Genomic DNA, 56792 nt, shown 5'->3' on the forward strand with positions numbered 1-56792 from the left:
CTTTACTCAGCTGGGCAGAAAAGGAACCTTCTCCTGCAAGCGCGACAATAGGTCGGCCATCCGGCCCCGCACGGCGACCCGCCGGAGGGTCACCGGAACGCAGCACGGGCCGGGTCGCACCGCGGCACCGCGCCCCGGCCCGGACGGTGTCACTCCGGCTTCGGCAGGCTCTCCAGCAAGGTGCCCAGCGCCTCCCCCACCAGTTGGCAGACGGTGTCCGGATCGGCGCTGGCCAACGGCTCCTTGCCGACCACCACCCGCATCAAACCGATGCCCAGCAGCCAGGACAGCGCCAGATCGCCGCGCAGCGCGCCGTCGTCGGCCCGGGAGAGGGTGGCCAGCACGTCGGCGTACTCGTCGCCAAGTCCCCGCAACGCTTCGGCGATTTCGTCGCTGCCGCCGATGGAGCGGAGGCAGACCTCCAGCGACCGGTCGGCGCCGGGGCCGCGGCCCTCGGCGAGCATGCCGCGCAGCGCGACGTCGAAGAGCCGCTCGGCGGGGGTGCTGCGCAGCTGCTCGTGGCCGCCGCGCGCCATCACCTCGCCGAACAGGGCCTTCTTCGAGCCGAAGTAGCGGAACAGCAGGGCCTGGTTGACGCCGGCCCGGGACGCGATGTCGCGCACCGTCGCGCGTTCGTAGCCGCGTTCGGCGAAGAGTTCCGAGGCGGCGTCGAGCAACAGCCGCCGGGTGCCCTGTGCGTCCCGGCGGTGTTCGCCGGCGGTGCCGCTCCGCGAGGTCTCCCCCACCGCGTGCCTCATTGCCTCCGCCATCGCCACTCCCTTTCCGTCGGTCCGTCCGAGGGTCGTCATACGCCGCCGCGGCCGGTCACGACGACGGCCGCAATCCATCGTTGACCGCCCCGGGCGCGCGTCCTACGGTAGGTATGTAAGCAGGTGCTTACACAAGGGAGGTCACCGTGACCACAGTCGACACAGCACCCCTCTCCTACCCCTTCAACATCGCTGAGAGCCTTGATCTTTCGGCAGAGTACGAACGGGTCCGCAATCGCCCCGGCCTGCTCAAGGTCCAGCTGGCGTACGGCGAACCGGCCTGGCTCGTCACGCGGTACGCCGAGGCCCGGTTCGTCCTCGGCGACCAGCGGTTCAGCCGGGCCGAGGGCATCCGGCGCGACGAGCCCCGACAGTCCGAGGGCAGCCGCAACAGCGGCATCCTGAGCATGGATCCGCCGGACCACACCCGGTTGCGCACCCTGGTGGCCAAGGCGTTCACGGTCCGCCAGGTCGAGAAGCTCCGGCCGCAGGTCAAGGAGCTGACCCGGGAACTGCTGGACGAAATGGAGGCGGCCGGGCCGCCGGCCGACCTCGTCGACCTGTACGCCCTGCCCATCCCGGTGGCGGTCATCTGCCGGCTGCTCGGAGTACCGGCCGAGGACCGGCCGCAGTTCCGGGCCTGGAGCGACGCCGCCCTGTCGACGAGCTCCCTGACCGCCGAGGAGTTCGACGCCAACCGCGAGGAACTCCGCGCGTACATGGGCAAGTTGATCGACCAGCACCGGCAGGATCCGCAGGACGACCTGATGACCGCGCTGATCGACGCACGCGATGTGAACGACCGGCTCACGGAGCTCGAACTGATCGACCTGTGCGTGGGGATCCTGGTCGCCGGGCACGAGACCACCGCCACCCAGATCCCCAACTTCGTGCTGGCGCTGCTGGACCACCCCGACCAGCTGGCCGCACTACGGGAGCAGCCCGAGCTGATCGGGGGCGCCGTGGAGGAGTTACTGCGCTTCGTCCCCCTGGGCAGCGGTGCCGGCCAGCCGCGGTACGCCACCGAGGACATCGAGGTCGGGGGCACGCTGGTACGGGCCGGCGAACCCGTACTGGTCGCGATGGGGGCGGCCAACCGCGATGCGCTGCGGTTCGACGGGCCGGGGAAGCTGGACGTCCGGCGGACCGGCAACCAGCACCTCGGCTTCGGGCACGGCGTCCACCACTGCCTGGGGGCGCCACTGGCCCGGCTGGAGCTCCAGGAGGCGCTCTCGGCCCTGATCACCCGGTTCCCCGGGTTGCATGTGGCCGGGGACGTGGAGTGGAAGACCGAGATGCTGGTGCGCGGTCCACGGGTTCTGCCGGTGGGGTGGTGACCGCGGTGGCGTGGAAGGTGGAGATCGATCCGGGGCTGTGCATCGCCTCGGGGTCCTGCCCGGCGATCGCGCCGGACCTGTTCGTCCTGGACGGGCCGCACGCGCGGGCGGCACAGGACGAGATCGCGGAGGACGAGCGGGCGCTGGACGCCGCCGAGGTGTGTCCGGCGATGGCCATCACGGTGCGGGACGCGTCCGGGCGGGTGGTCGGGCCCCGGCCGTAGGGATCCAGGGGCGGTTGGCGGGGCGCGGCCGGGGGCCGCGCCCCGCTTCGCGTGCCCGGGCGCGGACCGGGCGGCGGGGGCCTCGATGCCGACGGTTGCTCGGAGATCTGGGCGAACTCGGCGCGCACCCCTTGCCAAGCCGAGATCGTACGTGTTCGGATTATCTCTGCCGGGATGCCGAGCGCCATCGCACCATCGCATCGCACCATCGCATCACCGCTGATCAGAGCATGTCCGCAGACCAGAGCACGTCCGCAGACCCATGGTGACGGACCGGCAGCACGCCACCGGACGCGGGGAGGCACTTCTCCCCCGGCCGGTTCCCCGCACGCGGCAACGACCACCCAGCCCCCGAACTCGTTCTCCGGAGGGTCCTCGTGTTCGATCTCTCGTCCGTCGATCTGCTCGACGCCTTCACCCGGCAGCTGCGGCTGTGCAAACTGCGCGGCGGCGAACACGTCGTGGTGCTCGCCGAGCCGGACAGCCGCGGCGACTACGTCGCGGCCGCGTTCGGCGCGGCCAAGGCGTGCGGTGCGCACGTCATCGCGGCGACCGTACCCGGCGGCACCCCCGCGCCGATGCCCAGTACGCACACCGGTGCCGGCCCCGGCCTCACCTCGGTCCTCAACGACACCACCGCCCAGGGCCTGCTCAAATCCGCGGACCTGGTGGTCGATCTGACCCGCGAGGGCTTCATCCACGCCCCGGTCCAGCAGGAGATCCTGCGGGCCGGCACCCGGATCCTCTTCGTCTGCGACGCGCCCGAGGTGCTGATCCGCAACCTCCCCAAGGAGGAGGACAAGGCCGAGGTGCTGCGCGGAGTCGAGCTGCTCGAACGGTCCTCGGAGATGCGGGTGCGGTCCGCCGCCGGCACCGACCTGACCGTCCGGCTCAGCGGCTCCAGGCCGGAGTTCCAGTGCGGCTTCGCCGACGATCCGGGCCGGTGGGACCACTGGCCGAGCACCATGGTGCTGTGCTGGCCGGAGATCTCCGACGGGCAGATCGTGCTGGCGCCGGGCGACATCCTGCTGCCGTTCAAGGAGTACGTCCGCGAGCCGGTGACGCTCCAGGTCGCCGGCGGGCACATCGAGAAGGTCAGCGGCGGCGCCGAGGCCGACCTGCTCGGCACGTTCTTCGAGGACTCCGGGGACACCTGGGCGCGCAGCCTGTCGCACATGGGCTGGGGGCTGATGCGGACCGCCGACTGGTTCGCCACCGCGATGTACGGCAAGGACCAGCTGATGGGCATGGACGCCCGGGCCTTCGCCGGCAACTTCCTGTGGTCGACGGGCCCGCACCCGGTGCTGGGGCGCGAGTCGTACGCCCACCTCGACATCGCGATGCGCGGCTGCTCGGTGGCGGTCGACGGGACGGACGTGGTGGTGGACGGCCGGCTGGCCTTCGACGGGCGGCTCGCCGGCGGCTGACCGAGGGCCGCGTCCGCCGTCCCGTCGTGTGCGCGAGGAACGTCCTGGAGGAAGAGTGGCGCCCAGTCAGTCCTACGAAGTCATCATCGTCGGCGGCGGTCTCGGCGGCCTGACCGCGGCACTGGCCCTGCGCCAGCGCGGTCTGCGGGTCACCGTCCTGGAGCAGGCACCGCAGCTCGGCGAGATCGGCGCCGGCATCCAGACCGCGCCCAACGCCAGCCGGATCCTGCTCGGGCTGGGCCTGCGCCGGCAGCTCGAAGCCATCCGCACCGAACCGCTCGACCAGGTGCGGCGCCGCTGGCAGGACGGCAGCGTGGTGGCACTCACCCCGCTCGGCCAGTCCTGCAAGGACCGGTTCAACGCCCCGTACTGGCACTACCACCGGGCCGACTTGCACCGGGTGATCATGGAAGCGTGTCTCGATCCGGACGGTCCGGGCCCGGTGGTGGCGATCCACACCGCGAGCCGGGTCGTCGCGCTGGACCGCGCCCGGCCCGAACGGCCGGTGGTGGCAACCGACGACGGGCGGCGGTTCGCCGGCGACGTGCTGATCGGGGCGGACGGTGTCCGTTCGCGGGTGCGGGAGCTGATGGGCGCGCCCGACACCCTGCTGTTCTCCGGCGAGATGGCCTACCGGGCGCTGATCCCGGGCGAACTGATCGCCGCCGACCCGGCCACCCGCTGGCTGATGGACCGCTTCCAGAGCACCATCTGGTACGGGCCGGAACGGCACCTCGTCCACTACCTGATCCGCGGTGGCGCGTACCTCAACGTGGTGGCCTGTGTGCCGTGCACCGACGAGGTCGCCGAGAAGTGGACGGTGAACGCCTCCCCGCAGGACCTGGTGGACGCCTTCCCCGACTGGGACGACCGGGTGCCCGCGATGCTCTCCAAGGCCAAGGAGGACGTCGGCTGCTTCGCGCTGTACCACCGGCGGCGGGATCCGGTCTGGACGGACGGGCACGTGGCGCTGCTCGGCGACGCCTGCCACGCCATGCTCCCCTACCAGGCACAGGGCGCCTCGCAGGCGATGGAGGACGCCGCGGTACTGGCGGAGGAACTGGGGGCGGTCACCGTCCCGGGGGTGCCGGACGCGCTGCGCCGGTACGTCGACCGGCGCGCCAAGCACGCCGGGATGGTTCAGGAGGCGTCCTTGCAGAACAAGACCTTCTACCACTACCCCGACGGCCCCGAGCAGCGGGCCCGGGACGCGCGGCTGCGCCGCTTCGACGGGGAGTCCGACCTGTCCTACGACTGGCTGTGGCGCGGCACCCCGCTCAACGACCCCGACCAGGTCGCCTTCTCCTACCCGTTCGCCCGCTGAGGCCCTTCCGAGCCCCTTCGCACGCCCGCCGGGCCCCGCCCCGGTGTCCCCCGGGTCCCCACCCCGGTGTCCGCACGGCCGCGGGCATGCTGTCCGCGTCCGGTCCGTACACCCACCTGGAGCGCACGTGAAAACCGGCGATCAGATCGTCCAGGAACTCCCCTGGAAGTGGGGGGTCCAAGGCAGGATCTTCCTCATCGGTGGCCTCGGCTACCTCTTCGACGCGTACGACATCGCCCTCAACGGCTTCCTGATGCCGCTGCTGGGCGAGCACTTCCACCTGGCGCCCGCCGACCGCGGGCTGGTCGCCACCGCCAACCTGGTGGGGATGGCCGTGGGCGCGGTCGCCTGGGGCGCGGTGGCGGACCGGATCGGCCGGAAGCGGGCGTTCGGCGTCACCCTGCTGATCTTCGCGCTGTTCTCGGTGCTGGGCGCCCTCGCCCCGTCGTACCCGGTGTTCCTGGCGCTGCGGTTCGCGGCCGGGGTGGGGCTCGGCGGGTGCATCCCGGTGGACTACGCGCTGGTGGGCGAGTTCGCGCCGCGCAGGTACCGGGGGCGGGTGCTGACCGCGCTGGACGCCTGGTGGCCGATCGGGGTGACGCTGTGCGGGCTGGTCTCGACGGCACTGCTGCCGGTGGCGGACAACTGGCGCTGGATGCTCGCCGTGATGGCCCTCCCGGCGCTGCTGCTGTTCTGGGTGCGCCGAGGCGTACCGGAGTCGCCGGTGCACCTCGCCGAGCAGGGCCGGGAGGCGGAGGCGCGGGCGGTCATCGACGCACTGGTGGCCCGTACGGGGGCGACGCCCGAGCCGTACGCGATCCCGGCGCCGGTGGCCGTGGCGGAGGCCCGCGGGCCGCGGGCGGTGGCCGAACAGCTCGGCCGGATCTGGGCGTTCAGCCCGCGGATCACCTCGGCCGCCTGGCTGCTGTCCGCCGCCGTGATGCTGGTGTACTACGCGGCGCTGAGCTGGCTGCCGTCGATCCTCAAGGACCAGGGGCTGGGCGGTACCGCGGCGTTCATGGGCACCACCGTCATGAGCGGGGTGGGCATCGTCGGGGTGCTGGTGTCCACGGCGCTGGTGGACGTGATCGGCCGCAAATGGCTGATCGGGCTCTCGGCGCCGGCGGCCGCACTGGCGCTGGTGGTGTTCGCCCTGGTGATGAAGGTGCCCGCGGCGTCGGTGGCGGCCCTCGCGGTCTTCGGTTTCCTGATGCAGCTGGCGATCCCGGCGCTGTACGCCTACGTCGCCGAGTTGTACCCGACGCGGCTGCGGGCCAGTGGCTTCGGGTGGGCCTCCTCGGTCAGCCGGGTGCTCACCGGCTTCGCGCCGCTGGCGTTCGGCTCGGTGCTGTGGCCGGTGCTGGGGCTGCCGCTGACGTTCGGGGTGCTGGCGGTGGTGGTGGCGGCCGCGGTCGGCTGGACGGCGGTGGCGGCACCGGAGACCAAGGGGCGGGCACTGGGCGGCGAGCCGGAAGCCGGCCACGCCCCGGACGTCCGCTCCGCCGCGCCGGACGCCGCCCCCGGCACGGCGGACCGGCCCGCCCCGTCCGGCACCGCCCTGGCCGCGCGCCGCCGGCAACCCTCCTGACCACGCCCCGACGGGACCCGCCGCACGACACGAACAGGAAGCCCATGAAACCCGCCCCCTTCCGCTACCACCGGGCGCGCGACGTCCACGGCACCACCGAGCTGCTGGCCGAACTGGGCGACGACGCCAAGGTCATCGCCGGCGGCCAGAGCCTGGTCGCGATGATGAACTTCCGGCTGGCCCGGCCCGACCACCTCGTCGACATCGGCGCCCTGCACGAGCTCGACCACCTCGGCGTCGGCCCCCAAGGCGCCCTGCACATCGGCGCCCTGACGACCCATCACACCGTCGAGACCGCCCCGGACGACGTGCTCGGCCCGGGGTTCGCGGTGCTGCGCCGGGCCATGGGGTGGATCGGCCATCTGCCGATCCGGACCCGCGGCACGGTCGGCGGCAGTCTCGCGCACGCCGACGCGACCGCCGAATGGTGTCTGCTCGCGGTCGCCCTCGGCGCCCGGCTCGTCGCCACCGGGCCCGCCGGACCACGGCACATCCCGGCCGGGGAGTTCTTCCTCGGCCCGTACACCAGCGTCCTGGCACCCGACGAGTTGCTGACCGAGGTCGTCTTCCCGCGACCCGCGCCGCACGCCGCGCTCACCGAGTTCGCCGCACGCAAGGGGGACTTCGCGCTGGTGTCGGCGGTGGTGGACCTCGATGTCGAGGGGGGCCGGGTGTGCGGCGGCCGGGTGGGGCTCGGTGGGGTGGCGCCGGTGCCGGTGCGGGTGCCGGAGGCCGAGGCGGTGCTGGCCGACGGCGGGTCGTTCGCCGACTGCGCGGCCGCGGCCGCCGCGGCCGCCGACCCCCCGGACGACGCGGACGGCAGCGCGGCCTACCGCCGGCAGCTCGTCCGGTCCCTGGTCGAGCGGGCGTGCGCGGAGGCCGGCGGAACGGCGGAGCCGAGGGAGGCGGGGTCGCGATGAGGCGCGTCGAGGAAGGTGCACAGGAGGACGCGGGGAAGCTGGTCGGGCGGTCCGTGCCGCGGCGGGAGGATCCCCGGCTGCTGACCGGACGCGGCCGGTTCGTCGACGACATCGCCCTGCCGGGCATGCTGCACGCGCAGTTCGTCCGCAGCACGGTCGCCCACGGCGAGCTCACCGCGATCGACCTGAGCGGGGTGCGCGCGGTGCCGGGCGTGGTGGCCGCGTACACCGCGGACGACCTCCCGATGGGCGACATCACCGCCGAACTCGCCCGCCCGCCCGAGGAGTTCGTGCCGACGGCGATGCCGGTGCTGGCCCGGGACCGGGTGCGTTACGTCGGCGAGCCGGTGGCGATCGTGGTCGCCCGGGACGCCTACGCCGCCGAGGACGGGATCGAGGCGGCCCGGGTCCGCTACGCCGTCCGTCCGCCGGTGACCGGTGAGGCGGCGGCGCTGGCCGACGGCGCGCCGCTGCTGCACGCGGCGGCCGCGCGGAACACGCTGGTCAACGTGGAGCTGTTCGCCACCGACGGCATCGACGAGGTCTTCGCCGCCGCCGACCGCGTCGTCCGGGTCGAGGCCCGCACCGGCCGGCAGAACGCCCTGCCGCTGGAGACCCGGGGCGCGGTCGCGCACTGGGACGACCGGGAGGAGCAGTTGGTCCTGCACACCTGCAGCCAGGTCCCGCACCAGGTGCGGACGGTGGCGTCGCGGTGCCTGCGGCTGGACGAGCGGGCGGTGCGGGTGGTGGTGCCCGACATGGGCGGCGGGTTCGGGCTGAAGTGCGTGGTGGGGCGGGAGGAGATCGCCGCGGCGGCGGCCGCGCTCCGGCTGCGCCGCCCGGTGAAGTGGATCGAGGACCGCAAGGACGCGCTCTCGGCGTCCTTCCTGGCCCGCGAGCAGCACTACGACGTACGGGCCGCCTTCGACGCGACGGGCCGGATCCTGGCGCTGGACGCGGACGTGGTGTGCGACATGGGCGCCTACTCCTGCTATCCGTTCACCGCCGGCATCGAACCGCTGATGGCCGCGGCGGAGATGCCGGGGGTCTACAAGGTGCCCGCGTACCGGGTGCGCGGACGGGCCGTCGCCACCAACAAGGCACCGAGCGCGCCGTACCGCGGGGTCAGCCGGCCGCAGTACGTGATGGTCGTGGAGCGGCTGTTCGAGCGCGCCGCCCGGGAGTTCGGCCTCGACCCGGTGGAGATCCGCCGCCGCAATCTGATCACCGCGTTCCCCTATACCGGGGTCAACGGCATCACCTACGACCCTGGCTCCTACCGGGAGTCGCTGGACCTGTGCGAGCGGACGCTGCGCGCCGAGGGCTGGTACGAGCGGCAGCGCACGGCCCGGGCCGAGGGCCGGCACCTGGGCATCGGCTACTCCTGCTTCAGCGAGCGCACCGGCTACGGCTCGGCCGCGTTCGCCCAGCGGAAGATGGCGGTGGTGCCCGGCTTCGACCTAGCCGAGGTGCGGATGGATCCCGGCGGGGCGGTGACCGTCACCACCGGGACGATGAGCCACGGGCAGAGCCACGAGACGACCATGGCGCAGATCGTCGCCGAACGGCTCGGCGTGGACCTGGACAAGGTGCGGCTCCACCAGGGCGACACCGACCGGATCGCCTACGGCTGGGGCACCTTCGCCAGCCGGTCCATCGCGGTCGGCGGCAGCGCCGTCCGGCTGGCCGCCGGGCGGCTCGGCGAGAAGCTGCGCGCGATCGCGGCGGCCCGCTGGGACGTCCCTGTGGCGGAGACCGTCCTCGGCCACGGTGCGGTGCTGCGCCGGGACGCCCCCGGCACCGCGATCGGCTACCCCGAGCTGGCCGAACTCGCCTACCTGCGCGCCGATCTGCTGCCCAAGGACATCGAACCGGGACTCACCGCGACCGCCTCCTTCGACGTCTTCAACGACGGGACGTTCTCCAACGCCACCCACGGCACCGTCGTCGAACTCCACGAGGACACCGGCCGGGTGGAGATCCTGCGCTACGTCTGCGTCGAGGACTGCGGGGTGGCCATCAACCCGCAGGTGGTGGAGGGCCAGTGCCGGGGCGGGATCGCCCAGGGCATCGCCGGGGCGCTGTTCGAGCAGGTCACCTACGACGCCCAGGGCGAGCCGTCGGCGACCAGCTTCATGGACTACAAGGTGCCCACCGCGCACGAGATCCCCGACGTGGCGATCCACCATCTCCAGACGCCGTGCGCGTTCACCGAGACCGGCGCCAAGGGCGCGGGCGAGGGCGGCACGATCGGCGCCCCCGCGGCGGTGCTCAACGCCGTCAACGACGCCCTGCGCCCCACCGGGGTGGAGCTGGACGACATCCCGATCACCCCCGAGACGGTGCACCGCGCGCTGCACCGCCGGCACTACGAGGAGAGCGCCCGATGACGACCCGCCCCCAGCCGCCCGCCGCCGCTCCGGACGCTCCGCCGCCGGCGGAGCGGGAACTCCAGCTGATGGTGCTGGACGTGAACGGCGAGCGGCACGAGGTGATCACCGAACCGCGCCGCACGCTGGTGGACGTGCTCCGGCACGAACTGCGGCTGACCGGCACCCACGTCGGCTGCGAGCACGGCATCTGCGGCGCCTGCACGGTCCTGGTGGACGGGCGGCCGGTCCGGTCCTGCCTGATGTTCGCGGCCCAGGCGGAGGGGGCGCGGATCCGCACCGTCGAAGCGCTGTCGGCAGAAGCGCCGGACGCGCCGGAGGCACCGGACGCGCCGGACGGTGCGCGCGATCCGGTTGGCCGACTGAGCGACCTCCAGCGCGCGTTCCGGTCCCACCACGCCCTGCAGTGCGGCTTCTGCACGCCGGGGTTCCTGATGCTCGCCGAGGGGTTCCTCGCCGAGCGGCCGGACCCCGGCAAGGAGGAGATCCGCGAGGTGGTGGCCGCCAATCTGTGCCGGTGCACCGGATATCAGCCCATCGTCGAGGCGATCGAGCACTGCGCCGCGGCCCGGCGCGCCGAGCGGGCGGCCCGGTCGGACGCCCGGAAGGAGAAGTGATGCAGCTCAGCAACACGGTGCCGGTGCAGGCGCCGCCGGATGCGGTGTTCGCGCTGGTCAACGACGTGGAACGGGTGGCGTCCTGCATGCCGGGGGCGGTGCTGGACGGCCGGGACGGCGACGCCTGGCAGGGCCGGGTCCGGGTCAAGGTCGGGCCGGTCACGGCCGCGTACGCCGGCACGGTGCGGTTCCTGGAGACCGACGCCGGCCGTCGGCGGCTGCGGGTGCAGGCCCGTGGGGCCGATGCCCACGGGAACGGTGACGCGGAGGCGGAGGTGACGCTGACCGTCGCGGAGGCGCCGGAGGGGGCGCGCCTGGAGCTGGTCACGGATCTGGTGATCCGCGGCAAGCTGGCCCAGTTCGGGAAGGGCGCGATCGGGACCGTCTCGACGCGGATCCTGGAGCAGTTCGCCCGGAACCTGGGCGGGCTGCTGGAGACGGAACGGAACGGTGCCGCGCCGCCGCCGACTCCCGCACCCCCGCCTCAACGGGCAACCACCCCATCCGCACAGGATCTTGACGGTCTATCAGTTCTGCTCGGGCCCGCCGTCGGTCCGGTGCTTGCCAAGTACGGGCCGCTGGCCGCCGCGTTCGCGGTCGGGGTGTGCGAGGGGTGGCTGCTGGGGCGGCTCGCCGGGATGCGGCGGGAGCTCAGGGCGCTGCGGCGGGGGCAGGCATGAGCCACTACGGAGCGGCCACCGACCGCACCTACGAGCGGGCCGGGTTCGGTGCCCCGGTCCGCCGCGGCCGGCGGCCCGCGCTCATCGTGGTCGATCTGACCCGGGGGTTCACCGAGGACCGCTTCCCGACCGGGGCCGATCTGAGCGGGGTCGTCGAGTCCACCGCCCGGCTGATCGAGGCGGGCCGGCCCGCCGGTGTGCCCGTGGTGTTCACCGCGATCGCCTATGCGCCCGCCGAGGTGGCCGGTGGCCATTTCACCTGGCTGCGCAAGGCGCCGGGGCTGGGCGCGCTGCTGGAGGGCAGCGAGGCGGTCGCGGTCGATCCGCGGCTGCCGCGGCGGGAGGCCGACGCGCTGGTGGTGAAGAAGGGCGCCTCGGCGTTCTTCGGCACCTCGCTGGCCGCCGCCCTGACCGGGCTGGGCTGCGACACCGCGGTGGTGTGCGGCGCGACCACCAGCGGCTGCGTGCGGGCCACGGCGGTCGACGCGGTGCAGTCCGGCTTCCCGGTGCTGGTCCCGCGGGAGTGCGTCGGGGACCGGGCGGCGGGCCCGCACGCCGCGGCCCTCTTCGACATCCAGGCCAAGTACGGCGACGTCATCGCGCTGGAGGACGCGGTCGGCTATCTGGGCGGGCTGGTGGGCGATTGAACCGACCCACCCCGTCCCCTCCCCCGTCCCCTCTCGTGCCCCGTCAGGAAGGTGCCCCCATGCCGCAGCCCCCATGGTCCGCCCCGCCCGCCCGGTCGGTGCGGCAGTCCGCACTCGCGGATCTGGCCGACGTGCCCGCCACCAGCCGATGGGTGCGCTCGGGGACCACCCGGCTGCACGTGCTGGACTACGGCGGGGACGGACCCGCGCTGGTCGTCCTGCCGGGCATTACCAGTCCGGCCGTCACCATGGACTTCGTCGCCCGCGAACTCACCGATCTGGTGCGGCCGTTGGTGGTCGACGTGCGCGGGCGCGGACTGTCGGACGGCAGCGGCGACGGCCCGGAGGGCGACGGCGGCGGGCGCGGCTACGGACTGGAGGTGTACGCCGAGGACACCGAGGCGGTGATCGAGGGGCTCGGGGTGGCTCGACCGCTGCTTTTCGGGCATTCCATGGGCGCGCGGATCGCGGCGGTGGTCGCGGCGCGCGGCAGGGTGCCGCTCGGCGGCAGCGTACTGGCGGATCCGCCGTTGAGCGGGCCGGGCCGCGGCCCGTACCCGACCCCGCTGGCGGCGTTCCTCGGGCAGCTGGCGGAGGCCGAACGCGGTACGGACGCCGACGAGGTGGCCCGGTCGTGGCCGCGGTGGCCGCGCCGCGAACAGGAGCTGCGGGCGCGGTGGCTGTCCAGTTGCGACCGGCGGGCGATCACCGCCACCCACCGCGGTTTCGAGACCGAGGACTTCTTCGACTGGTGGCCGGGGGTCGCCGGTCCCACGGCCCTGTTGTACGGCGCGCAGAGCCCGGTGGTCACGGCGGCGGGGGCCGCGGAGGCGCGGGCGGCGCTGCCGTCGGCCACGGTGACCGCGGTCCCGGACGCGGGCCACATGATCTTCTGGGACAACCCGCCGGCCGCGCTGGACGCACTGCGCGCGGCCCTGCGTCCCATGCTGGCGTGAACCTGGTGACCATCCGCGGGGACCGGCGCGGCGCACCGTGATTGAGTTGCCCCATGGCTGACGAGACCACATCCTCCGCGACCGGTTCCCCCGCGGCTTCCCGCACCGCCGACTCCGGGGTGGCGATTCCGCACGCCCTGACCGCGGCGCCCGGCTATCAGGTGCGCCGGCTCTACCAGGCGTACCTGGCCGTGTGGGTGCGCGCGGTCGATCCGACGCTCACCGGACCGCAGTTCGCGGTGCTGACCGCGGTGGACGCGACGCCGGGGCGGGACCAGCGGTCGATGGCCTCGGCGGTGGCGCTGGACACGTCCACGATGGCGGACGTGGCCAGGCGACTGGAGAGCCGGGGCCTGATAGTCCGCCGTACCGACACCGCCGACGGCCGCCGCAAGCTGCTGTTCCTGACCGAGGAGGGCGAGCGCACGCTGCGCGCCGCCCGCGACCGGACCCGGCAGTTGGACGAACGGCTGCTGGCGCCCTACGAGGCCGGGCAACGCGCCGACGTGATGCACCTGCTGACGTCCCTGGCCGATCACTGGGAGGGCCTGGCCGGGGAGTTCTGACCGGCACCCGGCCCCTCGCGCGGGTGCCTCACCCTGGTATGTCCGCGTACGTCCGCGTACGCGGCACGTCCTGAGGAGGACCCGTGACGGACCATCACATCGGGCTGATCGTGCCCAGTTCGAACCTGACCATGGAGACCGAACTGCCGCGGATGCTGCAGGCCCGGGAGGCCGTGCACCCCGAGGACCGCTTCGTCTTCCACAGCAGCCGGATGCGGATGCGGCACGTCACGCCCGAACAGCTGCGGGAGATGAACGCCCAGACGGAGCGGGCCGCGGCGGAACTCGCCGACGCCCGGCCCGACGTCGTCGCCTCCGCCTGCCTGGTCGCCATCATGGCGCAGGGACCCGGCCATCACTGCACGGCCGAGGCGGAGATCGCCGGTGTGCTGCGCGCACAGGGTGCGGCGGCGCCGGTGGTCTCCAGCGCGGGCGCACTGCTGGACGGCATAGCGGCCCTGGGCGCCCGCCGGATCGCGGTGGTCACGCCGTACGTGAAGGAGCTGACGGCGCTGGTCACCGCATACATCGAGGACGCCGGGGTGGAGGTGGTGGACGCGCTGAGCCTTGAGGTTCCGGACAATCTGGCGGTCGCCCGGCTCGATCCCCGCGCACTGCTGGACCACTGGCGGCGACTGGATCTGCGGCGGGCGGACGCGCTGGTGCTGTCGGCGTGCGTCCAGATGCCGTCGCTGGCCGCGATCCAACCGGTCGAGGAGGCGGCCGGGCTGCCGGTGCTGTCGGCGGCGACCGCGACCACCTACCGCGTGCTGGGCGAACTGGGCCTGGCGGCCCGCGTTCCGGGGGCCGGACGGCTGCTGAGCGGCGCCCTGGGCGGATAGCGGCGCGGGGTGCCGGGCGCGGCGGTCGCCCGGCACCCCCGAATCGCAGGCGGCCCGGTACCGCTCCGCGGACACGACATCGTCACGCCATGCCCACGTGGCACAATGCGCCAGCCATCGTGTGCGGTTGTCCCGTCCACCGGCTCCGCCCGGCAGCACGGGCGGCGCCGGCAACCCGCCCGGTGGGCTGGTCCGACCTTCCGCAACGCAGGTATGAGGTGACAGCAGCAGTGCGTCGACGGGTCTTTCTCTCCCGTACGGCCGGTATGGCGGGCACGGCGGCGCTCGGGCTCGCCGGGTGCGGGTCCGGTGCGGCGTCCGGCGGAACCGTCCGGCTCACGGTGCTGGCGGCGAGCTACGGCAGGACCGTGGGCTCCCCGATCGTGGACCGGTGGCACGAGTTCATCGCCGCGTTCGAGAAGGAGCACCGCAACATCGGCATCGATCTGGAACTCGCTCCCATCGAGAAGATCGACCGGACGCTCGCCGAACGGGTCGCGGCGGGCCGGGAACCCGACATCGCGCAGTCCTACACCTTCGCCGACTACGCCGAGGCCGGCCGGCTCTACAGCGCGGACGACCTGTTCGACCTCTCGGCGCAGGCGGACTTCCTCACCCCCTTCGCCCGGGCCGGCGAACTCGGCTTCACGGAATACGGCATTCCGTTCCTCACCAGCACGCCGCGGCTCTTCTACCACACCGGCCACTTCGCGCGGGCGGGCCTGAGCGGGCCCCCGACGTCCTGGGCCGAACTGCGCACCGCCGCACGGGCACTCAAGGCAGCAGGCGTCACCACCCCCTACGGGCTACAGTTCGGCCCTGAGGCGGCGGAGGACGAGGCACTGGCCTGGATGCTGGCGACCGGCGGCGGCTACGGCGGCCAGGCCGGGTACGACTTCCCCAAGGACGCCAACGTCGAGGCGCTCACCTGGGTCAAGGAGCAGTTGGTGGCCCCGGGGCTGGCCGGTGACGACCCGGCCCGGTTCAGCCGCACCCCCGCCTACGCCGCCTTCCTGAAGGGCGAGGTCGGCATGATGCTGGCCCATCCGGTCCTCATCAAGGCCGCCGACCGGGCCGGGGTCCCGTACGCCGACGCCGCCTTCCCCATGAAGGACGGCGGCGCGGCACCACCGGTCGGGCTCAGCGACTGGCTGATGGCGTTCAAGCGGAACGGGCACCGTCAGGAGTGCGCCGCCTTCCTGGACTTCCTCTACAGCGAGCGGGCGACCACCCGGTTCGCCCAGGGGCAGGGGACGCTGCCGGTCACCGTCTCGGGCTCGGAGGCGCTGCGGGCCCAGCGGTCCGCGCGGGCCCTGTGGCCGTTCATCGACCAGATGCCCCGGGCCGAGTTCCATCCCGTCGGGCGAAGCACCTGGCCGAAGGTCCGGGACACCCTGCGGCAGCGGATCGGGGCGGCGGTCGGGCCGGGCGGCGATCCACGGGCGCTGCTGAAGACGCTTCAGAAGGCGGCGGAAGCGGCGGAGGCGGCCCGGCCGGCGGCGGCGCAGCCGGAGGACGTGGCCCCGTAGGGGTGCCGATGCCCCGTTGTGCGCCTCTTCCGCCCCTCCCGGTTCGCTTCCGGCGGCGAGGTGCGACGATGGGGCCTGTCATGGATGCGGGGCACGTTCTCAGGGGGCTGCGCGCCGCGGTGTTCGCGGCGGTCTGCGTGCTCCTGGCTGCACTCGGGCACGCGGTGATGTCGGATGCCGCGGTGCCCGGCTGGATGCTGCTCGCGGCCGGTGCGGCGACGGCGGCCGGTGCCTGGTGCCTGGCCGGACGTGAACGCGGTCCCGTCGTGGTGGGTTTGCTGACCGTCGGCGCCCAAGCCGCCCTGCACAGCGCGTTCTCGCTGGCACAGGCGGTGGCCGACGCCGGCCCGGACCGGGCGTCCCTCGCCCGTGCCTGGGCGGACACCTGGCTCTGCGGCGCCCAGGGGCTGTCCCTCGCCGACATCGACGCGGCGCGGGCACTGTCGCCGATGGGCCGGATGAGCCCGGCGGGCGAGATGGACGCGACCGGTTCGATGGGGTCCATGGGATCCATGGGGTCGATGGCTTCCATGGGCTCCATGGACCCTTCGGCCGGTATGCCGCACATGGGCATGCACGGCAGCTCCGGCGGCATGCTCGCGGCGCACCTGCTCGTCGCCCTGCTCAGCGCCTGGTGGCTGTGGAGCGGGGAGCGGGCGGCGTTCCGGCTCGTCCGGAGCGTGTCCGCCTGGCTGTTCGCGCCGCTGCTCCTGGTGCTGCGGGTGGCGCTGCCCGCCTCCCGCCCGGTCCCGCGCCCCGCCCGGCAGGAGCCGCGGTGCGCGGTGCGGCAGCTGCTGCTGGCCCATGCGATGTCCTTGCGGGGTCCCCCGCGCGTACCGGCTGTCGTCTGACAGCACGGTCGAATTCCCGAGCCGGACCGACGGTTGGCGCAGGGGCTGTTGCCTCCTGCCCGGTGTCCCGGCTCCGACTTCACCGGTCGTCCGCGCCGTCGCGCGGTGACCGGATCACGCGAAGGACTCCAGAGGACTCCAGATGATGATTCCTGTCCGGATGCCGGTGGCGCCGCTGCCCGTGTCCGTTCCCCGTCAGCGGGAGGGCCGCGGCGGGCGCCCGGCGCTTCCCGGCCGCTCAGCCCGCCTGTCGTCCCGGCCGGAGGCGGGCGAGCAGCGCCTCCACGGCCGCGGGGTCGCCGTCGGCCGGGGACGCGGTGGTGTTGCCGAGGGCCGCGGTCAGCGCTTGCGCGCGGGCCTCCCAGCGGCGGCAGTCGTGACAGCCCGCGAGGTGGTCGTCGAGACGGCGGACCGTGAACCCCGGGGGCAGCGCCTCTCCGTCGAGGCGGGCGGAGAGTGCCGTACGGATGCGCGAGCAGAGCATGCCCCCATCCTCCCCGAATTGGTCCGGACCGGCGAGGGGCGGTTCCGGCATGCGTGACGACGAGACGGTGACGGGCTGGGCGCTGGCCGCCCGGGACGGCGACGAGCGGGCCGTCGAGCAGTTCGTCCGGGCCACCCAACTCGATGTGCGGCGGTATGTGACGCACCTCAGCGGGGAGGCCCAGGCCGCCGACGACCTGGTGCAGGACACCTATGTGCGGGCGCTGCGCGGCCTGCCGCGGTTCGAGGGCCGGTCGTCGGCGCGGACCTGGCTGCTGACCATCGCCCGGCGGGTGGTGGCGGACCGGATCCGCACCCATGCGGTCCGGCCGCGGCTGTCGGCGACCGACGATTGGCAGTCCGCCGCCGAGCGGGTCCAGCCGCGCGGGGTGCCGGGCTTCGAGGAGGGCATCGCGCTGGCCGAGCTGTTGGCGGCACTGTCCTCGCAGCGGCGGGAGGCTTTCGTGCTGACGCAGTTGCTGGGGCTGTCGTACGCGGCGGCGGCCGGGGTGATGGGCTGTCCGGTGGGGACGGTGCGCTCGCGGGTGGCCCGCGCCCGGGAGAGCCTGATCGCCCTGCTGGCGGAGGCGGAAGCGGGGGCCGGCGGCGGGACCGGCGCCGGGTCCGCGGTGCGGGCCGACGGGGACGGCCGGCAGCGGGCGGCGGCCGCGGCCCCGCGCGACGTACCGCACCGGAGACCGGGGCCGGGTGACCGGCAGCCGCGCCGGCTCGCCGCCGCCGTGGCCTGACCGGCCGGACACGGCGGGCCGACGGGCCCCTGGGTGGACGGTGGTCCGCCCAGGGGCCCGGTGGCGGCGCGACGCGCTCCGGTCCACTACTGGCCGGGGCGTACCGCTCGGGCGTCGACGGTCAGCGGCGGGCTGTCGCGGAAGTGGAGGGTGAAGGTCAGGCGGTCGCCGGGGGCGAGCCGGGGCGGCGGGCTGATCATGATGTCGAGGGTGGTCGGGGTCATCGTCAGCGTGCCGCCGGCGGGGACGGTGACGCCCTCGACCATGGACATGGACCGGGCGTTGCGGCCGATGGCGACGTCCCGGCTGAGCATCGTGCGGTGCCCGGGCGGGCCGGTGACGCCGGTGAGGACGTCGTTCGCCGTGCCGGTGTTGCGGAGGGTGAAGAAGGCGGCGGTGGCGTCGTTCCCGGCGGGGATCAGCACCCGGCCGTCGGTGGCGGTGAGCCGGGCCGGGGTGCCCGCGTTGCCGGTGGCGGTCCAGGCGGTGAGGGTGCCGAGGGTCGCCAGGCAGGTGAGCAGCGGCACGGCACCGGCGAAGAGACGTGAGCGGTTCATACGGATTCCCAAGTGCCTTGAGAGTGGCGCGAGTCGGCGCGGCCCCGGGGGGCCGGGCGGCGGGTGGTGCGGGTGGCGGACGGCGGCTGCCAGGCGCGGAGCCGCAGGCTGTTGCCGACGACGAGGAGGGAACTGGCGGACATGGCGGCCGCCGCGAGCATCGGGTTGAGCAGCCCGACGGCGGCGAGCGGCACGGTGACGAGGTTGTAGCCGAAGGCCCAGAGCAGGTTGACGCGGATGGTGCCGAGCGTGCGGCGGGCCAGCCGTACCGCGTCGGCGATCGCCTGGAGGTCCTCGCGGACGAGGGTGACGTCGGCGGCGCCGATCGCCGCGTCGGTGCCGCTGCCCATGGCGATGCCGAGGTCGGCGAGCGCCAGGGCCGCCGCGTCGTTGACCCCGTCGCCGACGACCGCGACCCGGCCGCCCTGCTCCTGAAGGGTCGTGACCAGCGCGGCCTTGTCGTGCGGGCGGGCCTGGGCGTGGACCTCGGTGATGGCGAGCTGTCCGGCGACGGCGCGGGCGGTGGCCTCGCGGTCCCCGGTGGCCAGCACCGGCCGCAGCCCCAGGCGGCGCAGGTGGTCCACGGCGCGGTAGCCGTCGGGGCGCAGGGTGTCGCCGAGGGCGAGGACGGCTTCCGGGGTGTCGTCGACGGTGACCAGGACCGCGGTGCGGCCGGCGGATTCGGCGGCGCGGACCGCGTCCGGCAGGGGTGCCGGGAGTCCGGTGGGGTCGTCGGGCGGCCGGACGACGGTCACCATGCGTCCGTCGGTCACGCCGCGGACGCCGAAGCCGGGTGTGGCGGTGAAGTCGCGGACGGCGGCGGCCGGTTCGAGCGGTGTGTCGGGCCGGCGGTCGCGGGCGTAGGCGAGGAGGGCGCGGGCCACGGGGTGCTCGGAGCCCTGCTCCACGGTGGCGGCGAGCCGCAGTACGTCGTCGGGGTCGCGGCCGTCCGTACGCGGCGTGAAGTCGGTGACGGCCATCCGTCCGGTGGTGAGGGTGCCGGTCTTGTCGAGGACGACGGTGTCGATGCGGCGCAGGCGTTCCAGCGCCTGGGGGCCGCTGACCAGGATCCCGAGCTGGGCGCCGCGGCCGGTGGCGGCCAGCAGCGCGGTCGGGGTCGCCAGGCCCAGGGCGCACGGGCAGGCGACGACGAGCACGGCGACCGCGGCGGTGACCGCGGCCTGCGGGTCGGCGCCGGCACCGAGCCAGAACCCCAGGACGGTGACCGCGATGGTCAGGACGGCGGGGACGAAGACCGCGGCCACCGCGTCCGCGAGCCGCTGGGCCCGGGTCTTGCCGGTCTGGGCGTCCTCGACGAGCCGGGTGATCCGGGCGAGTTGGGTGTCGCCGCCCACCGCGTCGGCCCGGACCTCCAGCAGCCCGCCGGAGTTGACCGCACCGCCGACCACCGCGGCGCCCGGACCGACCTCGACGGGATGGCTCTCGCCGCTGATCAGGGAGAGGTCCAGGGCCGAGTTGCCGGTGACGACGGTGCCGTCGGTGGCGACCCGTTCGCCGGGCCGGACCAGGAACCGGTCGCCGACCCGCAACCGGCCGATGGGGATGCGGCGTTCGGTGCCGTCCGGCCCGGGCACCGACACCTCCTTGGCGGCGAGTTCCGCCAGCGAGCGGAGCGCGGCGCCGGTGCCGCGCCGGGCCCGGGCCTCCATCCGCCGTCCGGCCAGCACGAACAGCGCGACGGCGACGGCGGCCTCCAGATAGAGGTGGTCGCTGCCGTCGCCGGCCGTGGGCAGCAGGCTGAACGGCATCGTCATGCCGGGCGTTCCGGCGCCGCCGAGGAACAGTGCGTAGGTCGACCAGCCGAACGACGCGGCGACACCGAGGGACACCAGGGTGTCCATGGTCGCGGCGCCGTGCCGGAGGCCGCGCAGCGCGCGGGCGTGGAAGGGCGCCGCGCCCCATACGGCGACGGGGGCGGCCAGCACGAAGCAGAGCCACTGCCAGTTGCGGAACTGCCAGCCCGGCACCATCGACAGGGCCAGCACGGGGAGGGAGAGCGCGGTGGTCAGCAGCAGCCGGCGGCGCTCGGCGCGGATGTCGGCGTCCTCGCCGTGCGGCCGGTCGCCGCGGGGGTCGTCGCCGTGGCCGTTGCCGGTGGTGGGCTCGCCGGTCCGGTCCGGGTGGGGTGCGACCGGGGCGGGTTCGGGGAGGCGGGCGGTGAATCCGGCGGCTTCGACGGTGGCGATGAGGTCGTCGACGGAGACCGCCGCGGGGTGGCTGATCCGGGCCCGCTCGGTGGCCAGGTTCACCGAGGCGGTGACGCCGTCCAGCCGGCCCAGTTTCCGCTCGACGCGGCCCACGCAGGCGGCGCAGGTCATGCCGCCGACGATGAGGGTGGTGGTGCGGCCGGGGTCCGCCTCCGGGGTCGTGGCGGGGGCCGGCGTCGGGGCGGGGTGACCTGCCGTGGAGGGGCGGGGTGCCTGCTGGTGCTGGGTCATCGCCGTGCTCCCCGTGCCGCGCGGACGGGTGCGGGGTGGGCGGCGGCCGTGGAGACCGTGGTCGCCGGTACGGCCCGCGCGGCTCCGCGTGCACTCATGCCCGACATGCCCGGCATCCCGCCGGAGTCCCCGCCGCCGGGCGCCTCGGGGTTCCCGGTGCCGGGGCGGTCGGCGGGATGCAGTCCGGGGGCGACCGGTCCGACGGCGCCGCCCACCGCGTACGAGAGGGCGAACAGCAGCGCCAGGAGCGCGGCGAAGCCGAGGACCGAGCGGGCCGGCAGCAGCCGCCGGAACGGCAGGAGGGGGGCCCAAGAGCCGGGGCGCCGGGCGCGGTCGGGTGGCAGGGCGGAGAGCGCGGGGGTGGTCATCGCGTCATCGTGGCAGGTGGGCACGGGGGTGATCGGACGATCGGGGTCCGTTCGGGGCGTGAGGTTTGTCCCGTCCGCCCGGCGGAACTCGACGCCGTCGCGGACCGACTAACTGGGTTTGCCCGCCGTCCACTTCACCGTGCCGCGGCCCCGGGCGCGGGAATTTCCCCGTTTCGCCGGGAACTGGCGCCGCCTTCCGCCCGACCTCTCAGACACCGCCGTGCCGGACCGGTGCTGTGGGTCCGGGTCGAGGAGAGGACGGGCCGATGTCACGGGACGCGGCGGGAGCACAGGGGGAGCGGTGGGGGCTGGTGGCCGTCGCCGGGATCTGCTCGTTCCTGGCCATGTTCGACATGAGCGTGGTGACGGTGGCGGTGCCGGGCATCGCGTCCGACTTCGCCGTCCCGGTGTCCGTCGCGCAATGGGCGGTGCTGGGCTACCAACTTCCGGTAGTGGCCCTGCTGTTGCCGGCCGGGCGGTGGCTGGACCGTGCGCCGCTGCGGCCGGTGGTGCTCGGCGCCCTGGCCGGTTTCGGGCTGTGCGGTGCGGCGGCGGCCACCGCACCGGTCCCGGCGGTGCTGCTCGCGGCACGGCTGCTCCAAGGGGCCTGCGGCGCGGTGCTGTTCGTGCTGATGCCGCTGCTGGCGGTCCGCGCCGTACGCCCCGAGCTGCGCGGGCGGGCGATGAGCGTGCCCGCCACGCTCGGGCCGCTCGGTGCCGTGACCGGACCGGCGCTGGGCGGGGTGCTGCTGGACCACTGGGGCTGGCGGGCCGTCCTGTTGGTGAAGCTGCCACTGTGCGCGGTCGCCTGGTGGCTGGCCCGGCGCGGGCTCGCCCCGGGCGGGCGGCCGACCGCGCCGGGCCGTGCGGAGTGCCGGGACGCGGCGCTGGCCGGCACCGCCGTCGGGGCCCTGCTGCTCGGACTGACGACGCTGCCCGAGGGCTGGGCCGGACCGGTGCTGTGCGCGGTCGCGCTGGTGCCGGGCCTGGTGTGGGCGCGGAGTGCGGGCGGGCGCCGGGTGCGCGAGGCGCTGCGGGCGACCCGTACGGGCGGGGCCCACGGCGCCGTCCTCGGACTCGCCGCGGCCTTCGCGGCGGTGCACTTCCTGCTGGCGGTACAGCTCCAGCGCGCGGCGGGCGTCTCGGCCTCGACCACCGGGCTGACGCTGCTCGCCTTCCCCGCCGCCATGGCGGTGGCGGGTCCGGTGGGCGGCCGCCTCGCCGACCGCTACGGGGCCCGGCCGGTGGCGGTGAGCGGAGCGGCGCTGGTCGCCGTGGGCTTCGGCCTGCTCGCCACGGCAGGTGCCTGGCCACCGCTCCAGGTCGGCTGGCGGCTGGCGGTGGCGGGGCTCGGCATGGGGCTGTACGGCGGGCCGGTCCAGCTGATGGTGCTCGACGCGGCGGGGCCGGAGCGGAGGGCCACCGCCGGTTCGACCGTGCAACTCGCCCGCAGCGCCGGCTTCACGCTGGGGCCGGCGGCGGCCACCGCCCTGGGCGGCCTGGGCGGTCCGCGCACCGGGCCGGCACTGGCCACCGCGGCGGCGCTGCTGGCGACGCTGCTGCTGGCCCGACGGCCGGTGCGGGACGAGGCCGCACCGGCGCACCACTCCCCCGCCCCGCCGCCGTGAACGCAGGCCCCACACCCTCCCCTCCCCACTCCACCTCCCTGGAAAGGCAACCCCATGTGCGGCATCACCGGTTGGATCTCGTTCGGCGCGGATCCCGCGCACCGGCCCCACGTCATCGAGCGGATGACCGCCGCCCTCGCCTCGCGCGGGCCCGACGGCTGCGGTGTCTGGCGCGGTCCGCACGCCGCGCTCGGGCACCGGCGGCTCGCCGTGCTCGACATCGAGGGCGGGGCGCAGCCCATGACGGCGGGCACCGCCGGCGCACCGCGGACCACCGGCGGCCCGGCCCCCGCCGGGGTCGTCCTCAGCTACAGCGGCGAGGTCTACAACCACCACGAACTGCGGTCCGAACTCCGCTCCCTGGGACGGGAGTTCACCACCGGCAGCGACACCGAGGTGGTGCTGCGCGGCTACCAGGAGTGGGGCGCCGGGCTCGCCGAGCGGCTGGAGGGCATGTACGCGTTCGCCGTGTGGGACGCCGAGGCGCGGCGGCTGCTGCTGGTGCGCGACCGAATGGGCGTCAAACCGCTGTACTACGCCCGCACACCGGACGGCGGACTGGTCTTCGGCTCCGAACCCAAGGCACTGTTCGCGCACCCCGACTGCGCCCCGCGGGTCGACGCGCAGGGACTCCGGGAGGCGTACGGCCTGGTGTTCGGGACGGGGGCGACGCTGTGGGCGGGCGTCCGGGAGGTACCGCCGGGCGGGCTGCTGCTCTTCGACCGCGCGGGGCCGGCCGAACGGCTCTACTGGCAGCTGACCGCGCGTCCGCACGACGACGCCGACCTCGCCGCCACCACCGCCGGTGTCCGGCAGCGCCTGGAGCACGCGGTCCGGACCCAGTTGGAGGCCGACGTACCGCGGTGCAGTCTGCTCTCCGGCGGGCTCGACTCGACCGTCGTCACGGCGCTGCTCGCGGACGAACTCCGGCGCCGCGAAGGGCCCGGGGCGCGGCTCCGCTCGTACGCGGTCGACTACAGCGACCAGGCGGAGCGGTTCACCGGCGATGTGCTGCGCACCGGGCACGACGCCCCGTACGCCGTCGAGGCCGGCGCGTTCATCGGCACCGATCACCACACCGTCGTCCTGGACCCGCAGACGCTCCTGGACCCCGGGCACCGCGCGGCCGTGGTCGCCGCCCGCGACTCGCCCATCGGCGTCGGCGACATGGACACCTCGCTCTACCTGCTCTTCGGCAAGATCAAGGAGCACTCGACGGTGGCGGTGTCCGGTGAGGCCGCGGACGAGGTGTTCGGCGGCTACCCGTGGTTCCACGACCCCGCGGCCCTGGCCGCGCCGACGTTCCCGTGGCTGCGGGTCACCAGCGACGAGGCGGCCATGCCGCTCCACCCCGATCTGGCCGCGACGCTGCGCATCGGGGAGTTCCAGCGCGACACCTACCGCACGGCGCTGGCCGCCGTCCCGCACCTCGACGGGGAGAGCCCGGCCCGGCGCCGGCAGCGCGAGATGCAGCATCTGTCGCTGACCCGCTGGCTCCGCCAGCTCCTGCACCGCAAGGACCGGCTCAGCATGGCGCAGGGCCTGGAGGTACGGGTGCCGTACTGCGACCACCGGCTGGTGGAGTACGCCGTCAACACGCCCTGGGACCTGCACCGCCACGACGGCCGGGAGAAGAGCCTGCTGCGCGCCGCCGGTGCCGGGCTCGCCCCGCGGTCGGTGCTGTGGCGGGCCAAGAACCACTATCCGGCCACCCACCACCCCGACTACAACCGCGGGCTCCAGGACCTCGCGCGCCAGGCGCTGGACGCCGCCGGCGGGCGGGTGCGCGACCTGGTGGACGTGCGCGTCATCACGGCCGGCCTGGCGACGGAACCGGAGCGGCTGGAGTGGGGCCACCGGTTGCGGCTGGAGCGGGTGGTGGACCTCGCGCTGTGGCTCGACCGGTACCGGCCGGAGATCACCGTGTGAGCCGCCCCGCCCGTACGGGCCGCGCCGCACCCCGCCCTCGGACCACCCACCCCTCGCAAGGAGACCCCATGCAACCGATCACCGGCATCCCGGACACCCCCGGCACCCCGGTCACCGCCGACCCGACCAGCACCAAGGGCCCCATCAGCACCACTGACATGACTGGCATCAATGACACCACCGGCACCACCGATCCGAACGAAACCCCGCATCCCAGCAGAACCACGGACCCCATACCCCTGTACGGCGCCGACTACAAACGCGACCCCTATCCCCTCTACGCCGAGCTGCGGGCCCGCGGGCCCGTCCACCGCGTCCGCTTCCCCAGCGGGGTGTGCGCCTGGCTCGTCACCGGGTACGACGCGGCGCAGCAGGCGCTGACCGACCCGCGCCTGGGCAAGCACCACTCGCGCGGCAACGCGGCCTGGCGGGCCCGCGCGTCGATCATGCCCGAGCCGCAGCACTCCCAACTCCAGGTGCACCTGCTGCACCAGGACCCGCCCCGGCACACCGCGATGCGCCGGATGGTGACCGACGCCTTCGCCCCGCAGCGGGTCGAGGCGCTCCGCCCCCGCTTCCAGGAAACCGCCGACGCGTTGCTGGACCGGTTCGCCGGGTCCGGCCGGGCCGACCTCGTGGCGGAGTTCGCCGCGCACTTCCCGTTCCGGGTGCTGGCCGAAGTGATCGGCCTGCCCGAGGCGTTCGCGGGGCGCTTCGACCGCGACTGGGGGAAGGTGGTGCAGCCCGTCGGGCCCACGGATCCCGGCCGTCCGGCGTACGAGGCGCGGCTGCGCGGGCTGCAGCAGTACATCGCCGATCTGGTCGTGCACAAACGGCGGGCTCCGGGCGAGGACCTGCTGTCCCGTCTGGTGGTGGCGCGCGACGCGGGCGAGCTGACCCCGGCGGAACTGGACTCGATGATCTTCCAGTTGCTGGTCGCGGGGCAGGAGCCGGTCACCAACCAGATCACCACCGCGCTGGTCACCCTGTTGCGCCACCCCGACCAGCTCGCCGCGCTCGCCGCCCGTCCGGAGCTGCTGCCGCGCGCCGTCGAGGAGTTGCTCCGCCACGACGCCGCCTTCGAGCTGACGACCTGGCGGTTCTTCGCCGAGGACAGCGAGCTGCACGGGACCCGGATCCCGGCCGGCGACTCGGTGATCGTCTCGCTGTGCGCGGCCAATCGCGACCCCCGGCGCTTCGCCGACGCCGACGTCCTCGACTTCGACCGCTCACCCAACCCGCATCTCGCCTTCGGTCAGGGCAGCCACTTCTGCCCGGGGGCCGCGCTGGCCCGCGCCGAGCTGCAGATCGCCCTGGGCACCCTGGTGCGGCGGCTGCCCGGCCTCCGGCTGGCCGTCCCGGAGGACGAACTCGCCTGGATTCCGGCGGTGTTGGCCCGCGGCGTGAACCGCCTCCCGGTGACGTACGCCCCGGATCCCCCCGGCTGCCCGATGGCCGCGTCCCGCACCACGGACGCAGCACACACCACACCCCCGGCAGACGCACCGAGCGCACCGCAGGCACCGCAGGCACTACAAGCACCGCAGGCACCGCAGGCACCGCAGGCACCGCAGGCACCGCAGGCACCGAGCGCACCGGACGCGGCATGCTGACCCCGTCCGTCACCGCGGCAGCTCCCACCGGCCCCACCAGCCTCGGCACACCCGGCCCCACCTCCGCGACCCGCACCACCCGTGGGACCCACACCACCTGTGAGGAGATCCTCCGCGTCCTCCTCCCCTACCGGCGCACCCTGGACGACCCCCACGGGGACACCCCGGACGCCTTCCCCGTCCAGGTGCGGCAGCTGTCCCACTGGGTCGCGGCGGACCGGCCGATCCTGTTCACCCTGCCGGGATTCCCCTGCAAGTCGCCCAATCCCGCGAAGGTGCTGGGCCCGCTCCCCGACGAGGGCGAGCGGCTCGCGCTGCGCTTCCTGGACCGGCTGTGCGCCCGCATCACGGCCGTGTACCCGCCCGGCGCGCGGATGCTGATCTGCTCGGACGGGCATGTCTTCAGCGACCTCATCCGGGTGCCGGACCCCACCATCGACGCCTACGCGGACGGACTGCGGGCGCTGATCGACGACGAGGGGCTCGCGGCCCGACTGGGCGTCTTCGACCTCCGCGCGGCGTACGGGGACCTGACGTACGACGAGAAGCGGGCCAGGATCGAGGCGGCGCACGCGCCGACCCTGGAGGCGCTGCGGGCCGAGACGCGGGCCGACGGGACCGCCCGGCGGCTGTACCAGGGCATCACCCGGTTCCTCTTCGAGGACACCGACCTCCGGACGTACCCCGGCACCCGTTCGGCGCTCCAGCGCGAGTGCCGGGCGCGGGCCTACGGCGTGATCCGGCGGAGCCGGGCCTGGGGGGAGCTGATCGCCGACCACCATCCGGGGGCGGTGCGGCTGTCCATCCATCCGCAGCCGAGGGGGTCGGCCAAGTTCGGCATCCGGCTGCTGGCCGCGCCGGACGCGTGGATGACGCCCTGGCACGCCTGCGTACTGGAACACGCCGACGGGCGGCGGGAGTTGATGCGCCGGGCGGACGCCGAGCGGCTGGGCCGACCGGTGCTGCGGGACGGGCGGCCCAGCCACTTCGCGGCGGACCCGGCGACGGGGTGAGCAGCGGGCCCGCGCCCCGAGGTCCCTGAGGACCTCGGGGCGCGGGCCCGTTCGGCGGCTCCCGTCAGGGGTGGCTCCGCCGGTGGTCGAAGGCGATCAACAGGTCGCCGGTCAGCGGGTGTTCGGTGACCGCGGCGCGTACGCCGAACACCTCCGCCAGCAGCTCCGGCGTCAGCACCGCACGGGGCGGGCCGGAGGCCACCAACCGCCCGTCGTGCAGGACGTGCAGCCGGTCGCAGAGCGATGCCGCGGCGTTCAGGTCGTGCAGCGAGATCAAGGTGGTCCGGGCCTGCTCCCGGAGCAGGGCGAGCAGGTCGACCTGGTGGCGGACGTCGAGGTGGTTGGTGGGTTCGTCCAGCACCAGCACGTCCGGGTCCTGGGCGAACGCCCGGGCCAGCAGCACGCGTTGGCGCTCGCCGCCCGAGAGGGCGGAGAACCGGCGGGCGCCCTGGTCGGACATGCCGACGGCGGCGAGCGCGCCGCCCACCGCCTCCCGGTCGGTGGGGTCCTCGCCGGCGAAGGCCCGTTTGTAGGGCGTGCGGCCCATTCCCACCACCTCACGGACCGTCAGTTCGAAGTCGGCGGCGCGTTCCTGCGGCAGCGCCGCGATGTGCCGGGCGGTCCGCCCCAGGGACAGGGTGCGCAGGTCGGTCCCGTCGAGGAGGACCCGGCCCGCGGTGGGCCGGAGGTGGCGGTACACGGTCCGCAGGACGCTGGACTTGCCGCTGCCGTTGGGGCCGACCAGCCCCACGATCTCCCCGGCGGCGGCCATGAGGTGCACCCCGGCGACCACGTCCCGCCCGGCGTAGCCGACCCGCAGCTCCTCGATGTCGATCCTCATCGCTCCGCCTCCAACCGCCGGTCCAGCACGAACAGCAGGGCCGGGGCGCCGATCATCGCCGTGACGACCCCGACGGGCAGCTCCTGGCCGTCCATCGCCGTACGGCAGACGACGTCGACCACCACCAGGAGCAGCGCTCCGGTGAGGGCCGCCAGCGGCAGCAGGCGGCGGTGGTCGCCGCCGAGGACCAGCCGGCACAGGTGCGGCACCATCAGGCCGACGAAGGCGATGGCGCCGGAGACCGCGACGAGGACACCGGTCAGCAGGCTGGTCACCACGAACAGTTCGCGGCGCAGCCGGGTCACGTCCACGCCGAGCCCAGCCGCCGTCTCATCGCCCATGAGCAGCGCGTTCATCCCCCGGGCGCGCGCCTGGAGCACCAGCAGACCGGCCGCGACCGCCAGGACCGGCAGCCACAGCGCGCCCCACGTGGCCCCGCTCAGGCTGCCCATCAGCCAGAACAGCACTCCCCGGGTCTGCTGTTCGTCGCCGGCCTGGAGGACGAGATAGCTGGTGAAGCCGGACAGGAACTGGCCGATGCCCACCCCGGCCAACACCAGCCGCAGCGGCGAGAAGCCGCCGCCGCGGCGCGCCATCGCCCAGACCAGGGCGAAGGCGGCGAGCGCCCCGGCGAAGGCGGCCGCCGACAGTCCCAGCCCCAGCGCCCCGCCGGCACCTGCGCCCAGCACGATCGCGGCGACCGCGCCGAGCGAGGCGCCGTTGGAGATGCCCAGCAGGTACGGATCGGCGAGCGGGTTGCGCACCAGGGCCTGGGTGGCGGTGCCGACCAGGCCCAGGCCGGCTCCGACGCAGGCCGCCAACAGGGCTCGGGGAACCCGGAGTTGCCACACGATCAGCTCGTCGGTGCCGGGCCGGGGCGGGGCCCCTTCGAGCCGGCGCAGGACCACCGACCAGACGTGTCCGGGCGCGATGTCCGTGGCCCCCAGGGACACCGCGGCGGTCAGTGCCGCGACCAGGGCGACGGCGAGGAGGAGGGCCAGCAGTCCGGTACGTGGGGTGTGTGCCCGTTCCCCCACTACCGCGCCGCCTTGAAGCGCGTCGGGTACAGGGTGTGCGCGATCTCCTCGACGGTGTCCGCGGTGCGGGTGCCGGGCAGGGTGGTGCGCTCCGAGCCGATCCGCAGGAACCTGTCGTTCCGGACGGCCGCCAGGCCCTGGGTGGCGGGGAAGGTCTTGAGGAACCGGGCGGCCTCGTCGAACGCCTTCGCGTTGGCTGCCGCGTCGCCGCGGTCGCGGACGCCCAGCTGGATCCAGTCGGGGTTCTTGGCGACCACGTCCTCCCAGGACACCGGCTTGAAGTCCCCGTCGCAGTCGGCGAAGACGTTGCGGGCGCCGGCCTGGGTGATCACGGCGTTGGCGATCTGCTTGCCGCAGAGGGCCATCGGCTGCTTGGTCCCGGCGTCGAAGTCGAAGAAGAAGTAGCCGGGCCGCTTGCCGTCCGGGACGTCGGCCAGCGCCTTGTGGACGGCGGCGACCTTGGCCCGCATGCCGGCCACGAGCTCACGGGCCCGCGGTGCGGTGCCGGTGACGGCGCCCAGCCGGGTGAGGTCGCCCTCGACGCCGGACAGGTCGCGCTGCGGCCCCTTGGCCATCGAGGCGCAGGCGGTGGAGGCCAGGTAGATGTGGCGGATGCCCGCCGCCGCGAACTCCTCCTCCGTCGGGGTGTCGCCCGCCCCGCCCATCGAGCCCATGGCGGCGAAGGTGTCGAGGTAGAGGTCGGCGCCCGAACCCAGCAACTTCTCCTTCGGGATGACGGCCGTGCCGAGCACCGGCACCTTGGCGGCGCGGGCGCCGAGGTCGCCCGGCAGGGTCCCCTTGCCGGGCGGGAACCCGGTGCCGATGACGCGGTCGCCGGCGCCGAGCCGCAGCAGCATCTCCAGGGCGGTGGCATTGCTGGTGACGATCTTCCGGGGCGGGGCGGTGAAGGTGGTCTCGGCGCCCTTGCAGTCGGCGACCCGCACGGGGAAGCCGTCGCCGCCCGGCGGGCCGCCGCCCGCCCCCGTTCCGCGCTCGGTGCCGCCTCCACCGCACGCCGTGGCGGTCAGCGCGACGACCATCGCGAGTCCGCACCATTTCCCTGGGCGCATGGGCCTTCTCCCCTACCACTGTGCCGCTCCGGCCGGTCGACCGGGCGCGGGCCACCCTCGTGGCCCGGCACAGGTAGTCGTGCGGATACCGCATCCGGTTCCCGGGATCCGCACAGGTCGTCCCTCGGGTGGCCGCCGGATGCCGCTCAGGCCCCCTCGCCGCTCCCTTGGGGGCCGTAGAGGTCGAGGAGGCGGGTGCGGGTGCCGTGCAGGCGTTCGGCGACGGTTTCGGCGACGTAGCGGTAGACCGCGCGGCCCAGGAGCGGGTCCTCCTCGCACAGGGTGCGGACCGCGGCGGCGTCGAACTCGTCGGCCTCGACGGGGCCGACGGTCTCCGCGCCGAGGTGCCAGGTGTAGGGCGGGAACAGCCAGGACCAGCCGAGGAGTTCGTCCCGGCCGAGGGTTTCGACGATCGCCGCCCGGCGGCCGGGGACCCGCTGGTCGAGCGCGACCCGGCCGGAGCGGATGATCCAGAACCGGTCGGCCCGGCGGCCCTCCTCGAAGAGGCGGGTCGCGCGGGGCAGCGACACCTCGTGGGCGAGTTCGGCCAGTCGACGGCGCCGGTCGGGGGGCATCGCGTCGAACAGGTGCTTGGCCTTGGTCATGGCATCCTCCATCCACCGCTCTCCAGTGCCTCGAACGATATGCGGCGGATTGCGGGGATTCCGGGATGGTCGGCCCGGCGGCCGGGGTGCGGTCAGGCCATCTGACGGCGCACCAGGTCGTGCAGTCGGCCGCCGGTGTCGGCGAGGAGTTCGGCCGGGGCGCCCTGTTCGACGATCCGGCCGTCGGCCATGACGAGGACCCGGTCGGCGTCCAGCACCGTGGAGAGGCGGTGCGCGATGACCACCCGGCTGGCGCTGAGCGCGCGGGTGCTGTCGATGACGATCCGCTGGGTCTCGTTGTCCAGGGCGCTGGTGGCCTCGTCGAAGAAGAGGATGCGGGGGCGGCGGACCAGCGCCTGGGCGATCATCAGCCGCTGCCGCTGGCCGCCGGAGATGGCACCACCGCCGGCGATCATGGTGTGCAGTCCCATCGGCATCCGTTTGATGTCCTCGGCCAGCCCGGCCATCTCGGCCGCCGCCCAGACCTCTTCCTGGGTGAACGCCTCGGCGCCGCAGATGCAGTCGAGGATCGAGCCGGTGAGCGGCTGGGCGTTCTGCAGGACCACGCCGCACTGGCGGCGGACGGCCGCCTGGTCGAGCGCGCCGAGGTCCTGGCCGTCGTAGAGGACACCGCCGGACGACGGCCGGTCGAAGCCGATGAGCAGGCGGAGCAGGGTCGACTTGCCGCAGCCGCTCGGGCCCACGATCGCCACGAACTCGCCGGGCCGTACCTGGAGGGAGACGTCGTCGAGGACGAGCGGGCCGTCCTCGCTGTAGCGGAAGGAGAGTTTGCGGGCCTCGATGGCACCGGAGAGCACCCCGGGCTGGGAGCTGCCGCCGCGGACCTCGGGGGCCTCGTCGAGGACCGGTTTGATCTGCTCGAACATCGGCAGCGCCGCGGCGGCCGAGAGCAGCGCGCCGGTGATCTGGGTGACCGAGGTGAGCAGCATGGTCACCGAGGTGTTGAAGGTCAGGAAGGCGCCGGCGGACAGGGTGCCGCGGGCCGGGCCGGCCAGCAGCACGAAGAGCGCGAGGGAGCAGAGCGGGAGGTAGACGGCGTTGAGGACGGTGGTGAGGTTCTTGACCCGGCCGGCCTTCTGCTGGAGCTCCCGGGAGCGGGCGAACTCCCGGGCCCAGGCCGCGTACGCGAAGGACTCCGCCGCCGCGACCCGCAGCTTGGGCAGCCCGCGCAGGGTCTGGAACGCCTGGTTGTTGAGCTTGTTGCCGAGCTTGATCAGCCGGCGCTGCCAGCGCAGTTCCCACAGGCCCAGGACGAGGAACACCGCGCCGATGACGAGCAGCATGGCGACCGCGGCGAGGGCCAGCGGGACGCTGTAGAGGAGCAGCAGCACGAGGTTGACCGCGCCGACCGTGGTGGCCTGCACGGCGATCGGGCCGACGCCGGCCAGCACCTGCCGGATGGCGCTGATCCCCATCGCGGCGCTGGCCAGCTCGCCCGTGGAGCGGGCGGCGAAGAACTTGGTCGGCAGGCGCAGCAGCCGGTCCCAGACGGCGGGCTGGAGGATGCTCTCGATCCGGCCTTCGATGCGCAGCACGGTGAGGTTCTGGAGCAGGGTGAAGGCGGCCGCGACGATCCCGGAGATGATGACGGCGAGCGCGACCTGGACGATCAGGCCCCGCTCCGCCGCCGGTACGTAGACGCCGAGGACCTTGCCGGTGGCGAGCGGGACGAGGGCGCCGAGGGCGACCGTCACCAGTCCGCTGAGGGCGAGGTTGCGCAGGTCAGTGCGGGTGCCGCGGAGGCTGAAGCGCATCAGCCGCCACAGCGTGAGCCGGCGGTCCGGGAGCGGCCGGTAGAACATCACCGCCCGCGGTTCGAACTCGTCGGCGTTGTCCTTGCCGATCCGGATCCGCAGCCCGGAGGACGGGTTGACCGCCTCGTACCGGCCGCGCCGCCACAGCAGGGCCACCGGGGCGCCGGACTTGGCGCGGTGTCCCACCAGCGGCCCGGCGTCGTTGCGCCACCACTGGCCGTCGAGGCGGACCGCGCGGGTGCGGATCCGGGAGGCGAGGGCGATCCGTTCGACCGGGCTGATCCGGTCGCCGGCCGCGGCGCCCTTGGGGGGCTCGGTGAGCGGGATCCCGGCGACCTCGGCGACCTTCCGGCAGACCGCGAAGGTGAGGTCGTCGCCGGCCCGGTCGCGGCCCGCGCCCGCGCGTCCGGAGCGGTCCTTGCCGATGGAGGCCAGCAGCGCCTGGTCGGCGCGTTCCCGGACGGCTTCGCCGGCCTTGATGCCGGCCGCCGCGCGGTCCTCGTGGGCGCGTTCGAGCTGCTCGATCCATCGGTCCACGGCGGACAGCAGCCGGAACTGCTGGTTGACCATCCGCTGCCACAGCGCCCCGTCGACGAGCAGGTCGGCGGCGGCCTCGGCACTGTAGGAGGCGCCGTACTGGACGCTGCCGGGCGGCACCGGCATCCACAGGACGTCGTCGTCGGCGACCGCTTCGTCGGTGGGGCGGCCGTCCAGCGGCGCCTCGAACAGCACGCCCAGTCCGCGGGCGGTGCCGAGCGCGAAGGCGTGCTCCAGGGGGCTGGCCGCCGGTGCGCCGTGGGCGTCGTCGTACCCGTACGCGTCGGGGTGCGCGCCCTGGTCGCCGTAGCCGCCGTGTTCGGGGCGGGGCAGTTCGCGCAGGGCGATCCGGCGCAGTCCGCAGTGCTGGGACGGGCGGCCGACGAGGGTGTGCTGGGGGCCTTGGACGGGACCGAGCAGCAGGGTGCCGGCTTCGAGGCGGCCGAGGAAGTGCCAGTGGCCCTCCTGCGTGGCGTCGACCGCGAACAGGTCGAGGGTGCCGCCGGTCACCAGCCACAGGACGTACGGCCCTTCGAGGGGGACGTTGCGCTGCCCGGTGCAGTCGACGGGGGCGCCGAGGCCGCCCAGGGCGTGCGTGACCGCGTCGGCCGCGCTGGGTCCGGCGGCCGGTGCGGTGGCCGGTTCCATGGCGGATCCGGCGTCCGGGGACGGGTGTACGGATGCCACGTCAGTGCTCCTTGACCAGCTCGGCGTAGGCGCCGCCGGCGGCGACCAGTTCGGCGTGCCGGCCGCGTTCGACGATGGCACCGTGGTCGAGGACCACGATCTCGTCGCTGTCGCGGACGGTGCTCAGCCGGTGGGCGATGATGACGCAGGCGCAGCCGCGGCGCCGCAGGTTGTCCATGATGACCGCCTCCGTCCCGGCGTCCAGTGCGCTGGTGACCTCGTCGAGGACGAGGATGCTGGGGCGGCGGACCAGCGCCCGGGCGATCTCCAGGCGCTGCCGCTGGCCGCCGGAGAAGTTGCGGCCGTCCTGCTCGACGCGGCTGTGGATGCCGTCGGGGCGGCGGGCGATGACGTCGTCGTAGAGGGCGGCGTCCTGGAGGGCGGCGATCACCGCGTCGTCCGGTATGGAGGGGTCCCACAGCGCGACGTTGTCCCGGACGGTGCCCTCGAAGAGGAAGACGTCCTGGTCGACGAAGGAGACCGAGGCGGCCAGCGCGCTGCGCGGGATGTCCTGCAGGCGCTGCCCGTCGATCCGGATGGTGCCTTCCCAGGGGGTGTAGAGGCCCGAGATCAGTCGGGAGACGGTGGACTTGCCGCTGCCCGAGCCGCCGACCAGGGCGACCTGCTGGCCGGGGCCGACGGCCAGCGAGAAGCCGGTCAGCAGTGGTGCGTCGAGCGGGCTGTAGCCGAAAGTGATGTCGTCGAGGGTGACGTGGCCCTTGAGGCGGCGGGTGCCGGCGTCCGCGTCCGGGCGGGAGTAGTGGGCGTCGGCGGGGAAGCTCTCGACGTCCTTGAGGCGGGCGACGTCCGCGGCGAAGTCCTGGATCCGGCCGGCGACGCCGTTGAGGCGGGTGACCGGGGCGGTGAAGCGGGTCACCAGCGCCTGGAAGGCGACCAGCAGGCCGATGGAGAGGTGCCCCTCGACGGCGCGCAGGCCGCCGATCCAGAGGATCAGCGCGCTGTTGAGGGTGGCGAGGGTGGGGGCGACGACGGCCAGCCAGGCGCTGGGCACGCCGAGCCGCTGCTGCTCCTCCAGGGTGGCGGCGTGCTGCCCGGCCCAGCGGCGGAAGTAGCCGTTCTCGCCGCCGGTGGCCTTCATGGTCTCGATGAGCTGGAGGCCGGTGTAGGAGGTGTTGGTGAGGCGGGCGGTGTCGGCGCGCAGTTTCTGGGTGTGGGTGGCGCGCAGCCGGACCACGATCCGCATGGCGACGACGTTGAGCAGGGCGATCAGGACGCCGATGACGGTGAGTTGCGGGTCGTAGGTCCACAGCAGCACGGCGTAGAGGACGACGACCACGCCGTCCACGGCGGCCGCGGCCAGGTCGCGGGCGAGGGTTTCGGCGACCGCGTCGTTGGACTGCAGGCGTTGGACGAGGTCGGCGGGCGCGCGCTGGGCGAAGAAGGTGACCGGCAGCCGCAGCAGGTGGCGCAGGAAGCGGGCGCTGCTGAGGGTGGAGGAGATGATCCGGCCACGGAGCAGGTTGGCCTGCTGGAGGCCGGTCAGGACGGCGGTGAGGGCCACCATCGCGGCCATCGCGGCGAACAGCGGCCCCAGCAGCGAGGTCTGGTTGCCGATCAGGAACATGTCGATGTAGGTGCGGCTGAGCGCGGGCAGCGCGGCGCCGACGCCGACCAGCAGCAGGCTGGCGAGCAGGGCGGCCAGCAGGGTGCCGGTGGTGCCGCGCAGCCGGGCCGGCAGGGCGCTGAGCACGCTGGGGCGGCGGCCGCCGGCGCGGAACGACTCGGTCGGTTCGAAGACCAGGACGACGCCGGTGAAGCTGGTGTCGAAGTCCTCCACGGGCACGAAGCGGCGGCCCTTGTCGGGGTCGTTGACGTACACGCCGCGACGGCCGAGGCGGCGGCCGGGGCCGTCGTAGACGACGTAGTGGTTGAACTCCCAGAAGAGGATGGCCGGTGCCTGGACCTCGGCGAGGGCGGCCGGTTCCATCTGCATGCCCTTGGCCGACAGGTTGTAACTGCGGGCGGCCTTGAGGAGGTTGCTGGCGCGGGAGCCGTCGCGGGAGACGCCGCAGGCGATCCGCAGCTCCTCCAGTGGGACGTGCCGTCCGTAGTGGGCGAGCACCATCGCCAGGGAGGCGGCGCCGCACTCGACCGCTTCCATCTGGAGCACGGTGGGGGTACGCACGGACTTCTTCGCCTTGCGGGCGGGGGCCGGCGGACGGCGGCGACGGGCGGCCGGGGCGCCCTCGGGCCGGTGGCGGCCGCGGCCGGCGGGGGGCAGGTGCTGCGGGGGCGCCGCGGAGGCGTCGGGGGCGGTCACGAGAGCAGCCAATCGATCGGGTGCTGCGCGGCCAGGTGGACGGCGGCGGTGGCCTGGGTCATCGAGTCGAGGGCGAACGGCGGGCCGCCGGAGGTCGACCAGGCGTAGCCGGAGGCGGTGGGTGCGGCGTCGAGCCGGACCAGGACGGCGACCGGCTGACCGGCACGGGAGAACTGCTCGCCGAGTTGGGCGCTGCCGAGGAACGCGGAGATCCGCTGGCGGCTCTGGGCGTTCCGGCCCACGGCCGCGACGTGGCCGCGCAGTACGCCGAACCGCTGGGTGGGCGCGGAGGCGACGGTGAGGTCGACGGTGGCGCCGGCGGGGAGGATGGCGGCGCTCTCGGCCGGGACGTAGAGGGTGGCCGTCAGCGGGTCGCGGCTGCCGGTGGTCTTCTCCACGGAGGCGAGGTCGGTGCCGGTGGTGACGACCGCGCCGATGGTGGCGACCAGGCTGGTCAGCCGGCCGGCGGCCAGCGCGCGGACGACGGTGGTGGTGCCCTGTGCGGTGCGGATGCGCACCAGTGGGGCGTCGGCGGCGACCTGCTTGCCCTCCTCGGCGAGGACCGCGGTCACCTGGCCGGCGACCGGGCTCTGCAGGACGTAGCTGCCGTGGCCGTGGGTGAGGATGCCGGGGGCGGTGAGGGTGGAGGAGACGGTGCCGGTGATCGCCCAGACGGTCGCGGCGATCATGACGAGGACGGTGACGGTCAGCACCAGCCAGCCCTGGGGGCGGGCGAAGCGCACCGGCAGGTCGAGTTCCTCGGGCGATTGCAGCTTGGAAAGGGCCTGTTGGCGGAACTGCACGACACTCTTCCCTCAACTGCTGCGGATGGTACGGGAGTACGAGGGTACGGGAGTGCGCCACCGGCGCGAAGATCCGGCGGCGGACAGCCGGGTGCCCCGGAACCCGGCCGGAACCGGGTTGTCCGGGGCACTCGGCACGGCAGATCGGCAGGGAGGGGGCGCCGATTGCCGTCGTGACCGTTCGATGCCGGCTGCGCCGCTCGGCGGCACAGGGTCGGCTCGGGGTCAGAGACCGGCGGTCAGGCCGCCCGCGACGCCCGTGACGTTGAGGCCGGTGGTCTGCTGGACCAGGCCGGTGGCGGTGCCGAGGACACCGGAGACCGGGGCGACGGAGTCGACGGTGGTGGTGACGGTGCTCAGCACGCCGCCGACGAGGCCACCGGACACGTTGTCCAGGTCGGCGTCGGAGATTTCCTGGGTCTGCACCTGGGCGTTGTTCATGATGTTTCCCTTCGGATCAATATCAAGAAATAACTGCGTACGGGCCGTCCGGTGGGTTGACCCGGCCGCGACCACGGCGACCGGGATCCCGGAATCGGGAATCCCCGGTGACTGCCGCGGTGCGATGGATCAAAGCATGCAGGTGGGTTGCGCTGCTAATCGGATGAGTGGCGATCCCGGCGCAACTGCTCCACGAAATTACCGGACGTGTACATGTGTCCATGGCATGGTCGAAGCATCTTCACAACTCCCCCGGTTTCTTTTCCGCCGCACCGTCGTTACGGTTCCCGCGGAATGGGGCATTCCGGAACCAAGCCACTGACCAGCGCGGCAGCGTAGGCACGCAAAACCCCGGCCCGTGTGCCGGCTGCGCATTCGGTGTGCAGATTTCCTGGAGGCGATCGAACTCAACGCCCGGCCGGCGCGCCGCGCGGTCGAGAAGTCCGATTCGTGTTTCCGCAGTACAGCCGGGATGTTGCACAGGTTTTAACCGAACATGATTGCTCTCGACTTCCCGTGCACTAATGCCCGGATTCATCACCGCTATCGCCCCGTCATTCCGATGGAAAGGGATCGACCGCCCAGAGAACGGACATATTCGCATAACTGCGGTAGGGGCCGTTCGCCGGCCCGGTCCAGGTGGCAGCCGCCCCCCGCCCGGTGCACGGTGGGTGGGTGGATCCCGTAGCGGCGCTGGAGCGGATCGCGTTCCTGCTGGAGCGGCAGGGGGCGGTGACCTACCGGGTACAGGCGTTCCGCACCGCCGCGTCCGTGATCGCCGGACTGCCCGCGGACGCCCTCGCCGAACGGGCCCGGAACGGGACACTGGGGCGCCTTAAGGGACTGGGCCCCAAGACGACCCGGGTCGTCGAGGAGGCACTCGCCGGACGACCGCCCGCCTATCTGGCCCGGCTGGAGGAGGAGACCGGCGGCCCCCTGGTCGAGGGAGAGGAAGGGCGGGCCCTGCGGTGGGCCCTGCGCGGCGACTGCCATCTGCACTCGGACTGGTCGGACGGCGGCAGCCCCGTCGAGGAGATGGCCCGCACCGCCCGCGACCTCGGCCACGCCTGGTGCGCCCTGACCGACCACTCCCCCCGGCTCACCGTCGCCCGCGGGCTGACCGCCGAACGGCTGCGCAGGCAGCTGGACCTGGTCGCGGAGGTCTCCGCGCGCCTGGCGCCGTTCCGGCTGCTGACCGGGATCGAGTGCGACATCCTCGACGACGGCTCGCTCGACCAGGAACCGGACCTGCTGGCCCGGCTCGATGTCGTGGTCGCCTCGGTCCATTCGAAACTGCGGATGGACAAGGGGCCGATGACCCGGCGGATGCTGGCCGCGGTCCGCAATCCGCTGGTGGACGTCCTCGGCCACTGCACCGGGCGGCAGCTCACCGGCAAGCCCCGCCCGGAGTCGGAGTTCGACGCCGCGGAGGTCTTCACCGCGTGCGCCGAGCACCGCACCGCGGTGGAGATCAACTGCCGCCCGGACCGCCTCGACCCGCCGCGCCGCCTGCTGCGCCAGGCCCTGGACGCCGGCACCCTCTTCGCCGTCGACAGCGACGCGCACGCGCCCGGCCAGCTGGACTGGCAGATCTACGGCTGCGCCCGCGCCGAGGAGTGCGGCGTCCCGGCCGACCGGGTCATCACCACCTGGACGGCCCGCCAGCTGGCGACCTGGAAGCGGACCGGCCGCCCACCGCGCGGCACCGCGGCCTGACCGCCACCGGCACCGCCACCGTCCCGACGCACCGTCAGCCGGGCGGGCGGTTCCGCCGGCTCACCCCTGCTCGGCCGCCGCCGTCCGCAGTGCCGCCAGCACCGGGCTGAACAGCGGATGGTCCTCCGCGCCCCGCCGGACCGCGGCGAAGACCCGCCGGGTGGGCGCCACCCCGTCGACCGGCCGCACCACCACACCCCCGAGGTCCATCCCGCGCAGCGCCGAGCGCGGCACCAGGGCCACCCCCACCCCCGCCGAGGCCAGCGCCACCACCGCCCGGAAGTCGTCCGAGGAATGCGTGAGCCGCGGCCGGAACCCGGCGTACTCGCAGGCCAGCACGACCACGTCATGACACGGATTGCCGGAATAGGGCCCGATCCAGGGGTCCTTGGCGAGCCCGGCCAGCGGTACCGCGGCCGCCCCGGCCAGCGGGTGGCCGGGCGGCAGCACCGCGTCGAACGGCTCGGCGTAGAGCGGGACGCGGGTCAGCCGCGGGTCGTCCGCGTCCGGCGCGCCCCGGTACTCGACGGCCACCGCCACGTCGACCTGCCGGTCCAGCACCATCAGCAGGCTGGCGTCGCCCTCCGCGTCCTGGACCCGGACGCGGATGCCGGGTGCGGAACCGGCCAGTTCGGCGAGGGCCGGGGCGAGCACCAGCGCGATGCCGGTGGCGAACGCGGCCACCGTCACGGTGCCCGCCTCACCCTGGTCGTACGCGGCCAGCTCCGCCTCGGCACGCTCCAGCTGGGCCAGGACGGCGTTGGCGTGGCCGAGCAGGATGTCGCCCGCGGCGGTCAGCCGGACGCCGCGGGCGCCGCGCTCCACGAGGCGGTGGCCGGTCTCCTGCTCCAGTGCGGCCAACTGCTGGGAGACCGCCGAGGGCGTGAGGTAGAGCGCGGCGGCCGCGGCGGTCACCGTGCGGTGGTCGGCCAGCGCACGGAGGATGTGCAGCCGACGTGCTTCGATCATGGTTCCAGTTTCGCAGGGTTCGACCGGGTCGTACCCCGCGGCCGTCCGGTCGGTCCGGTCAGCTCCCCAGCGCCGCGCGGGCATCCACGAAGGCGTCCACCGCGCGGTGCACGTCCTCGGTGGAGTGGGCGGCGGACAGCTGGACGCGGATCCGGGCCGCACCCTGGGGGACCACCGGGTACGAGAAGCCGATGACGTACACCCCGCGCTCCAGCAGCAGCTCGGCCATCCGGCCCGCCTCGGCCGCGTCACCGATCATCACGGGCGCGATGGGGTGCTCGCCGGGCAGGATCGCAAAGCCCTCCTCGGTCATCCGCGAACGGAACAGCGCGGTGTTGGCGTGCAGGCGTTCCCGCAGGTCACCGGCGGACTCCAGGAGGTCCAGGACCTTGAGCGAGGCGGCCGCGATCACCGGCGCGAGCGAGTTGGAGAAGAGGTAGGGGCGGGAGCGCTGGCGGAGCAGCGCGACGATCTCGGCGCGCGCCGCGACATAGCCGCCGGAGGCGCCGCCCAGCGCCTTGCCGAGGGTGCCGGTGAGGATGTCGACCCGGTCCAGCACCCCGCACAGCTCGGGGGTGCCGCGGCCGCCGGCGCCGACGAAGCCGACCGCGTGCGAGTCGTCGACCATGACCATCGCGCCGTAGCGGTCGGCCAGGTCGCAGATCTCCCGCAGCGGCGCCAGGTAGCCGTCCATGGAGAACACGCCGTCGGTGACGACGAGGGTGCGCCGGGCGCCCTGGGCCTCCTTCAGCTGCTTTTCCAGGTCGGCCAGGTCGCGGTTGGCGTAGCGGAAGCGGCGGGCCTTGGAGAGCCGGATGCCGTCGATGATGGAGGCGTGGTTGAGGGCGTCGGAGATCACCGCGTCCTCCGGGCCGAGCAGGGTCTCGAAGACACCGCCGTTGGCGTCGAAGCAGGAGGAGTAGAGGATGGTGTCCTCCTGGCCGAGGAAGTGGGAGATCCGGCTCTCCAGTTCCTTGTGCACCTCCTGCGTGCCGCAGATGAAGCGGACCGACGCCAGTCCGTAGCCCCAGCGGTCGAGGGCCTCGTGGGCGGCGGCGACGACCTCGGGGTGGTCGGCCAGGCCCAGGTAGTTGTTGGCGCAGAAGTTGAGGACCTCGCCGGGGCGGCCGCCGGCGGTGACCGCGACGGTGGCGGACTGCGGGGTGCCGATGACCCGCTCGGGCTTGTGCAGTCCGGCGGCACGGATCTCGTCGAGGGCGGTGCGCAGGTCGTCGCGTACGGCGTCGAACATCAGGGGTGTCTCCTTAGGGGTGCGCGTCGGGGCGGCGGCGTCGTCTCGGGGTGGCGGCGGGGAGTCAGACGCTCCAGTCGAGAATGACCTTGCCGCCCTGGCCGCTCGCCGCGTCGGCGAAGGCGGCGTCGAACTCCTGGTACGGGTAGCGGCCGGTGATCACGGGCGCCAGGTCGAGGCCGCCTTCCAGCAGCACGGACATCGCGTACCAGGTCTCGAACATCTCCCGGCCGTAGATGCCCTTGATCGTGATCATGGAGGTGACGATCCGGGACCAGTCGACCGGGAACTCCTCGGCGGCCAGGCCCAGGATGGCGATCCGGCCGCCGTGCGTCATGTTGCCGATCATGTCGCGCAGCGCCTCGGGGCGGCCGGACATCTCCAGGCCGACGTCGAAGCCCTCGCGCAGGCCCAGTTCGCGCTGACCGGCCTCGATCGAGGTGGCGGAGACGTTGAGGGCGAGGCTGACGCCGACCTTGCGGGCAAGGTCCAGGCGCTGCTCGCTGACGTCGGTGATCACCACGTTGCGGGCGCCGGCGTGCCGGGCGACCGCCGCCGCCATGATGCCGATCGGCCCGGCGCCGGTGATCAGGACGTCCTCGCCGACCAGCGGGAAGGAGAGCGCGGTGTGCACGGCGTTGCCGAACGGGTCGAAGACCGCGGCGATGTCGAGGTCGACCGGGACCCGGTGCACCCACACATTGGTGGCGGGCAGCGCGACGTACTCGGCGAACGCGCCGTCCCGGCCGACGCCCAGGCCGACCGTGGCGCGGCACAGGTGGCGCCGGCCGGCCAGGCAGTTGCGGCAGCTGCCGCAGACCAGGTGGCCCTCGCCGCTGACCAGGTCGCCGGCCTTGATGTCGGCCACGTCCCGGCCGGTCTCGACAACCTCCCCGACGAACTCGTGGCCCACGGTCAGCGGGGCGCTGACGGCCTGCTGCGCCCAGCCGTCCCAGGCGCGGATGTGCAGATCGGTGCCGCAGATGCCGGTGCGCAGCACCTTGATCAGTACGTCGCCCGGGCCGATCTCCGGCTCCGGCACGTCCGTCAGCCAGAGTCCCGGCTCCGCCTTCTGCTTGACCAGTGCCTTCACCGCAACGGCTCCCGTACGTGAATGAGTGTTGTGACGTTCACGGGACCCGTGCGGGCCGCCGATCTCCGGCCAGAAATCTTCCGTACCGCGGCCGTCCGGTCCATCGAGGTTTTCTTAACCGCGCCCACAGCTCCCCTTTACGCCCCACCGGCACCAGGAGCGCACTGCCGTCCCGTGCGGCACCGGGGCGGCAGACGGTGAGGGCGGTGGCACGCCCCGGGCCGTCGCCGTCGTGCGCTTCGGCGGCCTGCGGCCGGACCACTGCGCGTACGGTGCCGCCGACCCGGACACCACCGGGATGCCGCGCCGGACCGCGGTCGTCGATGCCGGTGCCGCGGTTCCTCGGCAGGCGGGCGGCGCGCGGCCGGGAAAGGCCCGCCAGGCGCATGGGCACAGGAGTCCGAACCGTAGCTTCCGGCCGCGCGGCGGTGGCACAATACCGGCCTTATTCGGAACCGGCCTCAGGGGCACCATGGCGCCGAACGAACTCGATTCCCAGATTCCCGTCTTCCACGGGGCCGGACATCTGCTCCGGCTGATCGCCGATCTCGTCCGCCGGCCGCGCCGCAGGGAGTGTCCGGAGCCCGTGCGGCACCGGGGCGTGGCACAGGGCCGCGAGGGACTCCCGGTCCTCTGCCTGGTCGCCGGCGACGACCACTCCCAACTGGCCCGCGGCATCAGCTACTTCCTCACCCACGCCGACCCCCGGCGGGTCCCGCACTGCCTGCACGATCTGACGAACGAGCCGTCCTCCGGCGACCCCGGGTCGGTGGAGGCGGTCCGGCGGACGCTGGAGCGGCTGGCGCAGGGTTTCGCCCGCAGCGTCAACGGCGCCGACGGACGGGTCCGCTTCCGCCGGTTCGGTCTGGTCAACTGGCTGGTGCAGACCGGCGCCGGCGGCGATCCGGACGGAGCCGGCGACGTCGAGGGCACCGACCACAGCCTCCTCCAGGGCCTGCGCGAGCGGGAGTTCCGGCGCCGCCGCCTGTTCGGACTGCTGCGCGCGCCGGAGACCGAACTCGCGGTGGACGGCCATGTGCCCTGGTGGGTCTGGCTGTTCGCGGTGCACGTCTTCCCGCTGGCGTGGTTCCGGGTCCGCCGCGGCCTGGGCCGCGAGTACCGCTGGCTGCTCAACCAGCCCTACCTCGCCCCGCGCGACCCGGGCACGTTCATCGGCTTCGCGGAACGGCTGACCGTCCCGCACAACCAGGTCGAAGACCCGGAGCAGTTACGGAAGTTGATGGTCAACGCCTTCCTGGAGGACCTGCGGATCGCGTTCCGGCGCCGCCCGTGGCGCCCCCGCTCGGCCCGCCGGACCGCGTACTGCGTCGCCCTGCTGGCCGGGGCGGACGCCGGCAACTGCGGCTATCCGCTGCTGCGCACCGTCATCGACGTCCGCAACGAGACCGGCGCCTTCGATCCGCTGCTGGTCATCAGCTGCGGCGCACAGCCGCCCGCGGAGGGCACCGGGACCCGCGCCGACTGGGGGCACACCTCGCTCTGGGAGCTCTCCGACCGGCTCTACGGCGGCTGGCGGGACACCTTCCTGCACACCGGCCGGGCCCGCAACCGGGCCCCCTGGTACCTGCCGGTCACCGTGCCCCCGCTGATGCCGCCCTCCGACGACCCCGCGGCCAGGGCCCGCTACGAACTGACGCGACGTCAAGAAGTGGCGCAGGACGCCAGGTTACGCCTGCCCGAGCCGCCGCTGTGGGCCCGGCGGGTGGTCTCCGTCGCGGCCGCCTGCGCGGTGACCGCGGCCCTGCTGGGGGCGGGCGGGCTGCTCTGGGGCCAGGAGGGCGCCTACCGCAAGGCGCACTGCGGACTCGACCGCTTCCAGGACGACGCCGACACCCTGCGCACCGTGGAGACCGGCGAGTGCGTCGGCGTCTCCCGGCACGGCTTCACCTTCCACTCCCCCGACGCCGAACTGAACAAGACCCTGCGCACCATCGCCGACCAGAACGCCCGCGCCGACCAGATCCACCAGGCGTCCCCGGAACGCCCGCTGGTCACCCTCGTCCACCTCTCCGCGCTGCTCAGCAGCACCGGCAAGTCCACCGCCCAACTCGCCTACGGACGGGAGGCGCTGCAGGGCGCGGCCAGCGTCCAGTCCCGCCAGCTGCGCACCACCGGCAGCACCGAACCGATCCTGCGGATCTTCCCCGCCAACGCCGGGTCCGGCATGCGCTACGGACCGGAAGTCGTGCAGATCCTCCAGGAGTTGAAGGGCCAGGACCCCTCCATCGTCGGCGTCACCGGCCTCGACCAGAGCCGCGAGGCCACCAACCTGACGATCCGCAAGCTGACCGATGCGGGGCTGCCGATGGTCGCCACCACCCTCTCCGCGGACTCCCTGGTACGGCAGTCGCCGATGTACTTCCAGGTGTCACCGCAGAACAGCCGGGAGGCCGAGGTCGCCGCCGCCTACGCCGACCACCTCGTCGCCGGCCGGGCCAAGCCCACCCGGCAGGTCCGCGTCATCAGCTCCGCCGACCCCACCGACACCTACAGCAGGACGCTCAGCGACGACGTCGCCAAGCAGTTCCGGGCCCGCGGCTTCACGGTCGAGCCGACCACCTTCATGCCCCCGCCGCCCCCGGGCGACGAGCCGTCCGCGGTCGGGCCGGGCGCCGGCTCGGTCGGCCAGCGCAGCTGCTCCTACCCGGGGCTGGTGTTCTACGCCGGCCGCGCGGAGGACTTCGAGACGTTCCTCGGCGGCATCAACGAGTCCTGCAACTCGGCCCCGCCGACCGTCATCGGCGGCGACGACGTGGCCCGGCTGGCCGCCGACCCGGTCCGCCGCGCGCAGTACCCCGGAATCCCCTACGACTTCCTGGACTTCACCCTCGGTTCGGCACACTGCGCCGACTCCAGCGAGCTGTACTCGGAGATGTCCCGGCTCTTCCCCGAGGAGTGCGTCAAGGTCCCCAACTCGTCCCTCGACGGCCACGCCGCACTCGGCTTCGACGCGGTGAAGCTGTACGTCAACGCGGTCCGGCAGCTGCGCGAGGACGCCCCGGGGATGCCGCTGAGCCCGCCCGCCGTCTGGCACGCGATCAGCGGGGTGCACGGGGACGGGGCGCTCGACGGGGAGAGCGGGATCATCAGCTTCGGCGGCGAGGTGGACCGCCAGGTCCCGCTGGACAAGCTGCTGTCGGTGCAACACATAGACGGCGTCGGCAAGCCCACCCAGGCCGGCTACTGCGGCCGGATCGGCGGCCGCACCCAGTCCGCGTGGTGCCCGCCGCTGCGACCTGAGAAAGGCGGATGACCGGAGAAGGGCGGATGACCGGAGAGGAGCGGGCGACCGGAGAGGGGCCGGTGACCGGAGCCGGGCCGACGCCGGAAGAAGGGGTGGGCGACCGGCGCCGGACCCGCGTCAGGACGACATACTGGGCCCCGTCACCGTGAACAACCCGCCGTCCGGGTCGCGCACCATCGCCCGGCTCCCGTGCCCGTCCCGGGTCGACGTCACGGGCGTCGCGGTCCCGCCCGCCGCCACCGCGGCGTCGATGGCGGCGGCGACGTCCGGCACCCGGAAGTGCACATGCCACTGCGGCCGCACCCGCGGGTCCGGGGCGGCCTCCACCCCGCCTCCGCGCAGCGCCGCCACCACGTGCGTGCCGTCGTGCACGATCACCTGGTCGTGCTCGTACGTCACCTGGCAGCCACCCGGTTTCTCCGAAGCCCAGTCGAAGACCTCGGCGTAGAAGATGGCCGCGGCGAACGCGTCCCTGGTCCGCAGTTCCAGGATCGCCGGGGCGTGGCCGGTCCCCACCGACCAGGACAGCGTCTGCCCCTCCCAGAAGCCGAAGGTGGCGCCGTCCCGGTCCGCGGCGAGGGCGGCCCGCCCGGGGCCGAGCTTGAGCGGTCCGACGGCCACCGTCGCGCCCCGCTCGCGGACCCGGGCGGCGATGTCGTCGGCGTCCGTCACCGCGAAGTACGCGGTCCAGGCCACCGGCACCTGGAAACTCGGCGCCAGCGCCCCGACCCCGGCGACCGGCTCCCCGTCGTGCAGGGCGACTGAGAACTCCTCGCCCAGACTGGCCGGCCGGAAGTGCCAGCCCAGCACGGCCCCGTAGAAGCGCTGCGCGGACCGCAGGTCGCTGGTCATCAGGCTCACCCAGCAGGGCGCACCGCGGACCGGTGCGGTCGGGCGTGGGGACGGCATGGACATCGGCCTCCTGTGGCGACCGGGCCGGGCCGGTCCGACGGGTGAGCGGGGAGCAGTCCGCGCGGGTCGGCGCGGAGCACGGCCGGGCCCCCGGCGCCCCTCCCACTGTGCCAGCGACCGCCCGGCCCCGCACCAAGGGAGACCCGCCCCGCCGGTCGCCCGCTCGGGGCAGGGCCGGTTGTGCGGGTGGGGACCGGGCTCGATGCTGGAGGTACTGAACCGGGCTGGATTGATGCCATGAACGCATGGAGCGCGGCGACGAGCGCCGACTTCCGTGGTCCCCTCGACGTCACCAGGGCGGCCACAGCGGTTCTGGACGCCCGGGGACGGGTCATCGGGTGGAGCGCGGCGGCCCGGAAGCTGCTGGGGTACGCACCCGAGGAGATCATCGGCCGGCCGGCCGACACGTTCCTGCTGGAGCGGACTCCGGACGGCGCGGGACCGCCGACCGTGGAACCGACCACCATCGAGACCCGTACCGCCCGGCACGCCGACGGCCACCAGCTGTCGGTGGCGATCACGACGTGCCCGCTGGCCGACGCGCCCCAGGGCGCCGGGCCGGGACCGGCCCGGGTACTGGTGGCGACGGCACTCGGCGACCTGCGCCAGTGGGAGGCCCGGCAGGCGATGCTGCACGGCCTGGCGACCCAGTCGCCGGTGGGCCTGGCCATCTACGACAACGACCTGCGGCTGACGTGGTTCAACACCTCCTACGGGCGGGAGGTCGGGCTGCCGCTGCGGGAGTTGAGCGGCAAGCTGGCGGACGAGATGTATCCGGGCGAGTTCGTGACGGAGGGGTACCCCTCCAGCCTGGACACGGTGATGCGCCACGTGCTGGCGACCGGTGAGCCGTTCCTCGACCTGCACTTCGTCGGCGAACAGCCCACCGACCCGGGGACCGAGCACATCTGGTCCTGCTCCTACTACCGGCTGCAGGACCCGGACGGGCGGGTGCTGGGGGTGTGCGAGGACTCCTTCGACATCACCGACCGCTACCAGGCGCAGCACCGGCTGAACCTCCTGGTGGAGGCCGGCCGCCGGATCGGCACCACCCTGGACATGGTCGGCACCGCACGGGAGGTGACCGAGGTCGCGGTACCGGAATTCGCGGCCACGGTCACCGTCGACCTGCTGCGGTCGGTGCTGGAGGGCGGCGATCCGGATCCGGGCGAGGGCGGCGTGCCGGACCTGGTCCGGGTGGCCTCGCGCTCCCGGGACGACCCGCCGGACCGGCCGGCGGACCCGCCGTACCCGGTCACGTACGAGCGGGGCACGCTCCCGTACCGGAGCCTGTCGTCGGGCGGGTTGATCCGCACCGAGCGGACGATCGTGGTACCGCTGCGGGCCGGCGGCACCCCGCTGGGGCTGGTGACCTTCGACCGCGAGGACAGCCCGGCGGTCTTCGACAGCGGCGAGGTCGAGCTGGCCGACGAGCTGGTCATCCGGGCCGCGGTCTCGATGGACAACGCCCGCCGCTTCGCCCGGGAGCACGCCGCGGCCCTCACCCTCCAACGCAACCTGCTGCCCCAGCGCCTGCCGCCGCAGTCCGCGGTGGACATGGCCTACCGGTACCTGCCCAGCGACGACCGGGCCGGGGTGGGCGGCGACTGGTTCGACGTCGTCGGACTGTCCGGCACCCGGGTCGGACTGGTGGTGGGGGACGTCGTCGGACACGGCCTCCAGGCCGCGGCCACCATGGGCCGGCTGCGGACGACCGTACGGGCGCTGGCCCGGATGGACCTGGCGCCCGACGAGCTGCTGAGCCGGCTCGACGACCAGGTGGGGCAGACCCCGGAGGAGCGCGCGGCGGGCGCCGTCGCGGAACCCGCCCCGGACGACGTGGCCGCCGGGGTGACCTGCCTGTACGCGGTCTACGACCCGGTGTCGCGGCACTGCACGATGGCCCGGGCCGGGCACCCGCCGCCGGCGATCGTCGGCCCCGGGGGCGAGGTCTCCTTCCCCGACCTGCCGGCCGGTCCGCCGCTGGGGCTGGGCGGCCTGCCCTTCGAGTCGTGGGAGACCGAGCTGCCGGCCGGCAGCCTGCTGGCCCTGTTCACCGACGGACTGCTCCGGGGCGGGAACCGTGACGTCGACGCCGGACTGGCGGTCCTGGGCGACGTCCTGCGGGAGAACCAGCGCCCGCTGGAGGAGCTGTGCGACCGCGCGCTGGCGGCGCTGCTGCCCGGCGGGGCGGCACCGGACGACGCGGCGCTGCTGCTGGTGCGGACCCGGGAGCTGGACGCCCGGCAGGTCGCCGCCTGGGAGCTGCCCGCGGAGCCGGCCGCGGCGGGCGCCGCCCGTGAGCTGGCCACCCGGCAGCTGGCGGAGTGGGGCCTCGCGGAGCTGTCGTACGCGACCGAGCTGATGGTGAGCGAGCTGGTCACCAACGCCGTGCGGCACGCCTCGGGGCCGGTGCACCTGCGGCTGCTGCGGGATCTGGCCCTGGTCACGGAGGTCTCCGACACCGGGCACACCTCGCCGCACCTGCGGTACAGCGCGAGCGACGACGAGGGCGGCCGGGGGCTGTTCATCGTCGCGCAGCTGGTGGAGCGCTGGGGGACGCGGTACGCGCCGTTCGGCAAGACGATCTGGACGGAGCAGGCGTTCCCGCCGCACTATCCGGGAGCTCCGCGGCCGGTGGGCTGAACAGGTGGGCCGGGGTACGCCGTGCGGGTCTCCGGCGCCGGTCCCATGATGGAACCAGCGAGGTCCCGGCACTCGGCGGGCGCGGACAGAGGAGGACCTGTGACGACCAATGGCAGTAAGACCCCGGCCGTGCGCCGGCCGGCGGAGCTGTACACCGGTAGCGAGCGGCCCTTCGACGCGGAGGACCTGGTCAGGGCGTCCGGGCGGGAGCCCACTCCGGAGAGCCTCCAGTGGGCACAGCGCCTGATCGAGGAGAAGGGGCGGGCAGCCCTCGAACGGTATCTGCCGTAGCGGCGGTGCTCCGCCGCCACACATCCGTACGGCCCGGGTGCGACGGCCCCCGGGCCGCGACGTACCCCGCGGGCCCCGCCCCGTCCCCCACTACGCTCTGCGTGCATGACAATCGAACGCATCGATCCGCCCCGACGTGCCGGTGAGCGGGAGACGCTGCGCGCCTATCTCGACTTCCACCGCGCCACGCTCGCCATGAAGACCGAGGGACTGACCGACGAGCAGCTGCGACAGCGCGCCATGCCGCCGTCCACGCTCTCCCTGCTCGGTCTGGTCCGGCATATGGCCGAGGTGGAGCGCACGTGGTTCCGCCGGGTGGTCAACGGCGAGGACATTCCGCTGGTCTGGTCCGACGAGGGCGACTTCCAGGCCGCGTTCGACGACGCCGGCACCACCGGCGCCTCGGCCTTCGCCGCCTGGCAGGAGGAGGTGGCCCACTCCCGGCGCATCGAGCGGGCCGCCGAGTCCCTAGACCTCACCGCGTACCAACCCCGGTGGGGCGAGGACGTCTCGCTCCGCCTGATCATGCTGCACATGATCCATGAGTACGCCCGGCACAACGGCCACGCCGACTTCCTCCGCGAGGGCGTCGACGGAACCGTAGGCCCCTGACCCCCAACGAAAAGAGGTCCCTTTCCACCACGGGAAGGGGACCTCTGCGGAGCGCCCGGCCTGCCTTGCACCTGCATCTCCCACCGGTTGGTGGACGTCTTGCCTTGGACCACGGACGCGCGAACTCCCGCCCGGAGGGCCGGATTTCGATCATGATCACACGGGAATTGCGGGGCGCCTCCCCTCGATGACCGCAGGCCGATCACGGCAGCGGATCCCGCCGCAGGAACGCGGAGACCACGGAGGACACGACCGGAAAGTCCCGGTCGGCAGCGACCCGTGCGCAGTTGGCCGCGGCGGGGTGCGAAAGTGTCCGTCGAGCCACGACGGGCCGCGGGGGCCCGTCCTGACGAGGAGGAACAGGCATGGCCGCGCCGCACGAAGAGACCGACGGACGAGGAGGACTCCCCGGTCATCCGCCGGACGACACCCTGCCGCTCCGCATGCCCGCACGGCACGCCCCTGCGTCTCCCCGCACGGCGCCCACGTCCGAACCCGAACCGAAGGGCGGCACCGCCCGCCTGGCCAAGTCCAGCGCCCTGATGGCGGCGGGCACCATCGTGTCCCGGATCACCGGGTTCCTGCGCACGCTCGTCATGGCGGCCGCGATCGGCGTCGGCACCCTCAACGACTCCTACCAGGTCGCCAACACCCTGCCCACGATGATCTACACGTTGGTCGGCGGCGGGGCGCTGAACGCGGTGTTCGTGCCCCAACTCGTCCGCGCCGTGAAGAACGACAAGGACGGCGGCGAAGCGTACGCCAACCGGCTGCTCACCCTCGTCGTCGTGGTCCTCGCCGGCGCCACCACGCTCTGCGTGCTGGCCGCGCCGCTCCTGGTCCGCATGATGTCGCCGGACATCGCCGCCGACCCCCAACGGATGGCGCTCACCGTCGCGTTCGCCCGCTACTGCCTGCCCACCATGTTCTTCATGGGGATCCACGTCGTGCTCGGGCAGATCCTCAACGCCCGTGACCGCTTCGGCGCGATGATGTGGACCCCGGTCCTCAACAACGTCGTCACCATCGCCGGCTTCGGCGCGTTCATCTGGGCCTTCGGCGGCTTCACCGACTCCGGCGTCGGCCCGGCGACCATCACCCCCGAGGGGGTCCGGCTCATCGGCCTGGGCACCCTGCTCGGACTGGCCGTACAGGCGCTGGCCATGCTGCCGTATCTGCGGGAGGCCGGCGTCCGGCTCCGCCCCCGCTTCGACTTCCGCGGACACGGCCTGGGCAAGGCCGTCGGCCTGGCCAAGTGGACGCTGCTGTTCGTGCTCGCGAACCAGGTCGGCTTGACCGTCGTGACCCAACTCGCCACCAAGGCGGGCGCCACCGCCGAACGCGCCGGCCACACCGGCGCCGGCATCACCGCGTACAACTTCGCCTACCAGATATGGCAGATGCCCCAGGCGATCATCACCGTGTCGGTCATGACCGCCGTCCTGCCCCGCATCTCCCGTGCGGCCCACGCGGGCGACGCCACCGCCGTCCGCGACGACATCTCCTACGGTCTGCGCACCTCCGCCGTCGCGATCGTGCCCTGCGCCTTCGCCTTCCTCGCCCTGGGCACGCCGATGGCCACGCTGCTCTACGCCAGCTCCGGCACGGAGGGCGCCCAGGGCATCGGCCACGCCCTGATGGCCTTCGGCCTGGGCCTCATCCCCTACTCGGCCCAGTACGTCGTCCTGCGCGGCTTCTACGCCTACGAGGACACCCGCACGCCCTTCTACAACACCCTGGTCGTCGCCCTCGTCAACGCCGCCGCCTCGGCACTGTGCTTCGCCCTCCTCCCCGCGCGCTGGGCCGTCACCGGCATGGCCGCCTCCTACGGTCTGGCCTTCGCCGTCGGCATCGCCGTCGCCTGGCGCCGCCTGCGCAAACGGCTCGGCGGCGACCTGGACGGCGCCCGCATCCTGCGTACCTACACCCGTCTGTGCGTCGCCGCCGCTCCGGCCGCGCTCGCCGCCGGCGCCGCATCCACCGCCCTGCTCCACGCCGTGGGCACCACCGCCCTGGGCTCCCTGACCGCCCTCCTCGCCGGCACGGTCGTCCTTCTCGGCCTCTTCCTGGCCCTCGCCCGCCTCCTCAAACTCCCCGAACTCAACGCCCTGTTCACCATGGTCCGCAGCCGACTCGGACGTTGAGCCGACCGGGCACACCGCCTCCGACCGGGACATCGAGCCGAAGGGCGACAGCCCCTCCCCCAGAGGCGGAACACGTCCTCGGCCATGCCCTTTCCCCACTCCCGGCCCGGGCCCGTCCCTCCCCCTGTGCTCCCTCCGCCGCCGTGCACGGCGTCCGTCCCGCACCACCAACCGGGCCTCGGCCACTCCCTCGCCCCGCAATGACGGCCGGACTCGATCGGCGACCGCTCCGGGCCACATCTGACAGGGCGTCATGACCGGTGCCCCTCCCCGGTCATTTCCTTCAGTGCCCTCCGGGCGGCCGGTGCATGGCCGGGGATATCTGCCCAGTAGGGGTGCGTGGCGATCTGCACGGAGAGCCGCTGGAGCCGACGGCGCAGCACGGTCGTCTGCGCGGGGCTCCGCTCCGCGGCGAGCTGTCGATAGGCGGCGTACCAGGCGGATTGAGCCTGTACGAGGTCGGGAGGAAAGGTGTAGTGCGTCATGAACCAAATTGCATCACATGTTCGAATTACGGTGCAGCACTCACAAGAGTGAAAGAGCCGGCGAGGTGTGGTCGGGTAGCCGGAGACCATTGCTGATCCCCGGCTACCCGACCACACGAAGAAGCCATCCAACGGATCGCCACCGAGAACACCACGCCCAAGCAGCGAGTCGCTCGCACCCAGGTCTCCGCTGCCTCGACGATGCCGCAGTGGCAGCCTTTCGGCTCTCGCCGACCGTTCAGGCGACGATGTCGGCGAGCCGGGTTACTTCGTCGAGGTCGTCTGTGGCGGGGACGAAAATGATCTCGTCGACACCGAGGCCGGCGTACTCCGCGGTGGACTGCTCGACCATGTGCGGCGTAGTGCAGAGCACCACGTTGCCGGCGATGTCTTCGGGCGCCAGCCGGTAGAAGTCCCGGATGTTCGTCCGGCCGGTCTCGGGGTCGCCCAGTGCGAAGTAGGCGAGTACGACGAGTTTCGGAGCGCCCTGGCGGCCTGCCTCCCGCCAGGCTCGTTTCGCCGCCTCGAAACTGGGCGCCGTCATGGCCACCGGCAGCGAACCCCCGATGTAGCCCTCACCCCAGCGCACCATGCGGTCCAGCGCGCGAGCCGAGTACCCGCCGAACAGCATGGGGACTTGCCGGGTTCCCGTCGGCACGGCCGGGTTCGGTCCGTCGCCGACCGGCGCGCCGCCCCAGACCTCGCGGTAGGTCGCCAGGTCGGCTTCCAGCCGCCCGCCGCGACCGCGGAGTCCATGCCCCGGCACGGTGAATTCGTCCTCGCGCGACCCGACCCCGACGCCGAGCGTGAGGCGGCCGCCGGAGGCACCGTCGATGCCCGCGATTTCCTTGGCCAGCAAGGCAGCGGGCCACGTCGGGGCCAGCAGGACCGCGCTGAGCAGTCCGATCGTGGTGGTCGCCCCGGCCGCGACGGCCAGCGCGACGGTGTCGCTCACACCCGGGTACGCGTAGCGCCCGGTCGTGGCGAGGGTGGAGAACCCCGCTTCCTCGGCCCGGACCGCCCAGCGTGGAATGGTCGACGCGGTGACGTCGCGGACCTGATTCGGAAGTCCGATGCCGATCTGCACAGTGATTCCTCCCTGCGGCGGGGTCGATCCTCAAGTCAGGGTCTGCCGGGAAGGGACTCGAAATAGAGACGTGCCGCCGAGCCCGCGGTCCTGCGCCCGCCGCAGGTCTCGCTACGGGCGGGCCAGCCGGGTGGGGCCGACTCGGCTGGTCGGTTCAGACGCCGTTCTCGACCAGTGCCTTGAGCCGCGGCAGAGTCTTCTCGATGCCCTCGGCGTTCCGGCGCGGCAACGGTGTGCGCACGAGCAGTCCGCGCATCGGCGAGGTGGAGAGGTCGCAGGTCTCGGTCACCCGCGTGCCACCGTCGACCTCTTCGAGTTCGTAGCGCCAGCGGTGTTTGCCGGGGTTGCACCACGCGATGCGCCGGTCCGCCTCGAACTCGACGACCGTGTTGACGATCTGGTAGCGCACACCGAACATCTTCATGGCCGTCTTGAACGTGGCGTTCAGGCCCAGCCGGTCCGGTCCCGAGACCGCGTTCTTCACGGTGCCAGAACCGTCGAAATCGGCGTGGCGGTGCGGATTGGCGACTATGGAGAACACCGCCGAAGGTGGTGCGGCGATGACGATGTCGCGCGAGATCCGGAGTGGACGGGGCGTGGATGACATGCGGTCTCCTGGTTCGCCTGTTGCGGGCCGAAGCACTACATGACAGCATGCTGTCATGTCCGACAAGCTAACGACACGACAGCATGCTGTCAAGAGTGCCGATCGAACCTGTGACGCCTACAGCGCACTGATCGACCAGGTCGGCAGACTCACCAACGTCGTCGAGGCGATCGGCAACGGCATCGCCCGACCCACTGGCCAGAGCCTGGCGCGCTGGCAGGTCCTCGCCGAGGTCGAAGAAGAAGCCGCCCCCGTCGGGACCATCGCCTGCCGGCTCGGCCACACGCGCCAAAGCGTCCAGCGTGTGGCGGACCTCCTTGTCGCCGACGAACTCGCCCGCTACCGCCCCAATCCCGCGCACCAGCGGGCCAAGCTGCTCGAAGTCACCCCGACCGGCCGCGCCGCCCTGCACAGGATGCAGGCGGCCTACGCCCAACTCGCCCTCCGCACCACCGAAGGGCTCGACCCCGAGAGGCTGGAGCTCGCACGCGAGACCCTCGGCGAACTGCAACGCCGCCTCGAATCCGAACTACCCTGACCCGCCAGGCTCTCGAACCCACGCCGCCGACCGATGGAGACCAGGAACTCCAACCCGGGCCGGCGCCTCTCCGTCACCATCCCGAACGCGGTCCCACCCCCGCGCCGCCTCGCGGACTCGCGCACGTCAAGATCACGTACGGATCCGCGGTACCACCGTCAGGACCCTTGGCGGACAGCGGATATAACGCAGGGGTGGAAGAAAAGCCCGCCCTGCCGCCCAGCCCGTCGCTGACCGCCTTCGGCCTGCTGCTCGCCGCGGGTGTGCTCGCGCTGGCCGTCTGGCTGGTGTCCTTGCTCTGGGGCCCGTTCGCCTATCGCGCGGCGCTGGCCGGCACTCCGGGCACCCTCACCGCGCCCCACTGCCACATCACCGGCAGCGGCAAGTACAGCAGGCGCGACTGCACCGGCACGTTCGTCGCCCTGGAGGGCCCGTTCACCGATGCCTCGGCACACGCCTACGAGGTCGCGCGCTTCGACGACAGCCCGATCAGGCTGCAGCGCCGGTCCGACGGCGGTTACACCCAGCCCCTTTTGCCGCGCGCCGCGACGATCCTCGCCGTCGTCTTCGGCGTCGTGAGCGGCGCGGCGGCACTGCTGCTCTTCCTGTGCCTGCTGCCCCTGCGGGTCTCCTTCGGCAAGGGCGCACGGCTCAGCGCGAATCCGCAGCCCTGGGGTGCGCTGCTGTGGCTGCTCAGCAGGGTGTCCGCGGGTGCGGCGGCCGCGGCGGCCGTCTGCCTCATCATGGTGGCCGTGCTCGCGGTGGCCGAACGGTTCCTGTGATGCCGGACGGCCACGACGGGCCGACCTCCGAGCGGCCGTTCAGAGGTCGGTCTTGATCTTCTTCATGGTCAGGTGCGACTCCACCCGGAGGACGCCGCGCAGGCCCGTGAGCTTGCCGGTCAGGAACGCCTCGTAGGCGGCGTGGTCGGCGACCGTGACGCGGAGGAAGTAGTCCGGGCGACCGAAGAACCGGCGCAGTTCGATGACTTCCTCATAGGACGCCACGGTGTCCTCGAACTCCTCGACGGTCTCCCGATCGGTGGCGTACACCTCGACGTCGACCAGGACCTCCAGGCCCCGACCGACCGCCGCGGGATCGATGACGGCCCGGTAGCCGGCGATGACCCCGACCTCCTCCAGACGCTTGACCCGGCGCAGGCACGGCGGCGGAGTCAGCCCCACGCGCTTGGCCAGCTCGACGTTGGTCAGCCGCCCGTCCTGGCGCAGATGAAACAAAATTTCGCGGTCGATGGCATCGAGGTCAATTTCATTGCTCACAGATTGATTCTACGGGCATAATCAGCAACCATATAAGATCCATTTGGTCGTAAAATTTCGGCATGGCAATACCCTCGGCCGCCGTCGACGCTCCCGCTCGGCCCGCGCCTCCCGCACCCTCGCCCCGGCTGCCGCCCCAGGCCCGGGCCGCCTTCAAGGACTCCACCTCCGTGGGCCTCGGCCTCGTCCCGCTCGGCCTCGCCTTCGGCGTCCTCGTCGCCCACTCCGGTCTGGCCTGGTGGTGGGCGAGCCTCTTCACCACCCTGATCTACGCCGGATCGTTCGAGTTCCTGCTCATCGGCCTGGTCACCGCCGTCGCGCCGCTGGCGACGATCGCCCTGACCGCCTTCC

General features: G+C 73.5%; 50 protein-coding genes (1 of these 50 running past the window's edge). 29 read left to right on the forward strand and 21 right to left on the reverse strand.

Annotation, left to right across the window (positions count from 1 at the left end; genetic code table 11):
* Nucleotides 1-149: 149 nt before the first annotated feature.
* Nucleotides 150-770 carry a TetR/AcrR family transcriptional regulator gene (locus tag CG747_RS12045; RefSeq protein ID WP_257980355.1) on the reverse strand — a complete coding sequence of 207 codons (621 nt, stop codon included), beginning with the start codon at nucleotides 768-770 and terminating at the stop codon, nucleotides 150-152.
* A gap of 146 nt (nucleotides 771-916) precedes the next feature.
* Here CG747_RS12045 and CG747_RS12050 point away from each other — a divergent pair, with 146 nt between their 5' ends.
* From CG747_RS12050 to CG747_RS12120, 15 genes are all read left to right on the forward strand, one after another.
* The gene (locus CG747_RS12050) at nucleotides 917-2107 is read left to right on the forward strand and encodes a cytochrome P450 (RefSeq protein WP_100601688.1); all 1191 of its coding nucleotides are present in this window, start codon (nucleotides 917-919) and stop codon (nucleotides 2105-2107) included.
* Between the two features lie 5 nt (nucleotides 2108-2112).
* Nucleotides 2113-2331, forward strand: a complete 219-nt coding sequence (locus CG747_RS12055; protein ID WP_374701763.1) for a ferredoxin — start codon at nucleotides 2113-2115, stop codon at nucleotides 2329-2331.
* A gap of 377 nt (nucleotides 2332-2708) precedes the next feature.
* On the forward strand, nucleotides 2709-3758 hold the full coding sequence (locus tag CG747_RS12060; protein ID WP_100601690.1) for a hypothetical protein: 1050 nt from the start codon (nucleotides 2709-2711) through the stop codon (nucleotides 3756-3758).
* A 55-nt stretch (nucleotides 3759-3813) separates the two neighbouring features.
* Nucleotides 3814-5082, forward strand: coding sequence for an FAD-dependent oxidoreductase (locus CG747_RS12065; RefSeq protein WP_100601691.1), 1269 nt, complete (start codon nucleotides 3814-3816; stop codon nucleotides 5080-5082).
* Between the two features lie 127 nt (nucleotides 5083-5209).
* Nucleotides 5210-6670, forward strand: coding sequence for an MFS transporter (locus tag CG747_RS12070; RefSeq protein ID WP_100601692.1), 1461 nt, complete (start codon nucleotides 5210-5212; stop codon nucleotides 6668-6670).
* Between the two features lie 44 nt (nucleotides 6671-6714).
* Entirely contained in the window at nucleotides 6715-7590 is an 876-nt protein-coding gene (locus CG747_RS12075) for a xanthine dehydrogenase family protein subunit M (RefSeq protein WP_100601693.1), read from the forward strand.
* Nucleotides 7587-9980, forward strand: a complete 2394-nt coding sequence (locus CG747_RS12080; protein WP_100601895.1) for a xanthine dehydrogenase family protein molybdopterin-binding subunit — start codon at nucleotides 7587-7589, stop codon at nucleotides 9978-9980. The genes CG747_RS12075 and CG747_RS12080 overlap by 4 nt, the downstream gene beginning before the upstream one ends.
* Nucleotides 9977-10597 carry a 2Fe-2S iron-sulfur cluster-binding protein gene (locus tag CG747_RS12085; protein ID WP_308303772.1) on the forward strand — a complete coding sequence of 207 codons (621 nt, stop codon included), beginning with the start codon at nucleotides 9977-9979 and terminating at the stop codon, nucleotides 10595-10597. Before CG747_RS12080 ends, CG747_RS12085 begins: the two co-directional genes overlap by 4 nt.
* Nucleotides 10597-11277, forward strand: a complete 681-nt coding sequence (locus CG747_RS12090; protein WP_100601694.1) for an SRPBCC family protein — start codon at nucleotides 10597-10599, stop codon at nucleotides 11275-11277. The genes CG747_RS12085 and CG747_RS12090 overlap by 1 nt, the downstream gene beginning before the upstream one ends.
* Nucleotides 11274-11924, forward strand: coding sequence for an isochorismatase family protein (locus tag CG747_RS12095; protein WP_100601695.1), 651 nt, complete (start codon nucleotides 11274-11276; stop codon nucleotides 11922-11924). The genes CG747_RS12090 and CG747_RS12095 overlap by 4 nt, the downstream gene beginning before the upstream one ends.
* A 59-nt stretch (nucleotides 11925-11983) precedes the next feature.
* Entirely contained in the window at nucleotides 11984-12880 is an 897-nt protein-coding gene (locus CG747_RS12100; protein ID WP_100601696.1) for an alpha/beta fold hydrolase, read from the forward strand.
* Between the two features lie 53 nt (nucleotides 12881-12933).
* Nucleotides 12934-13446 (forward strand): MarR family winged helix-turn-helix transcriptional regulator, encoded by a 513-nt coding sequence (locus CG747_RS12105; protein WP_100601697.1) that lies wholly within the window; start codon nucleotides 12934-12936, stop codon nucleotides 13444-13446.
* Nucleotides 13447-13529: 83 nt separating this feature from the next.
* Complete coding sequence (locus tag CG747_RS12110) at nucleotides 13530-14288, forward strand: aspartate/glutamate racemase family protein (protein ID WP_100601698.1); 759 nt, start codon at nucleotides 13530-13532, stop codon at nucleotides 14286-14288.
* A gap of 218 nt (nucleotides 14289-14506) precedes the next feature.
* Nucleotides 14507-15817, forward strand: coding sequence for an extracellular solute-binding protein (locus tag CG747_RS12115; RefSeq protein WP_257980356.1), 1311 nt, complete (start codon nucleotides 14507-14509; stop codon nucleotides 15815-15817).
* A gap of 80 nt (nucleotides 15818-15897) precedes the next feature.
* On the forward strand, nucleotides 15898-16668 hold the full coding sequence (locus tag CG747_RS12120; protein ID WP_257980357.1) for a PE-PGRS family protein: 771 nt from the start codon (nucleotides 15898-15900) through the stop codon (nucleotides 16666-16668).
* Between the two features lie 238 nt (nucleotides 16669-16906).
* Here the strand turns inward: CG747_RS12120 and CG747_RS12125 are convergent, their stop codons facing one another.
* Entirely contained in the window at nucleotides 16907-17152 is a 246-nt protein-coding gene (locus CG747_RS12125; protein ID WP_100601701.1) for a zf-HC2 domain-containing protein, read from the reverse strand.
* A 49-nt stretch (nucleotides 17153-17201) separates the two neighbouring features.
* On the opposite strand from CG747_RS12125, the gene CG747_RS12130 reads away from it, so the two are divergent.
* Nucleotides 17202-17900, forward strand: a complete 699-nt coding sequence (locus CG747_RS12130; protein ID WP_100601702.1) for a sigma-70 family RNA polymerase sigma factor — start codon at nucleotides 17202-17204, stop codon at nucleotides 17898-17900.
* 86 nt (nucleotides 17901-17986) lie between these two features.
* Here CG747_RS12130 and CG747_RS12135 read toward each other — a convergent pair whose 3' ends face one another.
* Genes CG747_RS12135 through CG747_RS12145 form a run of 3 tightly spaced genes read right to left on the reverse strand, consistent with a single transcriptional unit; the run spans nucleotide 17987 to nucleotide 21284 of the window.
* On the reverse strand, nucleotides 17987-18457 hold the full coding sequence (locus CG747_RS12135; RefSeq protein WP_100601703.1) for a copper chaperone PCu(A)C: 471 nt from the start codon (nucleotides 18455-18457) through the stop codon (nucleotides 17987-17989).
* Nucleotides 18454-20916 carry a cation-translocating P-type ATPase gene (locus CG747_RS12140; protein ID WP_100601704.1) on the reverse strand — a complete coding sequence of 821 codons (2463 nt, stop codon included), beginning with the start codon at nucleotides 20914-20916 and terminating at the stop codon, nucleotides 18454-18456. The genes CG747_RS12135 and CG747_RS12140 overlap by 4 nt, the downstream gene beginning before the upstream one ends.
* On the reverse strand, nucleotides 20913-21284 hold the full coding sequence (locus CG747_RS12145) for a hypothetical protein (RefSeq protein WP_180985497.1): 372 nt from the start codon (nucleotides 21282-21284) through the stop codon (nucleotides 20913-20915). Before CG747_RS12145 ends, CG747_RS12140 begins: the two co-directional genes overlap by 4 nt.
* A gap of 266 nt (nucleotides 21285-21550) precedes the next feature.
* Here CG747_RS12145 and CG747_RS12150 point away from each other — a divergent pair, with 266 nt between their 5' ends.
* The 4 genes from CG747_RS12150 to CG747_RS12165 all read left to right on the forward strand — a co-directional run bounded on the left by CG747_RS12150 (nucleotide 21551) and on the right by CG747_RS12165 (nucleotide 27467).
* Nucleotides 21551-22912, forward strand: a complete 1362-nt coding sequence (locus tag CG747_RS12150; RefSeq protein WP_100601705.1) for an MFS transporter — start codon at nucleotides 21551-21553, stop codon at nucleotides 22910-22912.
* Nucleotides 22913-22966: 54 nt separating this feature from the next.
* Nucleotides 22967-24841: an asparagine synthase (glutamine-hydrolyzing) gene (gene asnB / locus CG747_RS12155; protein ID WP_100601706.1), complete on the forward strand. Its 1875-nt coding sequence runs from the start codon at nucleotides 22967-22969 to the stop codon at nucleotides 24839-24841.
* Between the two features lie 158 nt (nucleotides 24842-24999).
* Nucleotides 25000-26454, forward strand: coding sequence for a cytochrome P450 (locus CG747_RS12160; protein ID WP_374701769.1), 1455 nt, complete (start codon nucleotides 25000-25002; stop codon nucleotides 26452-26454).
* Nucleotides 26448-27467: an L-tyrosine/L-tryptophan isonitrile synthase family protein gene (locus tag CG747_RS12165; protein ID WP_100601707.1), complete on the forward strand. Its 1020-nt coding sequence runs from the start codon at nucleotides 26448-26450 to the stop codon at nucleotides 27465-27467. The genes CG747_RS12160 and CG747_RS12165 overlap by 7 nt, the downstream gene beginning before the upstream one ends.
* Nucleotides 27468-27531: 64 nt before the next feature.
* Here CG747_RS12165 and CG747_RS12170 read toward each other — a convergent pair whose 3' ends face one another.
* The 8 genes from CG747_RS12170 to CG747_RS12205 all read right to left on the reverse strand — a co-directional run bounded on the left by CG747_RS12170 (nucleotide 27532) and on the right by CG747_RS12205 (nucleotide 37544).
* On the reverse strand, nucleotides 27532-28308 hold the full coding sequence (locus tag CG747_RS12170; protein WP_100601708.1) for an ABC transporter ATP-binding protein: 777 nt from the start codon (nucleotides 28306-28308) through the stop codon (nucleotides 27532-27534).
* Nucleotides 28305-29345, reverse strand: a complete 1041-nt coding sequence (locus CG747_RS12175; RefSeq protein ID WP_100601709.1) for an iron ABC transporter permease — start codon at nucleotides 29343-29345, stop codon at nucleotides 28305-28307. Before CG747_RS12175 ends, CG747_RS12170 begins: the two co-directional genes overlap by 4 nt.
* Nucleotides 29345-30415: an ABC transporter substrate-binding protein gene (locus tag CG747_RS12180; protein WP_257980359.1), complete on the reverse strand. Its 1071-nt coding sequence runs from the start codon at nucleotides 30413-30415 to the stop codon at nucleotides 29345-29347. Before CG747_RS12180 ends, CG747_RS12175 begins: the two co-directional genes overlap by 1 nt.
* Before the next feature lie 146 nt (nucleotides 30416-30561).
* Nucleotides 30562-31020, reverse strand: a complete 459-nt coding sequence (locus CG747_RS12185; RefSeq protein WP_100601897.1) for a cyclic nucleotide-binding domain-containing protein — start codon at nucleotides 31018-31020, stop codon at nucleotides 30562-30564.
* Nucleotides 31021-31112: 92 nt separating this feature from the next.
* Entirely contained in the window at nucleotides 31113-33980 is a 2868-nt protein-coding gene (locus tag CG747_RS12190) for an NHLP bacteriocin export ABC transporter permease/ATPase subunit (RefSeq protein ID WP_100601898.1), read from the reverse strand.
* A gap of 40 nt (nucleotides 33981-34020) precedes the next feature.
* Nucleotides 34021-36300: an NHLP family bacteriocin export ABC transporter peptidase/permease/ATPase subunit gene (locus tag CG747_RS12195; RefSeq protein WP_100601711.1), complete on the reverse strand. Its 2280-nt coding sequence runs from the start codon at nucleotides 36298-36300 to the stop codon at nucleotides 34021-34023.
* Nucleotides 36297-37103, reverse strand: coding sequence for an HlyD family efflux transporter periplasmic adaptor subunit (locus CG747_RS12200; protein ID WP_100601712.1), 807 nt, complete (start codon nucleotides 37101-37103; stop codon nucleotides 36297-36299). The genes CG747_RS12195 and CG747_RS12200 overlap by 4 nt, the downstream gene beginning before the upstream one ends.
* A gap of 225 nt (nucleotides 37104-37328) precedes the next feature.
* A complete protein-coding gene (locus tag CG747_RS12205) occupies nucleotides 37329-37544 on the reverse strand; it encodes a type A2 lanthipeptide (protein ID WP_100601713.1) in 216 nt (71 codons plus the stop codon).
* A gap of 675 nt (nucleotides 37545-38219) precedes the next feature.
* Here CG747_RS12205 and CG747_RS12210 point away from each other — a divergent pair.
* Nucleotides 38220-39260 carry a PHP domain-containing protein gene (locus CG747_RS12210; RefSeq protein WP_100601714.1) on the forward strand — a complete coding sequence of 347 codons (1041 nt, stop codon included), beginning with the start codon at nucleotides 38220-38222 and terminating at the stop codon, nucleotides 39258-39260.
* 60 nt (nucleotides 39261-39320) lie between these two features.
* On the opposite strand, the gene CG747_RS12215 is transcribed toward CG747_RS12210, so the two are convergent.
* The 3 genes from CG747_RS12215 to tdh all read right to left on the reverse strand — a co-directional run bounded on the left by CG747_RS12215 (nucleotide 39321) and on the right by tdh (nucleotide 42574).
* The gene (locus tag CG747_RS12215) at nucleotides 39321-40229 is read right to left on the reverse strand and encodes a LysR family transcriptional regulator (RefSeq protein ID WP_100601899.1); all 909 of its coding nucleotides are present in this window, start codon (nucleotides 40227-40229) and stop codon (nucleotides 39321-39323) included.
* Nucleotides 40230-40287: 58 nt separating this feature from the next.
* Nucleotides 40288-41481, reverse strand: coding sequence for a glycine C-acetyltransferase (locus CG747_RS12220; RefSeq protein ID WP_180985498.1), 1194 nt, complete (start codon nucleotides 41479-41481; stop codon nucleotides 40288-40290).
* A 64-nt stretch (nucleotides 41482-41545) separates the two neighbouring features.
* A complete protein-coding gene (gene tdh, locus CG747_RS12225; protein ID WP_100601716.1) occupies nucleotides 41546-42574 on the reverse strand; it encodes an L-threonine 3-dehydrogenase in 1029 nt (342 codons plus the stop codon).
* Between the two features lie 472 nt (nucleotides 42575-43046).
* Here tdh and CG747_RS12230 point away from each other — a divergent pair, with 472 nt between their 5' ends.
* Nucleotides 43047-45848, forward strand: a complete 2802-nt coding sequence (locus CG747_RS12230; protein WP_100601717.1) for a hypothetical protein — start codon at nucleotides 43047-43049, stop codon at nucleotides 45846-45848.
* 108 nt (nucleotides 45849-45956) lie between these two features.
* Here the strand turns inward: CG747_RS12230 and CG747_RS12235 are convergent, their stop codons facing one another.
* Nucleotides 45957-46748 (reverse strand): VOC family protein, encoded by a 792-nt coding sequence (locus tag CG747_RS12235; protein WP_100601718.1) that lies wholly within the window; start codon nucleotides 46746-46748, stop codon nucleotides 45957-45959.
* A gap of 240 nt (nucleotides 46749-46988) precedes the next feature.
* Between CG747_RS12235 and CG747_RS12240 the strand changes: the two genes are divergently transcribed.
* The 4 genes from CG747_RS12240 to murJ all read left to right on the forward strand — a co-directional run bounded on the left by CG747_RS12240 (nucleotide 46989) and on the right by murJ (nucleotide 52444).
* Complete coding sequence (locus CG747_RS12240) at nucleotides 46989-49397, forward strand: SpoIIE family protein phosphatase (RefSeq protein ID WP_100601719.1); 2409 nt, start codon at nucleotides 46989-46991, stop codon at nucleotides 49395-49397.
* 99 nt (nucleotides 49398-49496) lie between these two features.
* Nucleotides 49497-49688 (forward strand): hypothetical protein, encoded by a 192-nt coding sequence (locus CG747_RS12245; RefSeq protein ID WP_100601720.1) that lies wholly within the window; start codon nucleotides 49497-49499, stop codon nucleotides 49686-49688.
* A 105-nt stretch (nucleotides 49689-49793) separates the two neighbouring features.
* Nucleotides 49794-50300: a DinB family protein gene (locus CG747_RS12250; RefSeq protein ID WP_100601721.1), complete on the forward strand. Its 507-nt coding sequence runs from the start codon at nucleotides 49794-49796 to the stop codon at nucleotides 50298-50300.
* A gap of 365 nt (nucleotides 50301-50665) precedes the next feature.
* Nucleotides 50666-52444, forward strand: coding sequence for a murein biosynthesis integral membrane protein MurJ (murJ, locus tag CG747_RS12255; protein WP_100601722.1), 1779 nt, complete (start codon nucleotides 50666-50668; stop codon nucleotides 52442-52444).
* A gap of 251 nt (nucleotides 52445-52695) precedes the next feature.
* On the opposite strand, the gene CG747_RS12260 is transcribed toward murJ, so the two are convergent.
* The 3 genes from CG747_RS12260 to CG747_RS12270 all read right to left on the reverse strand — a co-directional run bounded on the left by CG747_RS12260 (nucleotide 52696) and on the right by CG747_RS12270 (nucleotide 54623).
* The gene (locus tag CG747_RS12260; protein WP_100601723.1) at nucleotides 52696-52929 is read right to left on the reverse strand and encodes a hypothetical protein; all 234 of its coding nucleotides are present in this window, start codon (nucleotides 52927-52929) and stop codon (nucleotides 52696-52698) included.
* A 238-nt stretch (nucleotides 52930-53167) separates the two neighbouring features.
* Nucleotides 53168-54016: an LLM class flavin-dependent oxidoreductase gene (locus CG747_RS12265; protein ID WP_100601724.1), complete on the reverse strand. Its 849-nt coding sequence runs from the start codon at nucleotides 54014-54016 to the stop codon at nucleotides 53168-53170.
* 154 nt (nucleotides 54017-54170) lie between these two features.
* A complete protein-coding gene (locus tag CG747_RS12270; protein WP_100601725.1) occupies nucleotides 54171-54623 on the reverse strand; it encodes an SRPBCC family protein in 453 nt (150 codons plus the stop codon).
* 55 nt (nucleotides 54624-54678) lie between these two features.
* Between CG747_RS12270 and CG747_RS12275 the strand changes: the two genes are divergently transcribed.
* Both CG747_RS12275 and CG747_RS12280 read left to right on the forward strand, forming a co-directional pair.
* Nucleotides 54679-55161 (forward strand): MarR family winged helix-turn-helix transcriptional regulator, encoded by a 483-nt coding sequence (locus tag CG747_RS12275; RefSeq protein ID WP_100601726.1) that lies wholly within the window; start codon nucleotides 54679-54681, stop codon nucleotides 55159-55161.
* A 194-nt stretch (nucleotides 55162-55355) separates the two neighbouring features.
* On the forward strand, nucleotides 55356-55943 hold the full coding sequence (locus tag CG747_RS12280; RefSeq protein WP_100601727.1) for a hypothetical protein: 588 nt from the start codon (nucleotides 55356-55358) through the stop codon (nucleotides 55941-55943).
* A 39-nt stretch (nucleotides 55944-55982) separates the two neighbouring features.
* Here the strand turns inward: CG747_RS12280 and CG747_RS12285 are convergent, their stop codons facing one another.
* The gene (locus CG747_RS12285) at nucleotides 55983-56441 is read right to left on the reverse strand and encodes an Lrp/AsnC family transcriptional regulator (RefSeq protein WP_100601728.1); all 459 of its coding nucleotides are present in this window, start codon (nucleotides 56439-56441) and stop codon (nucleotides 55983-55985) included.
* Nucleotides 56442-56569: 128 nt separating this feature from the next.
* Between CG747_RS12285 and CG747_RS12290 the strand changes: the two genes are divergently transcribed.
* Nucleotides 56570-56792 carry the beginning of an AzlC family ABC transporter permease gene (locus CG747_RS12290; protein WP_374701770.1) on the forward strand. Its footprint extends 464 nt past the window's final position, so 223 of the gene's 687 nt are visible here — the first part of the coding sequence; its start codon is at nucleotides 56570-56572; the stop codon falls past the right edge of the window.

Origin of the sequence: Streptomyces sp. CB02959 (assembly GCF_002803155.1) — a bacterium.
Taxonomy (GTDB): domain Bacteria; phylum Actinomycetota; class Actinomycetes; order Streptomycetales; family Streptomycetaceae; genus Streptomyces.

What these genes read in the sequence shown, in the direction of transcription:
- CG747_RS12250 (WP_100601721.1), top strand. Translation starts at nt 49,794, where the DNA reads ATGACAATCGAACGCATCGATCCGCCCCGACGTGCCGGTGAGCGGGAG.
- CG747_RS12240 (WP_100601719.1), top strand. Translation starts at nt 46,989, where the DNA reads ATGAACGCATGGAGCGCGGCGACGAGCGCCGACTTCCGTGGTCCCCTC.
- CG747_RS12160 (WP_374701769.1), top strand. Translation starts at nt 25,000, where the DNA reads ATGACTGGCATCAATGACACCACCGGCACCACCGATCCGAACGAAACC.
- CG747_RS12205 (WP_100601713.1), bottom strand. Translation starts at nt 37,544, where the DNA reads ATGAACAACGCCCAGGTGCAGACCCAGGAAATCTCCGACGCCGACCTG.
- CG747_RS12165 (WP_100601707.1), top strand. Translation starts at nt 26,448, where the DNA reads ATGCTGACCCCGTCCGTCACCGCGGCAGCTCCCACCGGCCCCACCAGC.
- CG747_RS12150 (WP_100601705.1), top strand. Translation starts at nt 21,551, where the DNA reads ATGTCACGGGACGCGGCGGGAGCACAGGGGGAGCGGTGGGGGCTGGTG.
- CG747_RS12125 (WP_100601701.1), bottom strand. Translation starts at nt 17,152, where the DNA reads ATGCTCTGCTCGCGCATCCGTACGGCACTCTCCGCCCGCCTCGACGGA.
- CG747_RS12190 (WP_100601898.1), bottom strand. Translation starts at nt 33,980, where the DNA reads ATGGAACCGGCCACCGCACCGGCCGCCGGACCCAGCGCGGCCGACGCG.
- CG747_RS12135 (WP_100601703.1), bottom strand. Translation starts at nt 18,457, where the DNA reads ATGAACCGCTCACGTCTCTTCGCCGGTGCCGTGCCGCTGCTCACCTGC.
- CG747_RS12140 (WP_100601704.1), bottom strand. Translation starts at nt 20,916, where the DNA reads ATGACCCAGCACCAGCAGGCACCCCGCCCCTCCACGGCAGGTCACCCC.
- CG747_RS12130 (WP_100601702.1), top strand. Translation starts at nt 17,202, where the DNA reads ATGCGTGACGACGAGACGGTGACGGGCTGGGCGCTGGCCGCCCGGGAC.
- CG747_RS12105 (WP_100601697.1), top strand. Translation starts at nt 12,934, where the DNA reads ATGGCTGACGAGACCACATCCTCCGCGACCGGTTCCCCCGCGGCTTCC.
- asnB (WP_100601706.1), top strand. Translation starts at nt 22,967, where the DNA reads ATGTGCGGCATCACCGGTTGGATCTCGTTCGGCGCGGATCCCGCGCAC.
- CG747_RS12045 (WP_257980355.1), bottom strand. Translation starts at nt 770, where the DNA reads ATGGCGGAGGCAATGAGGCACGCGGTGGGGGAGACCTCGCGGAGCGGC.
- CG747_RS12145 (WP_180985497.1), bottom strand. Translation starts at nt 21,284, where the DNA reads ATGACCACCCCCGCGCTCTCCGCCCTGCCACCCGACCGCGCCCGGCGC.
- CG747_RS12215 (WP_100601899.1), bottom strand. Translation starts at nt 40,229, where the DNA reads ATGATCGAAGCACGTCGGCTGCACATCCTCCGTGCGCTGGCCGACCAC.
- CG747_RS12120 (WP_257980357.1), top strand. Translation starts at nt 15,898, where the DNA reads ATGGATGCGGGGCACGTTCTCAGGGGGCTGCGCGCCGCGGTGTTCGCG.
- CG747_RS12220 (WP_180985498.1), bottom strand. Translation starts at nt 41,481, where the DNA reads ATGTTCGACGCCGTACGCGACGACCTGCGCACCGCCCTCGACGAGATC.
- CG747_RS12100 (WP_100601696.1), top strand. Translation starts at nt 11,984, where the DNA reads ATGCCGCAGCCCCCATGGTCCGCCCCGCCCGCCCGGTCGGTGCGGCAG.
- murJ (WP_100601722.1), top strand. Translation starts at nt 50,666, where the DNA reads ATGGCCGCGCCGCACGAAGAGACCGACGGACGAGGAGGACTCCCCGGT.
- CG747_RS12085 (WP_308303772.1), top strand. Translation starts at nt 9,977, where the DNA reads ATGACGACCCGCCCCCAGCCGCCCGCCGCCGCTCCGGACGCTCCGCCG.
- CG747_RS12080 (WP_100601895.1), top strand. Translation starts at nt 7,587, where the DNA reads ATGAGGCGCGTCGAGGAAGGTGCACAGGAGGACGCGGGGAAGCTGGTC.
- CG747_RS12270 (WP_100601725.1), bottom strand. Translation starts at nt 54,623, where the DNA reads ATGTCATCCACGCCCCGTCCACTCCGGATCTCGCGCGACATCGTCATC.
- CG747_RS12180 (WP_257980359.1), bottom strand. Translation starts at nt 30,415, where the DNA reads ATGCGCCCAGGGAAATGGTGCGGACTCGCGATGGTCGTCGCGCTGACC.
- CG747_RS12260 (WP_100601723.1), bottom strand. Translation starts at nt 52,929, where the DNA reads ATGACGCACTACACCTTTCCTCCCGACCTCGTACAGGCTCAATCCGCC.
- CG747_RS12185 (WP_100601897.1), bottom strand. Translation starts at nt 31,020, where the DNA reads ATGACCAAGGCCAAGCACCTGTTCGACGCGATGCCCCCCGACCGGCGC.
- CG747_RS12275 (WP_100601726.1), top strand. Translation starts at nt 54,679, where the DNA reads ATGTCCGACAAGCTAACGACACGACAGCATGCTGTCAAGAGTGCCGAT.
- CG747_RS12075 (WP_100601693.1), top strand. Translation starts at nt 6,715, where the DNA reads ATGAAACCCGCCCCCTTCCGCTACCACCGGGCGCGCGACGTCCACGGC.
- CG747_RS12090 (WP_100601694.1), top strand. Translation starts at nt 10,597, where the DNA reads ATGCAGCTCAGCAACACGGTGCCGGTGCAGGCGCCGCCGGATGCGGTG.
- CG747_RS12230 (WP_100601717.1), top strand. Translation starts at nt 43,047, where the DNA reads ATGGCGCCGAACGAACTCGATTCCCAGATTCCCGTCTTCCACGGGGCC.
- CG747_RS12235 (WP_100601718.1), bottom strand. Translation starts at nt 46,748, where the DNA reads ATGCCGTCCCCACGCCCGACCGCACCGGTCCGCGGTGCGCCCTGCTGG.
- CG747_RS12095 (WP_100601695.1), top strand. Translation starts at nt 11,274, where the DNA reads ATGAGCCACTACGGAGCGGCCACCGACCGCACCTACGAGCGGGCCGGG.
- CG747_RS12170 (WP_100601708.1), bottom strand. Translation starts at nt 28,308, where the DNA reads ATGAGGATCGACATCGAGGAGCTGCGGGTCGGCTACGCCGGGCGGGAC.